Below are 48,961 nucleotides of genomic sequence, written 5' to 3' on the forward strand. Positions count from 1 at the left end.
GAAAAGGTCTCACACAGAGGGCACAGAGAACACAGAGGAACAGCGGAAGAGATTGAAGTTCTCTCCGTGTCCTCCGTGTCCTCTGTGTGATGCCAATCTGTTTCTCGCGAACCAGAACAATGCTCGGAAACGTGGTATGAAGCCCCACCCCCGGCGCTATCTCGTATGGGCGCGGCCCGGGGCACCCCGGCTTTAGACGCAGCAGGCGGGAGCGCTCCCCGTGTAGCAGACCGTCGGGTCCGAGGGGCACATGCGGTCGCAGGTGAAGCAGATCGTCCGTTCGCACATGGTGTCCCAGCTGATCGCCGGCGCCGCCTTGTCCTCGCCGGGGAGGGGCTGCGGGTCGGTGTCGTGCGCGCGCACGGTGCCGGGGGAGAGCCCGGCGGGTCCGGCCACGAAGGTGTCCACCTTCAGCTGCTCCAGGGTGAGCGTCAGCTTCTTCATGCGTCCCTCCTTCGTGGTTGGGAAGAGCCCGCCGGAACGCCCGGCTGCGGCGCGCAGTGCCGCGGTGACCTGGGCGCGTGCTCCCGCCGGCGGGCGGGGCGCGGCGCGGCCGAGCTGATTACGCCGATTGAGAATCTGATCCGGTAATCGGGCTCGTAGGGGCGAGGCCTGCCTCGCCCGCTGCCTGTCGCAACACCAAAGCTCGTCGAAGCGGGCCGGGCATGTCGCCGCGTGATGGCCTTCGGCCATCCGGGCGAGGCAGGCCTCACAGTTGTCGAAAGTCCAAATCAGCTAGGCGTATCAAGGACTTTCGCCGAACGCACTGGATGGATTTTCTAGGCGGTAGCCGAAAACCCATGCGCCTGCACGTCGAAAGCAGTGGATCGCCTTGGCTACCCGAGCCTCACTGGATCGAATAGCGACGCTGCTTTTCGACACTTTCGACAACTGTGAGGCAGGCCTCGCCCCTACGGGAACTTCGACCGCGAATACCGAAGCAGATCGTCGATCAGCATCATCCGCGTGCTCGACAGGTGAGGCTGCGCGTCGACGGTTCCCCTGCCGGATTTCGCCCCCCGCGGGTCGACGGATGCTCCAATCTCTCACCTCGGGGCGCATCGCACGCGGTGATCACCGGCAAAAAACGTGACGGGCTGCCCCCGCGACAATCCGGTACCACCCGGGTTTGCCCCGACCGCGCCGGGCGCCTAGCTTCGCTCTCAGCCACCGACGCCGTCCACCATCGCACGTCCACCGCCATGCGCTCGCTCTCCGCCTTCCCGCTCCTCGCGCTCCTCGGCGCCGCCACGACGCTCGCCGCCCAGCGCGCACCCGAGGCCCGCCCCTCCTTCGCCGAGCCGGCCATCTCGCCGGACGGGAGCGAGATCGCCTTCGTCTCGGGGGGCGACGTCTGGGGGGTGCCGGGCGCCGGCGGCGAGGCGCGGCTGCTGGTGTCGCACCCCGCCAGCGAGTCGCGCCCGCTCTATTCGCCCGACGGGCGCCGGCTGGCGTTCGTCTCCACCCGCAGCGGCAACGGCGACGTCTACGTGCTCACCTTCGGCACGGGCGAGCTGAAGCGGCTGACGTTCGACGACGGCCTCGACCAGCTCGACGGGTGGTCGCGCGACGGGCGCTTCCTCTACTTCTCCTCCAGCAGCCGCGACATCTCGGGGATGAACGACGTCTTCCGCGTGAGCGTGGAGGGCGGCACCCCGATGCCCGTGAGCGCCGACCGCTACACCAGCGAGTTCGGCGCGGCCGAGAGCCCCGACGGGCAGACGATCGCCGTGGCCGCGCGCGGGGTGGGCGCCTCGCAGTGGTGGCGCCGCGGGCACAGCCACCTGGACGAGAGCGAGATCTGGCTGGTCCGCGCCGGCTCGCCGCCCCGCTACGAGCAGGTGGCCCCGCGTGGCGCCCGGCAGGCGTGGCCGCTGTGGGCCCCCGACGGGCGCAGCCTCTACTACGTCTCCGACCGCGGCGGCGCGCAGAACCTGTGGGTGCACCCGCTGGGCGGGCAGCCGCGCGCGCTCACCTCGTTCCGCGAGGGGCGGGTGCTCTTCCCTTCCATCAGCCGCGACGGGCGCACCATCGTCTTCGAGCGGGACTTCCGCGTCTGGCGGCTGGACACGGCGAGCGGCGACGCCCGGGAGGTGCCGGTCTCGCTCCACGGCGCGCCCGCCGCGCCCGGGGTGGAGCACCGCACCCTCACCGGCGACTTCCAGGAGCTGGCCCTCTCGCCCGACGGGAAGAAGGTGGCGTTCGTGGCCCGCGGCGAGGTCTTCGCGGCTTCGGCGAAGGACGGCGGCGACGCGGAGCGGGTGACCACCACGGCGGGGCGCGAGTCGCAGCTGGCTTGGGCGCCCGACAGCCGCCGGATCGTCTACGCCTCGGAGCGCGACGGCGCCTCCAACCTCTACCTCTTCGACTTCGCGTCCCGCACGGAGACGCAGCTCACGCGCGGGGCGCACGCCGACGTGGCCCCGCGCTTCTCCCCCGACGGGAAGCTCGTGGCCTTCACGCGCGACGCGCGCGAGCTGCGCGTGGTCGACCCCGCCACCCGGCAGGAGCGCCTGCTCGCCACGGGCTACTTCGACCGGCCGCCGTTCGTGGCCACCGGCGCCTTCGCCTGGTCGCCCGACAGCCGCTGGCTGGCCTACCTCTCGGCCGACGAGCAGCTCTTCACCAACGCCTACGTGGTCCCCGCCGCGGGCGGCGAGCCGCGCCAGGTGAGCTTCCTGGCCAACGTCTTCGGCAACACCGTCTCCTGGAGCCCCGACGGCACCTACCTCCTCCTCGACACCAGCCAGCGCACCGAGGGCGGGCAGGTGGTGCGGGTGGACCTGGTGCCGCGGCTCCCCCGCTTCCGCGAAGACCAGTTCCGCGACCTCTTCCGCGAGGAGGCGCCGCCCACCCTCACCCCGCCCGAGCAGCGCCAGGAGCCCCGCCCCGAGGCGCCGCCCGCCCGCGCGGCCGCCGCCGGGGACTCGGCCCGCGCGGCGCCGGCCGGGCGCGGCAGGAAGCCGGTGGAGATCGTGTTCGACGGGATCCGCCGCCGGCTGAGCCCGGTCCCCGTGGGGGTGGACGTCGGCGCGCAGACGATCAGCCCCGACGGCAAGTGGCTGCTGATGATCGCGTCGGCGGCCGGCCAGCAGAACCTCTACGTCTACTCGCTCGACGAGCTGGCGCGGGAGACGCCCGTCGCGCGGCAGCTCACCTCCACCGCGGGCGCCAAGCGCGACGCCTGGTTCTCGCCCGACTCCAAGGAGGTGTTCTACCTGGACCAGGGGCGGATCAACGTGGTGCCGCTGGAGAGCCGCCAGCCGCGCGTGCTCTCCGTCTCGGCCGAGATGGACGTGGACTTCGAGCGCGAGAAGGAGGCCGTCTTCCGCCAGGCGTGGGGCTACCTGCGCGAGAACTTCTACGACCCGCGCATGCACGGCGTGGACTGGGAGCAGGTGCGCCAGACGTACGGGCCGCAGGTGGCGGGCGCGCGCACCCCCGACGAGATGCGCCGCATCCTGGCGCTGATGGTGGGCGAGCTGAACGCCTCGCACCTGGGCGTCAGCGGGCCCGCGGGGAGCGCCCAGCAGACCACCGGGCGGCTGGGGCTGCGCTTCGACCCCGCCGAGTACGAGCGCTCGGGCCGCCTGCGCGTGGCCGAGGTGGTCCCGCTCGGCCCCGCGGCGCTGGCGGGGAACGTGGCCGCGGGCGACGAGCTGCTGGCGGTGGACGGGGTCCGCGTCGAGCGGGACACGAACTTGGACGCGCTGCTGGAGCACCGCATCGGCCGGCGGGTGGTGCTGACGGTCGGCAGCGGGGGGAGGACGCGCGAGGTGCCGGTGCGGCCGGTGAACGCGGCCACCGAGAAGGGGCTCCTCTACCGCGACTGGGTGGAGAAGAACCGCGCCTACGTGGCCCGGGTGAGCGAGGGGCGGCTGGGCTACGTGCACATGTTCGACATGTCGGCGGCGTCGCTGGCGCAGCTGTACGTGGACCTCGACGCCGAGAACCACGCCCGGCAGGGGGTGGTGATCGACGTGCGCAACAACAACGGCGGCTTCGTGAACGCCTACGCGCTCGACGTGTTCGCGCGGCGCCCGTACCTGGTGATGACCCCGCGCGGCCAGCCGGCGGGCCCGGCGCGGACGGTGCTGGGCCAGCGCGCGCTGGAGGCGCCCACCGTGCTGGTGACCAACCAGCACTCGCTCTCCGACGCGGAGGACTTCACGGAAGGCTACCGCGCGCTGGGGCTGGGGAAGGTGGTGGGCGAGCCGACGGCGGGGTGGATCATCTACACGGGCAACGTGCCGCTGGTGGACGGCACCGTGCTGCGCATCCCCGGCACCCGCATCACCACCGCGGCGGGGGAGAACATGGAGCTCAACCCGCGCCCGGTGGACGTGCCGGTCACGCGCCCGCTCGGCGAGAGCTACACCGGCCGCGACAGCCAGCTCGACGCCGCCGTCCGCGAGCTCCTCCGCCAGGTGGGCCCGGCGCCGCGCCGCTCCGCCTCGTCGGGCGGACCCGAGTGAGACAGGCCGCGCCGGGTCCGGCGCGGGGCCATGTGTCCTGAATCGCAGAGGCGCGGGAGCGGCATCGCCCCCGCGCCTCTTCCGCGCCCGGTGATCCGGTGGACGCTACTTCCCGCCGAGCATCCCGCCGAGCCCGCCGGCCATCTTCCCCAGGTCGGGCATCCCGCCGCCCCCTCCCCCGCCGCCGTGCACCAGCTTGGCCAGGTTCCCGCCGACGGGCGCGGGGAGCCGCGAGTCGAGGAACTCCACCGCCGTTCGCGCCGCGGCCTCCGCCTTGTCGGCGGGGATCCCGGTGCGGCTGCTGATCTGCTGCGCCAGCTCGTCGAGCATTCCCATCGACCACCTCCCGTTGAGAGTCGCCTCAAGTTGCGGGCGGGTGGGTCGAGCCGCAAGCCGAGCGCTGACAAAAACCGGCGGGCCGTGCGCCGGAGCGCACGGCCCGCCGGCCGTCCGGGGAATCCAGGCGGGACGCTCAGCCGCCGAACGGGTCGCAGCCGGAGATCTGGGCGAACTCCGGGTCGAGCTGCTTGAGCCAGGCGAACAGCTCGCGCGCCGCGGCCGAGAGGTTCGCCCGCGCGATGTCGCCCGTCTGGCGCAGGAGCACGCGGCGGTAGGCGCCGGTGGACGCGTCGTAGACCATCGCGCTGTAGCGGACCCCGCCCGCGTCGGCGCAGGTGCCGCGCGGCTCCGTGTACGGCCCGGCGATCGCCTCGTCGACGCGCTGGTAGCGCGCCAGGACCTCGCCGGAGGGGAGCGTCGTCAGCAGCTGGCCGTTCTGGTCGTACTTCGCGCGCAGCTCCGCCTCGCTGAACACCTCGTCGGCGGAGTCCGCCGGCCGGGGGTTGTCCAGGCGGTAGCGGGAGACGTTCCCGTCGCGGTCCACGTGGAAGCCGTACCAGGTCGGCGCCCACGCGAAGTTCACGTATTCGACCTCGAAGAGCACGCTCCCGGGCTCGAGCGGCTCGCCGCCCGTGAGCTGGGAGCAGGCGGCGCCCGACGCAGCGAGCACCGCCGCGGCGGCGAAGGTGGAGAGAAGTCGCGAACGGACGAATCGCATCGGCAGTCTCCGGCGTTGAACGGATCGATCGACCCTGCATCTTCCGACGGAGAACGCCGCCGCACCGGCGGGAATGACACCGTCGACGGTCGAAAAGACCGGGTCGCGCACGGAAAGCAGCCCTGCAGCCTCGCGCGGTTTGCGAGGCTTCCTGCCATTGTAGTTGCGGCTTCAGCCGCCCGGACCGAAGCAGGCGAAGCGCGCCCGACCTCAATGCATCCCCACGTCCCGGATCAGGTGCAGCGGGGCCAGCCGCGCGCGCTCGCCGCTGACGGCCAGCTCGAAGACGTACGTGCCTTCCGCGGGGAAGACGACGCGCTCCAGCGGCATCACCAGGCGCGTCAGCGGCGGACCCTGCATCGGCTGGCGCTCGCCCACCTCCGTCTGGCCCTTGATGCTGAGCACGGGGCTGCTGCTCGGGTCCATCAGGTCGATGGAGAGGTCGATGGTCCCCCGCTCGTGCGGCTCCCACTCGACGGCGACGGCGAGCGTCAGCCGCTCCTGCTGCGCCGGGAAGCCGGGCGCGTAGAGCTGGTGGAAGATGCCGTGCACGTCGAGCCGGCCGTCCTGCCGCTCGCGCGCGTCCTCGCAGACCAGCGCGTAGAGAACCTTCAACGGGAAGCTCCGTCCAGGGTCGTTTCTCAGGTCGATGGGAATCCCATCGTAGGGGCGAGGCCTGCCTCGCCCGGCGGATGCCGATCCATGCGCGACAGGCGGCCTCTTGCGCCGGTCCCGCCCGTGCCGGACTCGCAGGCTCGCCCCTACGAGCCGTCGCGGGGCCGGCTCCAGATCGTCACGAGATGAACAGCTCGACGGACTCGCCGCGCTCCGCCGCGTGCCGGACGACGACCTCGATCTCGCGCAGCTCGCGGGCGTAGAAGTCCAGCAGTTCGCCGTGCTCCAGCGTGAGCGGCGTCCCGCGGAAGAGGCGCTCGAACGCCTCGACCGAGAGCCGCACCTGGCCCCGCGCCGAACCGGACGACGGCGCGAGCGCGGCCGCCACCTCCGGCGCCACCTCCTCCAGCACGGGTGGATCGTAGGGCACCTCGGACCGGCGCTCTTCCCACACCTCCGGCGCCATCGGGACGGCGGACAGCCGGTCGAAGACGTCCTCGGCCATGTAGACCGTCCCACGCCACCGGAAGTAGGCCGCGTCGCTCGCCGCGAGCGTGCCGTGCGGCCCCCGCCACTCGCGCCAGACCCGGTACAGGGTGGGGAGCTCCACGGCGCGCAGCGTGGCGAGCGTGTCCTCCCACCAGCGCAGGAGCTCGCCGCCGTCGACCCTTCTCCCGTCGTCGCAGTAGCGGTACGGGTTGTCGAGGCTTCACTCCTCCAGCGCGTCCAGCCCGTCGTTCCAGAACACGAAGGTGAAGCTCGACGAGGCGTCGTAGCGCGCCTGCCCGCACGAGCACGCGAAGGAGACGGTGCGCGACAAGATCCGCCTTCCCGCTCCAGGCTCTGCAAAGTACCCTCACCCGAAGTCGGGAGAGGGTGGCGACGCGGTAGCGGCGCCGGGTGAGGGCCGCCGGCCGCCGCGCCGAAACGCTACAGCCGCACCCGCACGGCCTCCGCGTGCCCGTGCAGCCCCTCGGCCTCCGCCAGCCGGATCACGTCGCCCGCGTGGGCGCGCAGGCGCTCGCGCGAGTAGCCGATCAGGCTGGTGCGCTTCACGAAGTGGTACACGCCCAGCGGGCTGGCGAAGCGCGCCGTCCCGCCCGTCGGCAGCACGTGGTTGGGGCCCGCGAAGTAGTCGCCCATCGGCTCCGGCGAGTTGGGGCCCAGGAAGATCGCCCCCGCGTTGCGGATGCGCCCCGCCAGCGCCAGCGGCTCCGCCACCAGCAGCTCCAGGTGCTCCGGCGCCCGCAGGTCCGCCGCCTGCGCCGCCGCCTCGAGGTCGGGGACCACGACGATCGCCCCGTTCGCCTCCAGCGCCGCGCGCGCCACCTCGCGCCGCGGGTTCGCCCGCAGCAGGCGCTCGATCTCGGCGGGGACCGCCGCGGCCAGCGCCTCCGACGTCGTCACCAGCCAGGCGATGGCGTCGGGATCGTGCTCCGCCTGCCCGATCAGGTCCGCCGCCGCGTGCACCAGGTCCGCCGACTCGTCCGCGATCACCAGGATCTCCGACGGGCCCGCCACCATGTCGATGTCCACCCGCCCGAACACCTGGCGCTTGGCCTCGGCCACCCACTTGTTGCCGGGGCCCACGATCTTGTCCACGCGGGCGATGCTCTCGGTCCCGTGCGCCAGCGCCGCCACCGCCTGCGCCCCGCCGATGCGCAGCACCTCCGTCACCCCCGCCACGTGCGCCGCCGCCAGCACCACGTCGAGCACCACCCCGCCGGGCGCCGGCGACGCCATCGCGATCTCCTCCACGCCCGCCACCGCGGCCGGGATCGCGTTCATCAGCACCGACGACGGGTACGCCGCGCGCCCGCCGGGAACGTAGATCCCCACCCGCCGGAGCGGCGCCACCTTCTGCCCCAGCAGCGAGCCGTCGGGGAGCCAGTCCACGAAGCCGTGCTCGCGCTGCCGCTCGTGGAAGCTCCGGACGTTCTCCGCGGCGCGCTCCAGCGACTGCAGGAGCGCCGGGTCGATCGCCGCCGCGGCGCGCTCCAGCTCCTCCGTCCCGACGCGCAGCTGTGCGCCGGTGGAGACGTCCAGGTTGTCGAAGCGCCGCGTGTACTCCACCAGCGCCGCGTCCCCGCGCGCGGCCACGTCGGCCACGATGCGAGCCACCGCCTCGCGCAGCTCCGGGTCGTCGGTCGCGGCGGCCGCCGCCATCTCGCGCAGCTCGTCGAACGGCGGCGCGGCGCGCAGGGTGCGGATCTTCATCTCGGAAGTTCTGTCTCTCGTAACGGCGAACGGCCAACGGCAACGGCGACCGCGGATCCGGGCGTGTCCCTCCGCTGCGCTCCGGGCCGGGCTGCGCGCGCCGTAGGGCACGAAACGACTGTGCCCAACGGCGCCGGGCCCCGGTCGTGCCAAACCCCCGGCACGCCCGTGTCCCGGCCCTCCGGGCGCGCATCCCTCACGCGGGGTTCGTCGCGCGAAGCGCCGGGTCGCGAGCGGGTAAACCCGCCCGCTGGAACCACGGAAAGCCTCGCAAACCCCGCGAGGCTTCAACCGCCTCTCGCGCGGTTTTGTCGCGCGCAGCGCCGAGGTGTTTCCCCTCTCCCGCAGTCTGGGAGAGGGGAGCGCGGCCCCTGGTCGTGAGGAACGAACGACCGGGGCCGCGCGGGGGAGAGGGCCCCGGCGGCTCCGCCGCCGGACGGGCGAGGCCTGCCTCAGGCATGCCTCGCCCCTACGAGTCGCTTCCCGGCCCCTGTCCCCTGCGCTCCAGCGCCGCGGCCAGGTCCGCGATCAGCCGCTGGTGCTCCTCCAGGCGCAGCTTGTGGCTGGCGCGGTTCACGATCAGCCGCGCCGTCGAGGCGCCGATCTCCTCGAACACCACCAGGCCGTTCTCGTCCAGCGTGCGCCCCGTCTGCACCAGGTCCACGATCCAGTCCGAGAGCCCCAGGAGCGGCGCCAGCTCCACCGAGCCGGAGATGCGCACCAGCTCCACCTGCACCCCGCGCCCCGCGAAGAAGCGCCGCGCCGACTCCACGTACTTGGTGGCCACCCGCGGCGTGCGCCCCCCCGGCAGCCCGGGGTACGGCGCGCCCCGGGGCCCCGCCACCGCCAGCCGGCACCCGCCGAAGCCCAGGTCCAGCGGCCGCAGCACGTCGGGCCCGGCCTCGTCCAGCACGTCGAGCCCCGCCACCCCCGCGTCGGCCACCCCGGCCTCCACGTAGACCGGCACGTCGCCGCTCTTCACCGGGAGGAACTCGAAGCGCCCGTCCGCCGACGGCAGGATCAGGCGCCGGGAGTCGCGCGCCGCCGGATCGAGCCCCGCGCCCATCGCCCCGAACAGCGCCAGCGCCTCCTCCATCATCCGCCCCTTGGGAAGGGCGATCCGCAGCGGCCGGCTCATCCCTCCTCCGCGAGCAGGTCGGCCAGCGCGTCGGTCTCCAGCGCGAACCCCACCGCCGGCCGGTCCAGCCCGTACAGCGCCAGCAGTCCGTCGTAGCGCCCGCCGAAGCCCACCGCACGCCCGACCCCCGCCACGAACACCTCGAACTGGATCCCCGTGTAGTAGCCCAGCCCGCGGATCTCGCCCAGGTCGTACACCACGCGCGAGCGCTCCTCGGGGGTGAGCAGCGCGTCCACCGCCGCGAGCCGCCCGATCGCCTCCTCGGCCTCGGGCGCGGACGCCAGCGAGCGCGCCCGCTGCAGCACGCCGCCCCGGCCGATCAGCTCCGGGAGCTCCACCAGCGCGCGCGCCGCCGCCGCCGGGGCGTCCGCCTGCCGCGCGATCGCCGCCAGCGCCGCGCGGTCCTTGCGGTCGATGGCCGCGCGCAGCGCCTCCGCCGCCGCGGGCTCCAGCCCCGCGAAGAGCGGACGGACGAAGCGGATGTCGCCCAGGTTGATCTGGAACTCGCTCAGGCCCAGCGCGCGCAGCAGCGACAGCACCAGCCGGAGCGCCTCCACGTCGGCCTCGGCGCCCGCGTCGCCGATCAGCTCCGCGCCCAGCTGGAAGAGCTCGCGCCGGCGCCCGCCGCCCTCCGGCTCCTGGCGGTAGACCTTCCCCGCGTAGCTCAGCCGGAGCGGCAGGGGCGCCGAGGCCAGCCGCGTGGCCACCACGCGCGCGATCGCCGAGGTGAAGTCGGCGCGCAGGGCCACCAGCCGCCCGTCGCGGTCCACGAAGCGGATGAGGCGCGCGGCCAGCTCGGGCCCGGCGCTGGTGGTGAACACCTCCTCGTACTCGAAGGTGGGGGGGATCACCTCCTGGTAGCCGTGCGCCTCGGCCAGCCCGAACCAGGCGCCCTGGATGCGGCGCCGCCGGCGGACGTCGCCCGCCAGCAGGTCCTGCGAGCCCGGCGGCACGTGCGAGATGCGGGGGGTCGGCATGCGCGGGAAGATATCGGCCCCGTCCGGGCCCGGCAACGCGGATGCGGCACAAGTGCCTATGAGTACGGAGCTTACGTATCAGGCACGCGGATTGCCTCTCATCTGTGACGAGAGTGCGCTGTACTCAACTGTTCACCCCTGACAGGGGGAGGGAATCGTGGACCTGATCCTCATCATCGGCATCGTGCTGCTGGTCCTGGCGCTGCTCGGCTTCACCGGCGTGTTCGCCGCGCTGAAGAGCATCGCCGTGTTCCTGCTGATCATCGCGGTCATCGTGATCGCGTGGCGGATCATCACCGGCCGCCGTCCGGTCTGACGCCGCGAGCGCCATCGGCAGGCGCGCGGGGGCCCTCACCCGGGGGCCCCCGCGTCGCGTTTCGCCCAGGCCCCCCCGCCCTCCCCCGCCTCCGCCAGCGCCGCGAACAGCTCGCCCACCTCCGCCGGCTCGCGGAGGTACGAGCTCGCCGCCGAGTCCTCGGGCGGGTGCTCGGCGACCAGCACGCCCTCGCCGGAGCCGCGGTCGCGCAGCGCGCGGAAGGCGTCCTCGTCGGTGCGGTCGTCGCCCAGGTAGAGGACCGCCGCGCCGGCGGGCGGGCGCATCTGGTCCAGCAGGAAGAGCACGGCCCTCCCCTTGTCCCAGTCCACCGGCGGGCGCACCTCCAGCACCTGCTTCCCCGTGGTCATCCGGAGCCCCAGGAGCGCGGCCGTGCCGGCCACCGCCTGCGTCAGGGCGCCCAGGCGCTCGCGCGGCGCCAGGCGGAAGTGCACGCTGAGCGTCAGCTCCTTGTCTTCCACGAACGCGCCGGGGACCTGCGCCACCAGCGGCGCCAGCCGGCGGACGGCCTCCTCGAGCCGCGGGCGCGCCGCGGCCGCCTCGGGGTGCACGCGGTCGACGCCGGGGCCGTGGATCTCCATCCCGTGGTTCCCCGCGTAGGCGATGCCGGGGATCGCCGCGCGCTCGCGCACGTCGGCCAGCCCGCGCCCGCTCACCACGGCCACCTCCACGCCCGGCATCGCCATCAGCCGCTCCAGCGCGCGGCGGGTGGCCCCGGGCATGGCGGCCAGCTCCGGGCGGTCGACGATGGGAGCCAGGGTGCCGTCGAAGTCGAGCAGCAGCACCAGCCGGCCCGTCCGCCTCCAGGCGTCGGCCCAGCGCGGCACCCGCTCCAGCGCGTGGGGCAGCATCGGTCTTTCCAGTGCGAAGTGCGAGGTGCGAAGTGCGAACACCGAGGTCGGAAGGCGGCACGGTTGCCTCCGTCACGCGCCGCCGCTTACGTTGCGCGGCGGGAAGCTACGCGCGGAGCCCGGATTCCGCACGTCCCCTCTGAAATCGCACTTCGCACTTCGCACTTCGCACTTTTCCGACGGATGTCCTGGATCGACGAAGTGAAGCTCGACGAGCGCGGCCTGGTCCCCGTCGTGGCGCAGGACGCGCGCACCGGCGAGGTGCTGATGCTGGCCTGGGCCAGCGCCGAGGCGCTGCGGCTGACCGCGGAGTCCGGGCGGGCGCACTACTGGAGCCGCTCGCGCGGCGAGCTGTGGAAGAAGGGGGAGACGAGCGGGAACGCGCAGGAGGTGGTGGAAGTGCGGCTGGACTGCGACGGCGACGCCGTGCTCTACCGCGTCCGCCAGACGGGCCCGGCCTGCCACACCGGCGAGCGGAGCTGCTTCTTCCGCGCGGCCGGGGCCGACGGGCTGTCCCGGGCCGCCGACCCGCGCCCCGTGCTCGCCCGCGTCGAGGAGATCGTGGCCGCGCGCGACGCCGGGCGGCCGGAGGGGTCGTACACCACCTACCTCTTCCAGCAGGGGGTCGACAAGATCCTGAAGAAGGTGGGCGAAGAGGCGGCGGAGACGATCATCGCCGCCAAGAACGAGGGCGTGGAGCAGCTCCGCTCCGAGTCCGCCGACCTGCTCTACCACCTGCTGGTGCTCTGGCGCGCGAAGGGGCTGGCGCTCGACGACCTCTGGGCCGAGCTGGACCGCCGCTTCGGCCAGGCCCCCCGCCCCGGCGCGGCCGACCCGGTAGAGCGGCGCTCGTCGGAGGTGGGGTAGACGGTCCGCCGCGAGCGGCCGGGCGGGAATCAACGCGATGTGTTTCGTAGGGGCGAGCATGCGAGTCCGAGCACAGGCGGCATCGGCGCAAGAGGCCGTCTTCCGCGCACGGGCTGGCTTCCTCGATCGAGGCATGCCTCGCCCCTACGAATCATGAAGCCTCGCCGGCCATCCCGCACTCCGCGGGTTCGGCCGGCGAGGCTTTCGGCTGCCGCCGCTCCGGGATCTTTCAGCGCGCGGCGGCGGCGGCTCCCCGGGCGAAGGCGGCGTCGAGGATCATCTCCTCCTCGCCGGGGTCGCGCCAGCCGTCGTTGAGGGGCTCGCCCCACTCCACCCCCCGGCCGGTCACCGTGAAGGGCTGCATCCAGAAGAGCCGCGTCCCGTACTTGCAGCGCACCTCGGCGATCAGCACCGGCCCGTCGTCCATCTCGGCCTCCAGGGCCAGCATGAGGCAGTCGGGCTTCTTGGTCTCGGCGTAGCGCGCGATGATGCCGGAGAGCACCTCGGGCGAGAGGCCCCCGAAGCGGTCGGGGACCGGGATGTTCAGCGTGCGGAACTCGGGGGTGGCGTGGCCGGGGCGCTCGTGGACGCTGCGAAGGCGCGGCGGGGTGTCCGACCCATCCATCTTGGCCCTGCCGACGTCGCTGCGGACCTCCTCCAGAAGGCGCGTGGCGAAGCTCAGCACGCGCTCCATCTGCATGATCTTGCTTCGCGGCACTGCGCTCTCCTGCTGCTGCACTTCAGGTCGGAATCGACGCGAGCCCCGCGCGCTACCACGCGCCGCCCACCCGCGGAAGCCCACATGCAAACCGGACGCCATGAGCCGCCGCTCAGCCGCCCATGCATCGATCGTTCCCATCCGTTTCCCGTGCTGTAAGTCATTGTTCAACAGAGACCTGCGCGATTTGCAACGAAAGGGATGCCCGCCCCGGCCGCCGATCGGGAGACGTGAACTGATGTTGGGCACGATGGGCGGCGGGGTCAGCTCCGGGCGGCCTCCTGCACGGCGCGGCGCAGTCGGGGCCAGACGGCGGTGGCGTAGCGGAGGAAGTTGGCGCGCTCGTCGGGGTTCTCGGCGAGCCAGGCCCAGGCGGGGAGGTTGCCCTTCTTCGTGTTGCAGGCCTTGCAGGCGGTGACCAGGTTGCCGTCGGAGTTGTCGCCGCCGCGCATGCGAGGCTGCACGTGGTCCAGCGACAGCAGTTCCACCGGGTAGAGCCCCGCGCAGTACACGCAGCGGAACCCGTCCCGCGCGAAGATGCGGTCCCGCACCGAAAGGAAGTCGTCGGACAAGGGCTGTGCTCGGTGGATGGTCGGCGTCCGGCTCGTCGGGCGCCGCATGCCGCCGATGCCGGCCGGGGTTCCTCGCCGAAGGCGGCTGAAGCCGCGGCAACAACGGCAGAAAGCCTCGCAAACCCCGCGAGGCTTCAATTCAACCGCGAACATCCCCGACACCACACCGGGACCGGTCGCAGCGCGCGGATCTCCTCGCGGGAGTCCGCGCAGGCGGACTTCGTGTGGTCGTTGCAGCGAATTCATTCGCCCGGCGCCTACCTGCCGGACTGCGCCACGAACCGCGCGACCGGCCCGGCTTCGCCGGCGAGGACGAGCGTGTCGGCGGTGATGCGCCAGGTGCGCGTGTCGCCGAGCGCCTGGAGGAACGCGGCCTCCTGGCGGTTCATCTCCGGGTCCACGCACGCGCGGCGGGTCGAGGCGAGCGGGCCGAGGCGCAGCGACTGCCCGCTCAGCTCGTAGGGGCCGAAGAAGCGATTGCACCCGGCGTTGCCGCCCGCCTGCTTCTGCGCCGGGTCGAGCCGCAGGTCCGGCCCGGCGGCGTCCGCGGAGGCGCGCACCGGTCGGCCGCCGAGCTCGAGCAGTTTCCAATCGGTGTTCTCCAGCGGCGCGCCCGGCACCGGCCCCGCGGCGGCGCCGCCCGACGCCTCCGGCTGCCCCCCGGGAACGCCGGGCGAGGTGCAGCCGGCGGCGAACGCGAGCACGAGAGTGAAAAACCGAGTGGCCGGCCTGTGCATATCCCTCTCCTTCGTGCGAGTTGTCGACACCGCACCGGGGCGCGTCGGAGCGCGCGGATCCTCGCGCGGGAGTCCGCGCAGGCGGACTTCGTGTAGTTGTTGCCGCGAATTCATTCGCCCGTCATCCCCGGCATCCCCCGGCATCCCCGGCCTGCACCGCGAGGCTCACCCCCGCTCCACCACGTACCCCGCCGCGGAGAGCGCCCGCACCAGCTCCTCCACGTGGGCGAGGCCGCGCGTCTCCAGCGTCAGCTCGATTCCCGCCTCGGTGAGCCAGAGGCCCTCCTGCCCGCGGCGGTGCTCCAGCGAGACGATGTTGGCGCCGCACTCGCCCAGCCGCGCGGTGAGCGCCGCCAGCGCGCCGGGGCGGTCCTTCACCCGCACGTTCAGGTGCACCATGCGCCCGTCCCGGCGCAGCCCGCGCTCGATGATGCGCGAGATCAGCGTCACGTCGACGTTGCCGCCCGAGAGCAGCATCACCACGTTCTTCCCCACCAGCCCCTCCACGTGCCCGTTCACCACCGCCGCCACGGTGGTGGCGCACGCCGGCTCGGCCACCGTCTTCTCGCGCTCCAGCAGCAGGAGCACCGCCGCCGCGATCTCCTCCTCGTCCACCGCCAGCAGCTCGTCGACGTACTTCTCCAGGTAGCCGAAGGTCTTCTCGCCGATCCGTCGCACCGCGATCCCGTCGGCGATGGTGTCGGCCGGGGGGATCTCCACCACGCTCCCCGCCTCGCGCGCCCGCACCGCCGCCGGCAGCGCCGACGACTCGACCCCCACCACGCGCACCCCGGGCCGCGACTCCTTGATCGCCAGCGCGATCCCCGAGATGAGGCCCCCGCCGCCCACCGGCACCACCACCACGTCCACCTCCGGGCACTGCTCCAGCAGCTCCAGCCCGATGGTGCCCTGCCCCGCGATGATCTCCTCCTGGTCGAAGGGGTGCACCAGCGCCTGCCCCTCCTCGGCCTGGATCCGCAGCGCCTCCTCCATCGCCTCGTCGTACACCGAGCCGTGCAGCACCACCCGCGCGCCGTAGCGCTCGGTGTTGGCCACCTTGATGAGCGGCGTGCGCTCGGGCATCACGATGGTGGCCGGGATCCCCAGCCGGCGGGCGTGGAAGGCCACCCCCTGGGCGTGGTTCCCCGCGCTGGCCGCGATCACGCCGCGGCGGCGCTGCTCGGGCGGGAGCGTGAGCATGCGGTTCAGCGCCCCGCGCTCCTTGAACGAGCCGGTGCGCTGCAGGTTCTCGAACTTGAACCAGGCCTTGCCCCCGAACGCCTCGCCGAAAGCCTGCGACGGCGTGCAGGGGGTCAGCACCACCCGGCTGCAGACCCGCTCCCGGGCGGCCTGGATATCCTCGAGTCGTATCATCGGCGGCGGAAATCGGACGGAAAGTTGCCGGATTGTACGGAATGTGATAACCTCTCCCCTCGCGGCGGGCAAGACGCCGGCCGGAGCACCCCGGGAGCCCGCGCTCGAACGCCGTGAACGACGCCCGCTTCGCCGCGCTGGAGGCCGCCCTGGCGTCGCGGCCGCCGTTCCGCGCGCCGCCGGACGCGGCCGCGCTGCGGGCCGCCGTGGCACTCCTCCTGCGGCCCGCCGCCGCGCCCGACCCGGAGCTCCTGCTCATCCGGCGGGCCGAGCGCGAGGGCGACCCGTGGTCGGGGCACATGGCGCTCCCCGGCGGGCGCGCCCAGCCCGGGGACGCCGACCTGGCCGCCACCGCGGCGCGCGAGGCGAGCGAGGAGGTGGGGATCGACCCGGCGCGCGAGGGGCGGCTCCTGGGCGCGCTGGACGACCTGGCGCCGCGCTCGGCGCGCCTGCCGAGCGTCGTGGTCTCCCCGTTCGTGTTCGCCGTGGGCCCCGGCGCCGAGGCGGCGCCGAACCACGAGGTGCAGACGGCGCTCTGGATCTCCGTGCGCGAGCTGCTGGAGCCCGACGCGGTGACCGAGTACCTGCACGAGCTGGCCGACGGGGCCACGCTCACCTTCCCCGCCTTCGACGCGCGGGGGTACGTGGTGTGGGGGATGACCCACCGCATCCTCACCGGCTTCCTGGAGCTCTACGCCCAGGCGGCGGCGGAGGGGTGAGGGAGGGGAGGCCGCCGGGCGGTCGGAGGCGCGTCGGCGGGGAGGTGGACTCGCACCGTCCCGGATCCGCATTCTCTTCCGAAGCGGGGAGGGGCGGACCCCCCGCGGCCGGGAAGGACCCGTACTGCATGCACCTGTGACGGACGTTCGTTCGGGCTCGTCCCCGACGGCGCGTCCCGGACGTTGTTTCCGTTGATGCCGAAGGAAGCGCTCACCCTGCAGCTCACGCCCCGCCAGGCCGAGGCCCTCCGCGCGCTCGCCGCGCTGGAGGACCTTCCGCCGGAGGTGTACGCGGCCGAGGTGCTGGCGAAGCACCTCTACCACGCCTACACCCCCGAGGCGGCGCGCCGCGCGGCCGGGGCGCGCCCGGCGGCGGACGCGGGGTGAGCGCTTCCTCCTTTCCCTCCCCGGAAAATCCAACCTCGACCCCGATGGAAGACAGCACGTACGGGTTCCTCAAACGGCTCCTCGACACCCCCGGCCCCTCCGGGTTCGAGACGCCCGCCGCCCGCGTCTGGCGGGCCGAGGCCGAGACCTTCGCCGATTGCGTGACGGCCGACGTCGCGGGGAACTCGCTGGCCTCGGTGGGCCGCGGGGGCTCGCCGCGCATCATGCTGGCCGGCCACATCGACGAGATCGGGGTGATGGTCACCCACATCGACGACGAGGGCTTCCTCTACATCGAGGGGATCGGCGGGTGGGACCCGCAGGTGCTGGTGGCCCAGCGCATCCGCTTCCTCACCCGGAACGGGCCCGTGGTGGGCGTGGTCGGCAAGAAGCCGATCCACCTGATGAAGAACGACGACCGCGACAAGGCGGTCAAGATCCACGAGCTGTGGGTGGACGTGGGGGCGAAGGACCGCGCCGCGGCGCTGCAGCGGGGCCTGCGCGTGGGCGACGCCGGGGTGGTGGACTGCCAGATGGTGGAGCTCCACGGCGGGCTGATCGCCTCGCGCTCGATCGACAACCGCATCGGCGCCTTCGTGGTGCTCGAGGTGCTGCGGGCGCTGGCCCGGGGCCCCGGGCCCGCCGCCGAGGTGGTCGCCGTGGCCACCACGCAGGAGGAGATCGGCTTCTCCGGCGGGGGCGCGCGCACCTCGGCGTACGCGCTCGACCCGCAGGTGGCCATCGTGGTGGACCTCACCTTCTCCACCGACGCGCCGGGGATCGAGAAGAAGCAGGTGGGCGACCACCGGCTGGGGAGCGGCCCCGTGCTGGCCCGCGGCTCGGCGGCCCACCCGCTCCTCTTCGAGCGCCTGGCCGAGACCGCCGAGCGCGAGGGGATCCCCTACACCATCCAGGCGAGCCCGCGCACGACCTCCACCGACGCCGACGCCATCTACCTGCAGCGCAGGGGCGTGGCCACCGCCGTGGTCTCGCTCCCCAACCGCTACATGCACTCCCCCAACGAGATCGTCTCGCTCGACGACATCGACGCCACCGTGCGGCTGATCACCGCCTTCTGCCGGGGCGTGGACGGCGACACCGACTTCGTCCCCCGCTGACGGGCGCGCCCCGGTGCACACGGTCGACGAGACGGTGATGGGCGCCCCGCCGGAGCGCTGCTTCCAGGCGGCGGCCGACGTGGAGCGCTGGCCCGAGCTCCTCCCCCACTACCGCCGGGTGCGCTTCCAGCGGAAAGACGGCTTCGGGACGGGGCTGGTCGAGATGGCGGCCCGGCGCGCCTTCGGCCCCCTCCCCTGGCCCGTCTGGTGGGCGTCGGAGATGCACCTGGACCAGGCCCGCCCCGCCGTGGTCTACCGCCACGTCGCCGGGATCACCACGGGGATGGACGTCGAGTGGACCTTCGCGGACCGGGGCGACGGCACCACGCACGTGCGGATCGTCCACGCCTGGAAGGAGGGCCCCCGCTGGCCCCTCCCCCGCTTCCTGCGCCGCTGGATCGCCGACGCCGTCATCGGCCCCGTCTTCATCCACCACGTCGCCTCGCGCACCCTGGCCGGCGTCAAGCGCGCGGTGGAGCGCGGGTGACTTCGGATCCGGGAAACATCAAAGCCTCACGCAGAGTCAGCAGAGTCAGCAGAGAACCCCTCCGTTCACTGCTGACTCTGCTGACTCTGCGACTCTGCGTGAGAAAAGTCTTTTGCCGGGCCCGGGAAGAGCCCGGGCGAAGAGAAGCGGTCGCGGCCCATTCACGGCCGGGCCCCGCCTGCCGAGGCACGGCGCCTTCGCGTCGCAAGCAACGGAAACGCGCGTGTGGTGTAACAGGCGCGGCACGACTACAATTGACGGGCGCGGGCGAGCGGATCGGCTTCCCGCGCCTCACTTTCTGATCCGAACGAGTCGCGGGCGCGCATGAGCGAGAGCAACGGCAACGGCGGCCCCCCCGGGCGGCGCCGCGTCGCCATCACCGGCATCGGCGCCATCACGCCCATCGGCACCGGCGCCGAGGGGCTGTGGGAGGGCCTGCTGCGCTGCGAGAGCGCCGTGCAGAAGGTCGACCGCTTCGACCCCTCGCCGTTCCGCACGCACATCGCGGCGCAGGTCAACGACTTCGAGCCCGCCGACTACATGGACCGGCAGCGGGTGCGGCGCACCGAGCGCTACGCCCAGTTCTCCATCGCCGCCAGCCGGCAGGCGCTGGAGGACGCGCGCATGGACCCGGCGGGCGAGGACCCCGACCGCGTGGGCGTGCTGATGGGGAGCGCGCTGGGCGGCGTGGCGTACGGCGAGGGGCAGTTCACCAGCTACATCCACAACGGCGTGCGCGGGGTGGACCCGATGCTGGCGCTGGCGGTGTTCGGCGGCGCGGCCAGCTGCAACGTGGCCATCGAGTTCGGCTTCACCGGCGTCAACTCCACCAACGGGATGAGCTGCGCCTCGGGCGCCATCGCCGTGGGCGAAGGCTGGCGCGCCGTGCGCGACGGCGACGCCGACGTGGTGCTGGCCGGGGGGGTGGAGACCCCGCTGGCACCGCTCTGCTACGGCGCCTTCGCCATCATCCGCGCCATGTCCACCCGCAACGACGACCCGCGCCGCGCCTCGCGTCCCTTCGACCGCGACCGCGACGGGTTCGTGATGGGCGAGGGGGCGGCCGTCCTGGTCCTGGAGGAGCTGGAGCGGGCGAAGGCGCGCGGCGCGCGGATCTACGCCGAGGTGCTGGGCTACGGCACCAGCAACGACGCGCACCACATGACGGCGCCGCGCCCCGACGGCAGCCAGGCCGCCCGCGCCATGCGCGACGCCCTGCGGCGGGCGGGGCTCGAGCCCGGGCAGATCGACTACGTCAACGCGCACGGCTCGTCCACCCCGCTCAACGACTCCACCGAGAGCCGCGTCATCCGCGAGGTCCTGGGCGGGCACGCCGACCGGGTGGCGGTGAGCGGCACCAAGGGCTACCACGCCCACGCCCTGGGAGCCACGGGCGCCATAGAGGCCGCCATCAGCGCGCTCGTCATCCAGAGGGGGTGGGTGCCGCCCAACCTGAACCTGGAGTGCCCGGGCGAGGAGTGCGACCTCCCGTACGTGGACGGCCGGGGCGAGGCGCGCCCCGTGCGCCACGTGCTGTCCAACTCGTTCGGGTTCGGGGGGATCAACGCCGCCCTTGCTTTCGGGGCGGTCTGAGCCTTGCGTCACCCTCCCGCTCCCTTTCCCGGGCCGGAAGCTGGACGGATCAGGACACCCGGAGGAGGGCGGGAAGGCGGCGGCAAGGTGGACGCAAGCGGCGAAAGCACAACAGCTTGGGCCGTAAGCCCGTGGGGGGCACGTCCACTTGTGGTGGAGGGAGAAATTGACTTTCCACGGACACCCGGTTAGCTTAGCCGTTTATGGGGATTTCCGGAGACACGTAGCGCACTGCAAGGGCAGCGAGTCCTCGAACACCACCGAGGCTCGCTGCTCTTGTCATTTCCGAAAGGAAAAACCACATGTTCTTGAGCTCACGGGCACTCGACTCGTTCGACCAGTACCTGCACGACGTTGAGAAGTACCCGCTGATCGAAGACCCCGCCGAGGAGCGTGCGCTGGCCCAGCGGGCGCGCACCGGAGACAAGCTGGCCGCCGAGCGGCTGGTGACGGCCAACCTCCGGTTCGTGATCTCGTACGTGAAGAAGTACCAGGGCCGCGGGCTGGGGCTGGCCGAGCTGGTGTGCATCGGGAACGAGGGGCTGCTGAAGGCGGTGAAGAAGTTCGATCCCGACAAGGGGGTCAAGTTCATCTCCTACGCCGTGTGGTGGATCCGCCAGACGGTGCTGCAGGCGCTGGCCGAGCAGACCCGCTCGGTGCGCATCCCGCTGAACCAGAACTCGAACCTGGTGCGCCTCTCCCGCGTGGAGACGGCGCTCACCCAGACGCTCGGCCGCTCGCCCACCGACGAGGAGATCGCCGGCGAGATGGGCGAGCCGGTCGACACCATCCGCGCGCTGCGCCGCGTGGCCGCCAGCGAGCTCTCGCTGGACGCCCCGCTGGACCGCGGCGACCGCGACAGCGCCTCCTTCGGCGAGCGCTTCGCCGGGAGCGAGGCGGTGGAGATCGAGGAGGAGGTCGAGGCCCAGGCCCGGCGCGAGTTCCTGGAGAAGATGTTCGAGAAGTACCTCACCGAGCGCGAGCGCAAGATCCTCTACCTCTACTACGGCCTGGACGAGGGCGAGGAGCGCACCCTGGAGGAGATCGGCTCGCTGCTGGGCGTCACGCGCGAGCGCATCCGCCAGATCCGCAACCGCGCCTTCGAGAAGCTCCGCGAGAGCCCCGACGGCGCCGCGCTGGAAGGGTTCTGGGCGGTCTCGTAGGCCGTTTTCCGATCCGGCAGACGCAGAAGGTGGGGGGCGCTTCCCGGCGCCCCCCACCTCTGTTTTGGCCCTGAGAACGAGAACTGCTTATTCTCACGCAGAGTAGCAGAGGAAGCAGAGAACTCATCGCCCGGCGTGGTTTCCTCTGCTACCTCTGCTTTCTCTGCGTGAGGCCTTGCAGTTCATCGGTAAACATCGACCCGAGAGCAGCATCCGACGATGAGGAACCCGACGTTCCCCGAGCGCGTCCGCGCCGACTTCCCCGTCTTCGAGCGGCGGATCGCCGGCCGCCCGATCGCCTTCTTCGACGGGCCCGGCGGGAGCCAGGTGCCGCGGCAGGTGGCCGAGGCCGTCGCCGGGTACCTGACGCTGCACAACGCCAACGCCCACGGCGACTTCGCCACCAGCGCCGAGACCGACGAGACCATCCGCGGCGCGCGGCAAGCGATGGCCGACTTCGTGAACGCGCCCTCGCCCGACGAGATCGTCTTCGGAGCGAACATGACCACGCTCACCTTCCACCTCTCGCGCTCGCTCGCGGGCGAGTGGGGGCCGGGCGGCGAGGTGGTGGTCACCGAGCTGGACCACCAGGCCAACGTGGCCCCCTGGAGGCGGATGGCCGAGGACGCGGGGATGACGGTGCGCGCGGTCCCCTTCGACCCCGAGACCCTGCAGCTCGACTACAGGGCGCTGGAGGCCGCCCTCGGCCCACGCACCCGGCTGGTGGCGGTCGGGGCGGCGTCGAACGCGGTGGGGACGGTCAACGACGTGCGGCGCGTGGCGGCGCTGGCGAAGGAAGCGGGGGCGCTCACCTTCGTGGACGCGGTGCACTACGCGCCGCACCGGCTCCCCGACGTGCGGGAGCTCGGGTGCGACTTCCTGGCCTGCTCCGCCTACAAGTTCTTCGGGCCGCACGTGGGCGTCCTGTGGGGCCGGCGCGAGCTGCTGGAGCGCTTCACGCCGTACAAGGTGCCCCCCGCGCCCGACCAGGCGCCGGAGCGCTGGGAGACGGGGACGCTGAACCACGAGGGGCTCGCCGGCGTGCGCGCGGCGGTGGACTGGATCGCGGGCCTGGCGGGACGGGACGGAGACACGCGCCGGGAGGCGCTCCGGCGCTCGTTCGACGCGGTGCGCGCGCACGAGGCGGCGCTCTTCCGCGAGCTGGAGGACGGGCTGCGCGCCATTCCCGGCGTGCGCTTCCACGGCGCCCCGCGCGGCGCCGAGCGGACGCCGACCGCCGCCTTCACCATCGACGGCGCGGACCCCGCCGAGGTAGGGCGCCGCCTGGGCGAGGAGGGCGTCTTCGTCTGGCCCGGGAACTTCTACGCCGTCACCGTCTGCGACGTGCTGGGCCTCTCCGACTGCGGCGGGCTGGTCCGCGCCGGCCTGGCCCCCTACAGCACGCGGGACGACGTGGAGCGCCTGGTCGACGGCGTGGCCCGCATCGCCGGCGCCGCGGTCGGCGCCGGCGCGGGGAGCTGATCAATAAAATCCTGATCTCACACAGAGAAACAGAGACACAGAGAAACAGAAGAAAGAAGTTTCCTCTGTTTCTCTGTGTCTCTGTGTGAGCTTTTGCTGTTCCCGCCCCTCCGCCGCCTTCAGCTTCTCGTCCAGACGTTGTTGGCGCGGTCGACGTCGGGGAAGTACATCTCGGGGTCGATCTCCACGCGCACCACCGGCGAGGCGCCGGCGGGGAGCGTCACGGTGGCCGTGCGCGCGCCCGCCAGCCACGTCTCCACCGGCACCTCGCGCCGCTCCGTCCGCCCGTCGGCCCGCGTGACCAGGAGCCGCGCGGGCATCGGCGCCAGGCCGCGGTCCTCCACGGTGATGGTGGTGCCCCCCGCGCCGTCGGCCACGCCCTGCACCGCCTGGTCCAGCGCCCAGCGCTCGCCGTACCAGGTGGACCAGAACCACCCCAGGTCGCGCCCGGCCGCGGTGTTGAAGGCGTTGAAGAAGTCGTACGGCTTGGGGTGGCGGAAGCGCCAGTCGGCCAGGTACTTCCGGTAGCCGCGCAGGAAGGTCTCCTCGCCCAGCAGGCCGCGCAGCGCCCACAGCACCGCGGCCGGCTTGGTGTACGTGGCGAAGGTCGACACCCCCGGAGGGAACTGGAAGTCCGTCCACACCAGCAGCTCGGCGTCGATGCCCCTGCGCGCCAGGTCCAGGTACTGGCGCTGCTCGGCCACGTGCGCGTTCCCCGAGCCGGGGTAGAAGTCGTTGCGGGCCTCGTTCTCGTTGAAGTCGGTGGTCCCCTCGTCCATCCACCCGTAGCGCGTCTCGTCGACCCCCACGATCATCGGCACCCACATGTGCGCCAGCTCGTGCGACGTGACGCTGTACAGCGCGGTGTCGCTCGCCTGGCTGTACGAGCCGATCAGCGTCATCATCGGGTACTCCATCCCCCCGCCGTTGATCTCCTCGCCCTCCACCGCAGTCATGTGCGGGTACGGGTAGCGCACCCCCGTGAACTCGGAGTGGTGGGTGATGGACTGCTGCCCGTAGCGCACCGCCTGCGCCCAGCGCGGCGCGTCCTGCCGCCAGAACGCCTGCACCAGCGCGTGGTCGGCGCGCCCGTCGCCGTCGCGGTCGCCCACCGGGGTGCGTGCGGCGTCCCACAGCGACTGGCGGAACACGCCGAACGCCACGTCGCGCACGCTGTCGGCGCGGAAGGTCCACTGCAGCCGGTCCCCCGGCGCGTCGACGGTGGCCTTCCCCACCCCGAAGTCGCCCGCGCCGAGCACGTGCACCACCGAGTCGCTCCGCATGGCGCGGCGCCAGCGCTGGAGCACCGCGGGGGCCAGCACCTGCTCGGGGTTCACCAGCTGACCCGTCCCCATCACCACCCACCCCTCGGGGGCGTCGACGGTGTACTCGTAGCTCGCGTAGCCCATGTAGAACTCGGCGGTGCCGCGGAACGGGTCGCGCTGCCACCCCGCCACGTCGTCGTACACGGCCATCTGCGGGTACCAGTACGCCAGGTAGAGGAGGTCGTCGCGGCTGTACCCCATGCGCCCGCCGATCCCCTGCCGCGCCAGGCGGAAGCTCCACTCCACCTCGATGCGCACCGTGTCGCCCGGGGGCACCGGCCGCGTGGGGACGAGCAGCAGGTTGGTCCCGCCCACCGCGTAGCGGGAGCCCTCGGTGGACCCCGTTTGCTGGAGCACCTCCCCGCCGACGGCCACGCGGCCGAGCTGCACGCCGCCCGTGACCTCGGCCTCCTCGTTGCGCACCGCGCCCGGCGCGTGGTGGTCCTGCCACAGCTTCATCACCAGCACGAACAGGGTGTCGGGCGAGCGGTTGTGGTAGGTGACGGTCTCGCTCCCGGCGAGCGTGCGGGCCTGGGCGTCGACGCGGGTGGAGATGCGGTAGTGCGCCCACTGCTGCCAGTAGCGCGGGCCCGGCGCGCCGGTGGTGGAGCGGGTGCCCGCCGCCAGCGCCCGCTGGAAGGTGCCCGGCACCTGCAGCGGGTTGGGCACCGGGCGCGCGGGCGGCCAGGGGGCGGGCGCGCCCTGCGCGGGCGCGGGCGCGGCGTCGGCGAGCGCCAGGGCCAGGGCCAGGGCGGCCACGAGCACGGGAAGCCAGCGGGTCATCGGCAAGCTCCAGGGGGGACGCGGGGTGGGTGCGGGTGACCGGGAAAGCTACGCGGCCCACCGCGCGCGCCGCAAGGCGGCGGGACACGGCTGTTTGCGCACCGCCCCGGCCTTCTCCACGCCGGAGCTGCCCCCCCGGCCCCTGACCGGGAGTGCCACGCTCTCCGGGCACGCGCCCTCCCCTCCGGCACGGGAAGGGAGGGCTCGCGTCACAAAATGCGGTAGCTGGTGCGGCTGAGCGTGAAGCCGTGCCGGGAGCGGTTGCGGCAGGTCACGCCGGTGCGCTCCACGGTGCAGGTGAACGGGCCCACGCTCCAGGTGCTGCCGTAGCTCAGCGTCGGTGCGCCGGGCCCCAGCACGGTGTCGCCGTGGCACACCCAGTAGGCGCGGCCGGTGGCGTTCAGCCCCAGCGAGTCGCCGTCGTCGAGGTCGCACTCCTCCCCCGCGGAGCCGCCCTCCCAGCTGCGCTGAGACATCGCGATGTCGCAGCGCAGCGTCCAGCCGCCGTCGTCCTCCACCGCCGCCATGCAGGCGATGTTTCCGCTCGGCGTGCGAAAGGAGTGGGATTGCCCCGCATCCGGTGCGGGGCCCAGCCCGAGGGCAGCGACCACGGCGGCGGCGAGCGCGGACAGGCGGATCGGCATGGCGGCTTCTCGGTCGTGCATCGTGGGAAGAGGTGGCGCCCGGCATCGGCGCCAGGTGGGTCGATCCCTGCGTGGAGTGCGGGCCAGCGGCCCAGCGGCACCCTCCGGGGGGCGGCTGGGCGGTGGATCGGACAAGCTACGTGCCTGCCCCCGCGCCGCAAGCGAAGGCGCCACCGCCGCGCCCGGCTTGCCCGGGGCCGCGCGGCGGGCTACCATAGCGGGTCCACGCGGCTTTTTCTCCGGCAGGTCGAGAGTCTTCCCCATGCGCAGGACCCTGCTCTGCGCGGCCATATTGGCGGCCGCGCTCCCGCTCCACGCCGCGCCCGCGCGGGCGCAGGCGCCTCCCACGACCCTGGCGACGCAGCGCGGCGCGGTCACCGCGCGCCTGGAGGCCGCCACGCAGACCAAGGCCGGCGAGGGGTACCGGGTGGACCGCGCGGTGGACGACGCCACGGTGATCGGCAAGCTGGGCCGCGCCGGCTCGGTGGTGCTGGAGCTGCGCCTGCGCGAGGGGGTGCAGTACTGGATCCCCGCCGGCTGCGACGGCGGGTGCGACGACCTGGACCTGCGCGTGCACTCGCCCGAGGGGGAGCTCCTGGACGAGGACGTGGAGGCCGACGCGGTCCCCGTGGTAAGCTTCACCGCGCCGGAGAGCGGGCTCTTCCTGCTCACGGTGACGATGTCGAGCTGCAAGGCGGAGCTGTGCTACTTCGGCTTCCGCGTGCTGGCCAGGCAGTAGCCGGACCTCCGGCCTTTCCCTTCTCCCCGCATCCCGACGAACTCCATGCGCGCCCCGCTCCTCTTCCTCGCCTCCGCCGCCGCGCTCCTCTCGGCGGCCGCCCCGGTCCGCGCCCAGACGCACCGCGCCACCGTCCTGCGCCAGCTCGACGCGGTGGCGACGCAGCAGCGCGCCCGCGGCTTCCTCCCGGACGCCCGCGTGCTGAACGGCGGCACGCAGATCGGCCTGCTCCAGGCCAACGGCCTGGTGATGCTGGAGATCCCGCTCCGGACCGGCGCCCGGTACTTCGTGATGGGCGTCTGCGACAGCGACTGCGAAGACCTGGACCTGCGCGCGGTGGGGAGCAACGCCCGGACCGCGCTGGCCGAGGACGTGGGCGACGACGACGTCCCCGTCCTGACCTTCACCGCCCGCGAGACGGGACCGCACCTGCTCACCGTGTCGATGGCGAAGTGCAAGACGGACCTCTGCTACTTCGGGGTGCGCGTGTTCTCGAGCGGCGGCGGGCGGTAAAGCGGATACCCGAGAAAGACAACTGCTTATCTCACGCAGAGTCAGCAGAGGAAGCAGAGAACTCACCGCGTGGTGTGGTTTTTCTCTGCTTCCTCTGCGTGATACCACGTTTCGGAGCATCGTTCTGGTTCCAAACAGAACAGCAACAGATTGGAATCACACAGAGAAACAGAGGAACAGAGAAAACCGAAGTCCTCCGTTTCTCTGTTTCTCTGTGTGAGGCCTTTCAGGACCTATTCCCGAACGATGCTCTGCAAGGTGGTATGAGGCCAGGCAGTTGATCGCCGAGCGAAAGAAGGGCGCCTCCGCGGTGGAGGCGCCCTTCGTGTCTTCGAGGCGCGTTCTTCTACCGATCCCGAAGCGGTTCCCCGGGTCTCCCGCTCACCGCGCGCCAGAGGTAGTAGGCGGGGATGCCGGCCAGGATCACCCCGAAGCCGATCAGCGTGTCGCGCGCGCTGTTGACCGCCGAGTTGAGCAGCATCGCCACCGAGGCGACCAGGAAGACGGCGGGGACCACGGGGTAGCCCCAGGTGCGGTACGGGCGGGGAGCGTCGGGGCGGCTCCGGCGCAGGATGTAGACGGCGCCCACGGCCAGCGCGTAGAACGGCCAGATCCCCAGGATGAACGCGTCGGCCAGCTGCTGGAAGTTGCGCACCAGCACGTAGCCGATCCCCAGCGCCGCCGCCAGCAGGATGGCCGCGTACGGCGTCTTCCAGCGCGGGTGCACCGCGGCGATCGGGCGGAAGAAGTTGCCGTCCTCGGCCATCGCGTAGAAGATGCGCGGCCCCGTCATCATCGAGCCGTTGGTGGCGCCGAAGGTGGAGACCATCACCACCGCGGCCACCACCGACGCGCCCGCCACCCCGAAGATCTTCTGCGCCGCGTCGGAGGCCACCAGCGGCGACCTGGTCATCTCGGGGATGGTGAGGAGGAAGAGGTACGCCAGGTTCACCGCCAGGTAGATCGCCACGATCGCCAGCACGCCGCCGATGATGGCGCGCGGCATGGTGCGCCCGGGGTCCTTCACCTCGCCGGCCACGAAGGTGAGGTCGGCCCACCCGTCGTACGCCCACATCACCGACACCAGCGCCAGGCCGAAGCCCACCCAGGAGAGCGGCGCCAGGTCCATCGGCCCCGCGGCCAGCGCGCCCGCGGAGCCGTCGCCCAGGAGGAAGCCCAGCACGGCGAGCCCCACGATCCCCGCCACCTTGGCCGCGGTGGAGAGGTTCTGCACCACCGCGCCCCAGGTGACCGAGCGCAGGTTGGCCGCCGCCAGCAGCGCCAGCGTCCCGGCCGCCACCCAGCGCACCCCCGGCTGCCCGAAGCCGAGGAGCCGGTTGGCGTACTCGGCGAAGATCACGGCGATGGCCCCCAGCGCCGAGGGGCGGATCACCAGCAGCTCCGTCCAGCCGAAGAGGAAGGCGGGGAGCGGCCCGTACGCCTCGCGCAGGAACACGTAGATGCCGCCCGAGCGCGGGAACATGGCCGCCAGCTCGGCGATGGTGAGCGCGCCCACCAGCGCCACCAGCGCGCCCACCAGCCAGATGAGCCCGATGGCGCCCACCGTCCCCACGCGGTCGGCCACGCCGTTGTCGCCCCCCATCACGCGGAAGATCCCGCTGCCGATGGTCGACCCCACCAGGACCGCCGCGGCGCTCCACACGCCCAGGCTGCGCGGCAGCCGGTCGGGGACCACGGAAGCCGCGCCGTGGTCGGCTCTCTCTACGTCGGACGCGGGAGGAGTGGGCGCCTGGGTGTGCATGCGGCGGCGGGAGCGGGGGAAGAGCGCTTCTGCGTTGATTCCGACGAAGATAGCCCGACGACGGCGAGACGGACAAGACAACCGCCGGCATCGGACCGCCACGGCCGGCCCCGGCGCGGCCGCGGGCGGCCCCCCCTGGCGCCTGAGGCGCCTGTCCCCCCCGCTGCGCGGGAGGGACGACAGGGCGCGAAGGATGTGGCACGTGAAGCCTCGCGGGGTTTGCGGCTTTCTGCGGTTGTTGCCACGACTTCGGTCGCCCGGCATCCCCCAACACCCCGGCTGCCCCGGCGAGCGGAACCGCACTGGCGCTCGGCAGTACCAGGCCGCATCATGTAGCGCGAATCGACGCGATACCGAGAGAAGGCGTTACCCTTTTCACCTCTCCCATGAGAGTAGCGATGCTCCTCGACACCCGTCCGGCCGCCGCCGGGCTCGTGCTCGCGCTCGCGCTGGCGGCCGCCCCCGCGGCCGGCCAGCAGCAGCTCACGCCCGAGCGCATCTTCTCCGGCGAGTTCCGCCTCCAGTCGCTCCCCGAGGCGCACTGGATGAACGACGGCCAGCGCTTCACCTTCATCGACCCGCAGGGCAACCTGGTGGCCGAGGACGCCGCCAGCGGACGGCGCACCGTGCTGGTCGAGGGCTCGCGCCTGGTCCCCCCCGGCGCCACGAAGCCGATCGAGATCGAGGCGTACGAGTGGTCGGCCGACGAGCGCAGGCTCCTGATCTACACCGAGAGCCAGCCCGTCTGGCGGCAGAACACCAAGGGGAAGTACTACGTCTACGACCTGGCCGGCGGGCGGCTCACCCCCGCCTCCACCCGCCCCGGCTGGCAGCAGTTCGCCAAGCTCTCGCCCGACGCGACGAAGGTCGGCTTCGTGCGCGACAACGACCTCTGGGTCGTCGACCTGGCCAGCGGGCGCGAGACGCGGCTCACCAGCGACGGGAGCGAGACGGTCATCAACGGCACCTTCGACTGGGTCTACGAGGAGGAGCTGGGGCTGCAGGACGGCTGGCGCTGGAGCCCCGACGGGCAGCGCATCGCCTTCTGGCGCATCGACCAGTCGCCCGTGCGGAGCTTCACCTGGCTGAACGACACCGACTCGGCGTACTCGCGCGCGATCGAGCTGCGCTACCCCAAGGCGGGCGCGGCCAACCCGAAGGCGCGCATCGGCGTGGTCGGCGCCGGCGGCGGGCAGCCGCGCTGGATCGACACCGGAGCCGACACGCTGTACCTGGCGCGGATGGAGTGGGCCGAGTCGCCCACGGAGCTGATGATCCAGCGGCTGAACCGCCACCAGGACCGGCTGGACGTGCTGCTGGCCGACGCGGCGACCGGCGCCGTCCGCACGCTCTTCACCGACACCGACCCGGCCTGGGTGGACGTCGACGACGACCTGCAGTTCATCGAGGACGGCCGCCGCTTCCTCTGGTCCAGCGAGCGCGACGGGTTCAACCACCTCTACCTGTACAACCGCGACGGCACGGTGGCGCGCCAGCTCACCCGCGGCCAGTGGGACGTGATGGAGGTGTTCGGGGTGGACGAGCGGGGCGGCTGGGTCTACTTCACCTCCAGCGAGGAGGGGCCCGAGGAGCGCCAGCTCTACCGCGTGCGGCTGGACGGCACCGGCAAGGAGCGCATCACCCGCGAGCCGGGGACGCACTCGATCACGCTCAACACCCGCGCGCCGTACTACCTGGACTCGTACTCGCGCGCCGGGGTGCCGCCGGTGATCCGCCTGCACCGCGCGGACGGCACGCCGGTGCGCACGCTGGTGGAGAACGCGGGGGTGAAGGAGAAGCTCGGCCAGCTGGGGCTCAATGCCCCCGAGTTCTTCCAGTTCAGGACGAGCGACGGGGTACAGCTGAACGGCTGGATGATCAAGCCGCCCGGGTTCGACCCGGCGAAGAAGTACCCGGTGCTCCAGTACGTGTACGGCGGCCCCGGCTCGCAGACGGTGCTCGACTCCTGGGGCGGGAGCCGCTACCTGTTCCACCAGATGCTGGCGCAGCGCGGCTACGTGGTGGTGAGCGTGGACAACCGCGGCACCGGCGGGCGCGGGCGCGAGTTCAAGAAGCTCACCTACCTGAACCTGGGCGAGCGCGAGGCGAAGGACCAGATCGAGGCGGCGCGCTGGCTGGCCGCGCAGCCGTTCGTCGACCCTTCGCGGCTGGGGATCTGGGGGTGGAGCTACGGCGGCTACATGACGGCGCTCACCATGATGACCGAGGGGAGCCCGTTCAAGGCGGGGATCTCGGTGGCGCCGGTGGCCGACTGGCGGCTCTACGACAGCATCTACACCGAGCGCTTCATGCGCACGCCGCAGGAGAACCCGGGAGGGTACGACCGCAGCAGCCCGGTGCGCATGGCCCGCAACCTCAGGGGCGAGCTGCTGGTGGTCCACGGCACGGGCGACGACAACGTTCACTTCCAGAACAGCGTGCAGCTGGCCAACGCGCTGCAGGACGCGGGGAAGCAGTTCAGCTTCATGCTCTACCCCGACCGCAACCACGGCATCGCCGGCGGCCGCAGCGTGCACCTCTACACGCTGATGACCAACTGGATCACGAAGAACCTGTGATCCGCGGCTGATGCGCGGCGACGGAAGCCCCGCCCGGCGATCGCTGCCGGGCGGGGCTTCCGCTTTCGCACCTCGCACTTCGCGCCGGGGTCCTGGGCGTGTCCCTCCGCTGCGCTCCGGGCCGGGCTGCGCTCCGGGCGCGCATCCCTCACGCGACTCCCCTCATCGTGGGGTTCGAGGCATGCCTCGACCGCGCCCGCCCTGCCCGGCGCGAATGCCGCCGGCGAGCCAAGGCCACCCCCGGCGGCTGCTTCGGCGCGGTGACGAATGCGGCGAGAAGCGCGCGCTCCACGGGTAATCGCATTTCTTCCCCAGCCGGCAGTCCGGGATTCCGCACAAAAGCGTCGCCTTTCGCGACCCTGGCACTTATCGTATTCGCCGCGGCCCGCGGTTCATCCTCCCCGCCCCCTCCATGTCGCACACCCACAGGAGAAGACCATGCCCCACACCATCATGTACGGCGCGTACAACCTCTGCTTCGACCGCCAGCTGGGGCGCGAGACGCCCACCGGCCCCGACTTCTTCCAGTACATCCGGAACGGCGGCTGGCCGGTGAACCGCGTCAAGGTGATCGTCTTCCGCAACTCGAAGCAGGAAGGGCTGGCGGGCGACCGCGCCATCCCGCTCTACGACGGCAGCCGGCAGATCAACGGCGCCTTCATGGCCAACCTGCGCACCCTGGTGGAGCGCGCGCGGCAGACCGGCTTCACGGTGCAGATCTGCCTGTTCAGCTACCACTCCGTGGCCGGCGGCGAGACGCCCGAGAACGTTCCCGCGGCGCTCGACCCGGCGCAGTGGCCGAGCCCGTGCGAAAAGCTGCGGAACTTCTACAGCCTGAAGAGCCCGGCGGTGGTCGCCGAGCAGGTGAAGCTGGTCCAGGCCGTCGTCAACAACCTGCGCTACACCGGCAACCTGGGGCCGAACGTGAGCTTCGAGCTCGCCAACGAGCTGCGCATCGAGAACTGCCCCGGCCCCGACGGAAAGCCGAGCCTGACCGTCAGCCGCGAAGCGAACTGCCAGATGCTCCCCTGGATGCACCGCATGGTGCAGACGATCCGCGACGCCGCGGGGCCGATCGCCACCTCGGTGTCGACCAGCACCGGCACGCACGACGAGGCCCTGGACACGAACAAGGTCGGCGAGGCCAACGAGAAGATCGTCTTCGACACGCACCGCCCGGCCGACGGCTGCAGCGCCCAGCCGCTGGTGCCCGGCTACTTCGACCTGCACTCCGGGCAGTGGGCGCCGCCGCGCGGCTCGTTCGTCCCCATCGACCAGGACGGCGGGGCCGACTACCGGGCGAAGATCCCGGTCTACATCCAGAAGATGAGGCAGCGGCTCAACTACGGGTACGGCTACCCCAGCCCGTTCATCATCCTCAACGACGACGGGCTGAGCGACGGGATGCGCACCCGGTTCCTCGAAGACCACGCGAGGGAGGCGTTCCGGGCAGGGTGCGGGTTCGCGTCCAAGCAGCAGTACCCGCCCGATCCGATCGGCTTCGACGAGGCCGCCCTCGACGCCCTGAAGCGCGCGGCCGCCGCGGCCGGAGGCTGACCAGCGCCGGGAGCCGGCAAACCACATCGCACGGAACCGGCAGGGCCGGTGGAGAGAGGCTGTCGGCAGAGCGTCGATTCGACTTATACTCCAGTGAGCGCAGGCCCGGCCGTGTAACTACGTCCGTTTCGCTGGCTGGGCTGGCAGGCTGCGCGTCGGAACTCGAGTACCCGAGAACAGGCTGCGGTGCGCAGTCCGCCATGACGTTAGCCGCTCAGGCACGCCCGCCATGATCGACTGGTCTACCTGCGCCGCGGTGGAACGCGACCCTGAACGCGTGAGCGGAGCCTGGGTCTTCCGCGGCACGCGCGTGCCCGTCGCAGCCCTCTTCGAGAACCTGGAAGACGGAGTTCCGGTCGGTGAGTTCGTGGAGCTCTTCCCCGGTGTGACTCTGGAACAGGCGCGCGCAGTGCTGGAACACATCGCTCGAAGCGCTCTTGCGGCGGCGTAAGTGCGCGTCCTCTTCGATCAGGGCACTCCGCGCCACTCCGGAAGCTTCTGCCGGAGCACGAGGTGGCCACTGCGTACGAGCGTGGCTGGTCCACGCTCACGAACGGCGAGTTGCTCGTCGCGGCCGAGGTCCAGGGCTTCGAAGTACTGGTCACCACCGACACGAATCTCAAGTACCAGCAGAACCTCGCTTCGCGGACCATCGCGATCGTCGTTCTCAGCACAACGAGCTGGCCGCGCATCAAAGCCGCGGCTGGGCTTGTTGCGGCCGCTGTCGCCGCCGCCGCTCGGGGAACGTACGCAGAAGTCCCCATCCTGTAACGCAGGGGCGTGCAGCGAGGCCGATCGCACCCACACCCGTCGCCGCCCGCATTCACGTTCCCACACGAGAAGGCGCGCCGGGCGGCATGAGCCGCCCGGCGCGCGGGTGTTTCCTCCGCGTGAGGAAGCCTTCAGCGGGGCGCGCGCCGGAGCCGCACCGACTCGCCGTCGTGCCAGGCGAGCGCGGCGCCGCGGGAGGAGGTGGCGAGCGCGGGCGAGCTGGCCGCCGGGATCGTCCCCTCCATCTCCAGCCTGCCGCCCTCGACGCGCGCGACGCGCACCGTGCCGGGCTTCTCGCGGCGGTCGTCGAAGGTGATCCAGACGCGCTCGCCCTCGGCGGAGAGCGCCACTTGCGAGGGCGGCACCCACTCGGCCGTGAGCAGCGCCGCGGGGCGGCCGAAGGTGCGGCCCGCGTCGTCCGACGCGGCGTACCAGAGGCCCTGCCGCCCCTCCTTCCCCGTGTACCAGCCGACGTGCACCCGGCCCCGCGCGTCGACCGCCACCGACGGCCCGGCGTGCGGGCACCCGGGGAACACCCAGCCGTCGGCGTGCACCCGCGCCGGGGCGGACCACGACACGGCGCCCGGGGCGAGGCGCGCCACCACCACGTCGCGCACGTCGCCGGGGAAGACCTTGCGCCAGGCGACGTAGACCGACCCGTCCGGCCCCACCGCCAGCGAGGTGCGGCAGCAGGGGCACACGTCGCCGTCGACGGCCAGGCTCGGCCCGAACGTCTTCCCCCTGTCGGCGGAGCGCGCCACGCGGATCTCCGCGCCCGGCAGGTCCGCGTCCTCCTTCATCCCCCCGCCGTGCCCGTGCCCGTGCCCCGCCGCCGCGCCGCCGGACGGTGCGACGGGATGGGGGTTGCGGCGCGCGCGCTCGGCGTCGCGGACGCGCGAGTCGATCCAGGACACCCACACGGTGCCGTTCGGCGCCACCGCCACGTCGTGGAAGGTGTGCGAGGACGGCGCCCCGGCCGCGTCGTCGTTCACGGTGACGGCGGGCTCGAAGCGCTTCCCGCCGTCCGTCGAGCGCGCGAAGCGCAGGTCGCTGGCGGGGAAGCGCCGCCCCGGCACCTCCCGGTTGTTCTGCCAGAGGACGTAGACGTTGCCCTCGGGGCCCACCGCCACCTGCGCCGGCGCCTGCTCGTGCGGGGCGGCGTCGCCGGGGCGGTCGTTGGCGCGCACGGAGACGGAAGCGGCGCCCTCGTCGCCCGCCACGCGCGAGACGAAGACGTTCGACGCGCCGCCCTCGGTCTCCACCCACGCCACGAACGCCGCGCCGGTGCGCGGGTCCACGGCCGCGGTGGGGTTCGACGCGCCGTGCGCGGCCAGCGTGACCGTCTCGCCCCACGCGGAGCCGCCCGCGCGGGCCTCGGCGCACGCCAGGCCGAACCCCACCGCCGCGGCGACGGCGGCCGCCGCTCCCAGGGTCGCTCTCGCGCTCATCGGGCACCTCCCGAGGGGTTCAGGCGGTACTGGACGCCCAGGTACAGCGTGCGCGGCATCCCCGGCGCGTACTCCTCGCCCTGGGCCGCGGTGTAGGCGGCCGACTCGGCGTAGCGCCGGTCGGTGAGGTTGTTGACGCGCCCCACCAGCTCCAGCGAGCGTGCCACGGGGAGCGTGGCGTGCAGGTTGAGCAGGGCGTGCCCGCCGTAGCGGTGCGTATTCTCGGCGTCCATCCAGTAGCTGCCGATCCGCTGCCACTCGGCCATCACCCGCCCCTCGCCCACGCTCTTCGCCAGGCGCGCGGAGACGAGCGTGCGCGGGGCGCTCTCGATCTCGTTGCCGTCGAAGACCACGCCCTCGCGCGGGCGCCACTCCTCGTAGGTGTGGCGGGCGCGGCTGTAGCTCACGTCGGCGCGGAAGCCGGCGGGGAGCTCGGCGCCGAGCCCCGCCTCGAGCCCGCGGTGCAGCGTCCGGCCCGCGTTCGTGGTCTCGCGCGTGCCGTCGGGGTTGATGAGCGTCAGGATGTCGTTCTCCACCCGCATCCGGTACGCCGAGAGCTGCCAGCCCACGCGGCCGAAGAGCGTGCCGCGGGCGCCCGCCTCGTGGCTGTGCGCCTCCACCGGCTCCAGGCCGACGGTGTTCGCCGCCTGCCCCTGCCGGAAGAGCTGCCCCTCCGACGGTGCCCGGAAGCCGTCGGCGTAGCTGGCGAAGACGCTGAGCGCCGCGCCGGCCTCGTAGGTCACGCCCAGCTTGGGGCTCAGGTGGCGGTAGGTGACCGAGGTGTCGGCCGGGCGGCGGTACCGCCCCGTCTCGACGTCGGCGAGGTGGTTGTCGTAGTCGAAGCCGAGCACGTCGTAGCGCATCCCGCCGGTCACGTGCAGCCGGTCGGTCGGCGACACCTCGGCCTGCAGGTACGGCGAGACGCCGCGGAAGGCCACGTCGTAGTCGTAGACCCGCTCGGCCGCCGTGTACGAGGTGAACACCCGCCCGCTGCGCACCGGCGCGATGCGGTCCTCGCGGCGGAAGCCCGGGCTGTAGTCCACGTCCACCCCGCCGATCAGGCGCGTGCGCAGCGCGTCCACGTCGGCCCGGTACTTCGCCAGCACGCCGAGGGAGCGGTGGCCGGTGGTGTAGACCGTGGGGTCGTAGGTGAGCGACCAGTTCGGCAGCAGCTCCATCTCGTTCCAGCGCACGAACGGCGTCACGCTGAGCAGCGTGCCGGCGCCGCGCCGCTCGTACGCCGCCGAGAGCCGCGCCGCGCGCACGTCGCGGAAGGAGATCGGCGTGTAGTTGGCCGTGGGGTCCGCCCGGTAGTCGTCCGCGGTGAGCGTCGACGAGCCGGCCGTCTGCTGGCCGATGCGCGAGACGGCCAGCACCGTCCGGAGCGACGCGCCGCCGCCGAAGTGGTGGTCCCAGCGCACGGTGCCGCTCTGCCGGTCGTACGCCGTCCCGCTCCGCCAGCCGTCGGTCCGCGTCAGGTTGAAGTCGGCGCGGAGCCCGTCGTCCCCCCGCGTCCCCGAGGCGGCCAGGAGGAGCCGGCCCCAGCCGTAGGGCCCGCCCTCGCCGTACGCCTCCAGGGTGGGCCGGGCGGTGGGGGCGCGCGTCTCGACGTTGATCACGCCGCCGATGGCGTCGCTCCCGTACAGCGCCGTCGCCGGGCCCTTGAGCACCTCGATGCGCTCGGCCTGGGGGACGTTCACCTCGTACAGCGCGTTGTGGTTGAAGAAGCCCGTCGAGCGCGTGGGGACGCCGTCCTCCAGGAAGAGGTAGACGGGGTTCGTGGTCTTCGGCTGGCGGATGGAGGTGGTGTGCCCCTCGCCGCCGGTGACGCTCACCCACACGCCGGGGATGCGCCCCATCACCTCGCCGGGGTGCGTGGGCTTCGCGTCCCGCAGCTCGCGCGAGGAGACGACGCCCACGGTGGCGGGGGTCTCGCCCAGGCGCCGCACCTCGCGCGTGGCGCTCACCACCAGCGACGGGAGCACCGCCGCCTCCTCGCCCATGCGGAGGTCGACGCTGGCGGTGGCCCCCGGCGCCACGCTGACGGCGCGGGTGAGCGACGCCAGCCCCAGGCGCGAGGCGGCGAGCGTGTGCTCGCCCGGGGCGACGGAGGGGAGGCGGAAGCGCCCGGCGGCGTCGGTGACCGCGGCCGCGGCGCCGTCCAGGCGGATGCTCACGCCGGCCAGCGGCGCGCCGCCGGCCTGCGCGGTGACGGTGCCCTCGACGGACCCGGCGCCCTGGGCCGGGAGGGGGACGGAGAAGCAGGTCAGGAGCAGCGCGGCGGCCAGCGCGGCCCCGCGTCGCAGTCGGTCTACGGTGATGATGGCAGGCACACTCCACCTCGGGTGGAAAGGCGTTCTCGGCAACGCCGCGAGTCGAACGGGCGATCCGTTCGCGGGCGGCGCGATCTCGTTGTTGTCAGCGAGGATCAGCCGAGGACGGGAGGTGCCTGGCCGTAGGGGAGGAAGAAGGGAGCGAGCCGCGCGGGGACGGCCGCCCGGTCGTCGGGGCGCGCCTCGCGCACCGACGCGGGGGCCACGCGCAGGGAGGCGTCGCCGGCCACCGGCGGCGCGTCGGCCGCGGCCGAGGGGCAGGTGCCCTGGCAGGTGCAGGCGCCGTGCTCCGCCGCCGGCGCCGCGGGCCAGCCGTGGTCGTGGCCGGCGGCTTCCGCGGCGTGCCGGCCGTGGCCGGCGTGCCCGTGCTCCGCCGCCGCGTGGGCCGCCGCGCCCGGCACCTGCGAGTGGTGCGGACACGCGTGCTGGCCCAGCGCTTCCCCCGTCCAGCTGAACAGGAAGAAGACGGCGGCCAGGAGCGCGGTCAGGCGGTGCGGAAGCGAGCGGGACACGGTTTTCGGTTGTCGGGTTCGACGTTCACGCTGGTCGTGAAGATCGTGGCTTAAAGATAATGCAACAATCGGGAAACCTGTATACCGCCGTGCGGAGATCCCCCACAACGCCGCGCAATCCCTTGTACACCGCGGCTTTCGCCTGGATTCGCTTGCGTTTACGCCGATTTTCCAGCCCTGGAAATCTCACAGGTTCGCGCCATGGGGCGGCGCAACGTGCACAGAACCTGTGCATACTCGTATCTCCTGCCGCCGGAAGAGGTTACACGGGAATGTCGTCCCGGGGGAGCCGCCGCGCCGGCCCTGCCCGGCACCGGTGTCCGGCGGCGACGCGTCCAGCCTCTGGCGCGGAGGAAAAGTCTCGCCAGGACGCTCGCTCGGGATGACTCCTGGTGTGAAGTGCATCCGTGGCGGGACGAACGGATCGCGACGCGGGGCGGAGGAAGCGCTCCCCCGCCCCACTGTCGCCCGTCCTCCTCGAATCCGCTCAGCTCGTCAGCGCCAGGCGGTCGAGCTTGAACCAGCCGGAGCCGGTCTGCGGGGAGATGGCGATCCCCCACACCTCGGTGAGGCCCAGCACGCCGTCGGTGGGCGCGTTGGCGGGCTGCCAGGTGGAGCGGCGGAACTCGCTCCAGGGGATGTGCACGTAGCGCCAGCCGGTGAAGTCGTCGCGGAAGTAGCAGGTCCAGCGCTCGGCCGTGTCGCCCGTGAAGCCGGGGTTGCGGTTGTCCTGCAGCTCCACCTTCACGTCCACCCCGCTCCCCGAGCTCAGGTACTTCCCGTTCCCGTAGTACCAGAAGCTCACCCCGCCCGTGGTCCCGAAGCCGGCCGTCCGCCAGTTCCTGGCCGTGGAGTAGAAGCGGCCCACGCCGCCGTACCCGCCCGAGACCATCGTGTAGTCCGCGCGCAGGCTCCCGCCGTCGTCGGCCCCCAGCGAGCTCGCGGCGATGGTCACCGTGCTGCCGCCGCCCGAGTACGCGCTCCAGCTCGCCACGCCCGAGTTCAGGTCCTCCAGCACCTGCCTGCTGCGGCTCGCGTCGGCGGCCACGTCCTGGAAGATCACCGTGTAGTGCTTCACCCGCTCCAGGTAGTCGCTCGCCTCGTACTCGCGGGTGCCCGGCGGATAGCCCTCCAGCGACTGCACCCAGCCGGCCCCGTAGGCTCCCAGGCGGTCGAAGACGAACGTCATCCCCGCGTTGTAGCTCACCGTCACCAGCTCCAGCATCTGCGCCTCGGTGACGGGGTTGCCGCCGTTCAGCACCTGGCGCGCGCGGGTGGCGTAGCCCTCGTGCACCACGCCGCTGCCGTCGGTCCACGTCTCGTGCGTGCGCCAGGTGGTCTCCAGCTGCCGCAGGTCGTAGACGCCCACCTGCGTGTTGTCGCGCGGGTTGAAGAAGTACGAGTTGCGCGAGTTGATCTCGCCGCTGGCCAGCAGCGACTCGGTGTTCGCCTCGGTGGCGCTGTAGCTGTGCACCCGCGGGTCGCGCGGGAGCGACAGCAGGTAGGAGCGCATCCAGCCGATCTCGGGCATCCAGGTGGTGCGGTCCAGCAGCCCCTGGTCGGCGCCGTGGGTGATCTGCGTGTAGCCGTTGGCGGGGTAGCCGCTGACGCTCAGCGAGTCCATCCCGCTCTCCTTGGCGATGATCGCCAGCACGTAGCTCGGGTTCAGGTTGAGCCGGCTGTCCTGCGCCAGCGACGCGATCAGCGCCGGCACCCCGCTGCTGCTCCAGAAGCCCGTGTAGTTGGCCGCCTTCGCGTCGGTGATCCGCGGGTCGCCGGACCACCCGCCGCGCGGATTCGTCGGGTCGACCAGCGTGAGGGTGCGCCGCGGCGCGTTGCCCAGCGCGTACTGCCCCGCCGCGTAGAAGCGCGGCGCGGGCGACGCCACCGACCCCACGAAGACGGGCCCCGGCGGCGGCTGCACCGGCCCACCGGCGAGATCGGGGCCGGTGACGGAGGCTGCGTCCTGGCACGCCGCGGCGAAGGCGGCCAGCGCGACGAGGGAGAGAGCGGAGCGGCGCATCGTTGCCTCGCGGTCAGAAGGGAACGGGGACGATCCCTCCCTGGGGCTCGGCCCGTTGCGGGCGAGCCTGCGGGGCCACCGCCGCCACGCAACGCGTGTGCCATGGCAAGGCGTTGCGGTTGAATCACTTAGGCGGAAACATCCGACAGAATACAGGCGCGTCGGTGACAGGAGTTCGAAAGTGCGTGGAGTGCGATTCCTGACCGGGGAATCCGTAGGGGCGAGGCATGCCTCGACCGGCGGATTGTCCGCTCGCGTGTGGCAGGCGACCTCTCGCGCCGATGCCGCCTGTGCTCGGACTCGCATGCTCGCCCCTACGAACACCTTGCGTCGAGCATCGGCTGTTGCACCGCACTCGCCCCCCGCAGTTGCGGGCAAGCGAAGCGGGGCGGGGGAATCGCTCCCCCGCCCCGCTTCTCCAGTCCGTCAGGCGGCCGTGCCGAGGCGCCGCCTCAGGCGATCACTGCGACTGCCCGGTCGCCTCGGGGTGGTGGTAGGGGTCGAGCTGCTCGTTGAACTCGCCCTTGCCCGGGCCGTAGCCGAGGCGGCCCACCCGGTTGGGGATCTCGATCTGCACCATGCCCACGTTGTTGTCGTAGTTGCTCTCGAGGAACATGTGGCAGAAGCCCTTGCTGTCCTTCACCGGGCACACCTCGCCCCGCTTGGCGGTGAAGGGCGGGTTGGCGGTGATGCGGATCACGTACTTGCCCGGCGCCACCGGCTCATTCGGGTCGGTGAGCAGGAAGAGCTGGCCGGGGAGCTGCTTGGTGTACTCGTCGCCCCACTGGGACGAGATCCCCTGGTTGCCGTGGATCGTCAGGTTGCCGCAGTTGCGGTAGTAGGGGGTCTCCGGAGCGCCGTCGCTGCCGTTGGTCGGCGTGGTGTCGAGCATGCAGAAGCCGCGCTTGCGCGACTGCACCGGCGTGCCGAACGAGCCGTCGGCGTTCAGGCGCAGCAGCTCGTAGGTGGCGTAGTTGCGGAAGTGGAAGTGGCGGTGGCAGCTGGCGAACTCGAACAGCCCGTCCTGGTCGGAGAAGTCGCCGTCGCCGTTGGGGTCCATGTGCGCCAGCGGGTCGCCCACCACCAGGTCGGCGTCGCCCACGTTGTTGATCAGCACCGAGAAGCGCAGCGACCTGTGCGTGCCGGTGGGGATGTTGCCCTCCTCCACGCTGCACTGGCCCTCGAAGAAGTCCTCCTCGCGCACCACCCAGGAGCTCGACAGCGTGGGGGTGTGCACCACCAGGTCCGGCGTCCCCTCCAGGTCCTGCTCGATCCCCGCCATCAGAGCTTCGGGCGCGTTGAGCCCCGCCGGCGCCTTCTCGCACGCCGCGTAGATCACGGTTCCGGCCAGGGCCAGCGCCCCGAGCGCCAGCACGGTCTTCCTCTGCATCGTCCCTCGCTTCAAAGAGAGTGTGGGTGGGGCGTCCCGCCCCGGGGTGGGACCCGCCCTTCACGGCGGGTCGGAGTGGTGCGAATCGGTGCAGGGCGACCCAGGATGGTGCGGTCGCCGCGAGCGCTCGGCCTTCTTCCTGGCTGGAAACGTCCGTTCCAGGGGCGGGAAAGCGCGGCTTCCGTACGCCGCGCTTCCGGGGCGAGAACGCTGGTATTGCCTTGTGGTAGCTTGCTTTGGGCGGATTCTGGCAGGCCGCCGCCGGGGGAGACCGGGACCCGCAGGGGCCCCCTGTGCCGTCCCGAAGGGTGCGACTGGCGGGCAAGTATACTACACCTTCCGTGCCAGGCGCAAGTCTTTTGAACGACAGTGCCCGAAACGCGCGGACCGGGAGCGGCGGGCGTGCCCCCGCGCGGGAGATCGCGCGGGAGGTGCACGGAGTATCGGCTGCGCCGGCCGAGACGCGCGAGCGCGGTGGGGCGAGGCGCGCTCTCCCGAGGGCGAAGCGCGGTGGGGCGAGGCGAGGCGGAGGCGGCGTCACCCGGCGCGCCGGCGCGCCCGGTCGGCGAGGAGGTAGAGGGGCGGGCCCAGCGCGGCGGCCGCGAGCGCGCCCGCGATCGCCGGGAGCCCCATCTCCGGGTCCCGCAGCCCCAGCACGACGACGAAGACGAGCACCGCCATCGGCAGCGCGGCCAGGAGCGCCACGCCGGCCGTGCCCAGCGGCAGGCGGAAGGGGCCGCGCAGCCCCGGCTCGCGCGCGCGCAGCGCCACCAGCGAGGCGAACTCCAGGAAGAGCGCCAGCGCGTAGAGGAGGATGTCGGCCACCACCAGCTGGCCGAGCGGGAGGAGGGCGAAGAGCGAGTAGAACACGGCGGAGACCAGCACCGCCGCGCGCGGCGTCCCCCGCGCGTCGGTGGCCGCCAGCCGGCGCGGGAGGAGCCCGTCGGCCGCCATCACCAGCGGGATGCGCGAGTAGGCCATCAGGAGCGAGTTGAAGAGCGCCAGCGCGCTCACCATCCCCGCCGCCGCCAGCCACACCGCGATCGCCGGCCCGCCCCACGCCGCGGCGTGGCGCGCGATGTCGGGCCAGCCGCCCTCGCGCCAGGTGCTCCAGTCGCTCGCCGAGAGCGCGGCGGTGAGCGGCGCCAGGTAGCCGAGCGTCACCAGCGGCAGCGTCACGAAGAGGGCGCGCGGGTAGCTGCGGGAGGCGTCCACCACCTCCTCCTGCACCGTCGAGGCGTTGTCCCACCCGATGTAGTTCCAGAGCGCCAGCGAGAGCGCCACCCCCAGCGCCCCCAGCTCGCCGCCGCTCCCGGGCAGGGTGAACGGCCGCCACGGCACCCGCCCCGCGTTCGGCAGCGCGGCGAGCGTGAGCGCCAGGAAGCCGCCCAGCACCACCGCCCCGGCGGCCACCGAGGTCCACCCCACCCGCAGCGCCCCGCGCAGGTTGACCGCCGTCGCGCCCCAGATCACCGCCAGCGCCACGAGCCAGCGCGCCGCGCCGCCCAGGCCGGGGAAGAAGAACGCCAGGTACTGGTTGAAGAGAACGGGGTAGATCGCCATGTCCACCAGCGAGTAGACCCACGTCATCCACCCGTTCTGGAACGCCGCGTACGGCCCGAAGGCGCGCTGCACCCAGCGGTAGTAGCCCCCCTCCACGGGAAGCATGCTGGCCAGCTCGCCCACGATCAGCGTCTCCGGCAGCGCCCACACCAGCGGGATCAGTACGATGATCAGCAGCGCCATCCCCGGCCCCACCTCGGCGACCAGCCCCTCCAGGCTGAACGCCCCGCCCGAGATGTTGAAGTACATCACGAACACCAGCGGCAGCACCGTCAGCGAGCGCCTGAGGTGCAGCGCGCGGCCGGCGTGGGGCGCGTCGTGCGTGGGAGCCGGGAGGACGGAGTCGGTCACGGTCCGGCGACGGAAAGGCTGGAGGCTGCGGAGCTGGAGAGATCGAGCGATACTTCGCACTTCGCACTGCCGTTTGGGGCGTGTCCCTCCGCTGCGCTCCGGGCCGGGCTGCGCGCGCGGTAGGGCAACAAACGACGTTGCCCAACCGCGCCGGGCCACCGCCGCCACGAAACCCCCGTGGCGGCGGCGTCCCGGCCCTGTCGGGCGCGCATCCCTCACGCGGGTCTGGTCGAGAGAAGCGCCGGGGTCGTCGCAGGGGCGAGCGTGCGAGTCCGTGCGAGGGCTGCACCGGCACATCGCTCGGCTCCCGCGCACACGCCGGCCCCGCCGGTCGAGGCGTGCCCGAGGCGTGCCCCGCCCCTACGCCGTGAACGGGAAGATCAGCCCCCAGTCGGTGTCGTCCCCGCCCCGCGCCTCGCCCTCCAGCGCGGCGCCGTGGTCGGCCACCAGGTCGATCTCGCGCGCCAGCACCAGGAGGCTCTCGGGCATCGCCGTGGCGCCCATCAGCGCGCCGATGCGCCGCGCGTCGGCGTCGTCCACCACCGGCACGCCCTCGGGGGTGGCCAGCGCGGCCGGGGCGGCCAGGATCCCCAGGTCGTAGCCCACCGGCGGCTGCACCAGCTTCCCCAGCACGTTGGCCAGCACCTCGCTGTGGAACTGCGCCAGCTCGCACAGGAAGCGGGCCGCCATCACCGCCACGTCCACCCGCACCCGGGCCGCGCCGCCGCGCTCTTCCGCCGCGCGCCGGGCGGCCTCGCGCGACGTGCCCTGCTCCAGGTGCGCGCGCGCCGAGTCCAGCAGGTCGCGCATCCGCACCGCCTGCGAGCGGTCCACGCCGCCCACCACGCGCACCAGGCACCCCACCGCCCGCTCGTGGGAGAGCGTGAACAGCCCGCCGTCGTCCCACCCCAGCTCGGGCGCCACCGCCAGCAGCGCGCGGGCGGCCGCGATCAGCCCCTCGTAGGTCAGCTCCGCCCGGCGCCCGCGCCGGCCGCGGCGGGCGGCGCGCGCCCCCGACAGCGCGGCGGTGGCCGCCAGCATCAGCTTGGCCGCGCAGTACGAGCGCACCATCCACTCCGCGTTGCGCTCCGGGCCCCAGTCCCGCGCCAGGCCGGTGAAGCGCCGGCGCAGGTTCCACGCGTGCATCGACAGCGCGCGCTCCTGCAGCCGCCCCGGCAGCTCCACGTACGGGAAGTCGTACCCCGACCCCGAGAGCTCCCGCGGGTCGTACTTCATGGGAGCGGGAGGACCAGGGACCAGTCCAGCTCCACCTCGCCCGCCTTCTCCTCCCACGGCCGCCGGAGCTCCTCCACGAGCCCGCCCCCGAGCAGCGCGGCGAGCGAGATCGGGTGCGGCAGCTCGCCCATCAGCCCGCCCAGGCGCCGGGGGTCGTCGTCGTCCACCAGCGGCGGGTCCACGGCGCCCGGGGTGCCGATCGGGATCAGGACCCCCAGGTCGTAGCCGGCCGGCTCCTCCAGCGCCTCCCCGAGCACCCCGGCCAGCACCTCGCTGTGCCACTGGGCCAGCTCGGCTAGGAAGCGCGCCGCCATCACCGCGATGCGCAGCTGCGGGGCGGGAGCGCCGGCCCCGGGCACGGCCGCGCCGGCGGACTGCTGCGCCCACAGGTGCTCCTGGTGCCGGCGCGCCTGCTCCAGGACCTTCCACACCCACCCCGACTGCACGCGGTCGAGCGGGGCCACCGCGTCCGCCGCCAGCGCCGCGATGCGCGCGCGGGGGAGGCCCAGGAGCGCGCCGCCGCCCCACGGCTGCTCCGGCAGCAGCAGGAGGAGGGCGCGCGCCGCGTCGAACACCCCGTCGTCCACCAGGTACGGCGCCGCCAGCCGCCCCGTCCCCCGCCGCCCCGACCCCGCCACCGAGAGCATGGCGCCGGCCCCCACGGCGAGCTTCGCCGCGAAGTAGGCGCGCACCATCCACTCGGCGTTGCGGGCGGACCCCCAGGTGGCCGCCAGCCCGCCGAAGCGCGCCCGCACGGAGCGGTGGTACGCCTTGAGCGACTTCTCGGAGATGCGCGTGGGGAGCTCGGCGTAGGGGAAGCCGTCCTCGCCGCCCGAGATCTCCTGCGGGTCGTACTTCACGGGCATCGGTGCGCGGGTGGAAATGGGGCGCGGCCTTCTCGCCCGCTCGAGGTGTGATGGGCGCGCCGAAGCTCGCCCGTGCACGGAAGGAGCCCGCGCAGGCGGGCTTTTCGCCGTTGTCGCCGCGGGCTCACCCGCCTATGAACGAACGCCGCCCCGGACGAAGCGTCGTCGACGCGGGTCGCCGGGGGCGCCGGACCTCAGTACCGCCGCCGCCTGCGCCCGCGCGAGGAGCCGCCGAGCAGCGCCCCCATCACCCCGCGGGTGATCTGCGTGGCCACCGAGCGGGCCACGGGCGAGCGGAGGATCTGCGTCAGCATCCCCTTCTCCTCCCCGCGCCGCCCGCGGCCGCGGTCGCGCCCACGGTCGTCCCGCTCGTCGCGCTCGTCGCGGTCCCGGCGCTCATCGCGGCGGTCTGCTTCCTCCTCGTCGTCGCGCGCGGCCTCCACGCGCTCCTGGAGCATCTCCCGCGCGCTCTCGCGGTCGATGTCCTCCGCGTACTTCCGCACCTGCGCGGACGCGGCCAGGCGCTGCGCCAGCTCGTCGGGCGCGAGCGGCCCCATGCGCGACGACGGCGGCACCACGCGCGTGGCGAACGGCGGCGTCGGCACCCCGTTCTGCGACAGCGTGCTCACCAGCGCCTCGCCGATCCCCAGCGTGGTGAGCGTCTCCTCCACGTCGTAGAAGTCCGTCTTCGGGAAGGTGCGCGCCGCCGCCCGGAGCGCCTGCTCGTCGTCGGGGGTGAAGGCGCGCAGCGCGAACTGGATGCGGTGGCCGAGCTGCCCCAGCACGTCGGGCGGCACGTCCTTGGGGCTCTGGGTGATGAAGAACACGCCCACGCCCTTGGAGCGGATCAGCCGCACCGTCTGCTCCACCTGCTCCACCAGCGCCTTGCCGGCCCCCTCGAACAGCAGGTGCGCCTCGTCGAAGAAGAACACCAGCTTCGGCTTGTCCAGGTCGCCCACCTCCGGCAGGTCGCCGTAGAGGCGCGCCAGCATCCACAGCATGAAGGTGCTGAAGAGCGCGGGCCGGTCCTGCACGTCCCGCAGCTCCAGGATCGACACCAGCCCGCGCCCGTCGCGCTCCGTCTGGACCAGGTCGTCCAGGTCGAACTCCGGCTCGCCGAAGAAGTCCTCCGCCCCCTGCTGCTCCAGCTCCACCATCTCGCGCAGCAGCACGCCCACGGTCTGCTTCGACATCCCCCCGTAGCCCTCCAGCTCGTCCGCCCCCTCGCCCGACAGGTACTGCAGCACCGCGCGCAGGTCGGCGAAGTCCAGCAGGAGCAGCCCCTTGTCGTCGCAGTACTTGAAGACCAGGGTGAGCACGCTGGTCTGCGTCTCGTTCAGCCCCAGCACCTTGGCCAGCAGCATCGGCCCGAAGCCGGAGACGGTGGCGCGCAGCTGCGCCCCCAGCTTCCCGGTGAGCGACAGGTACTCCACCGGGAAGGCGGCGCCGCGCCAGGCATGGCCCGTCTCGCGCGCCCGGGTCGCCACGCGCTCGCTCTCCTCCCCCGCCGCGCCCAGCCCCGACAGGTCGCCCTTCACGTCGCTGACGAAGACCGGGACGCCGGCCGCGGAGAGCTGCTCGGCCAGGAGCTGCAGCGCCTTGGTCTTCCCCGTCCCCGTGGCCCCGGCGATCAGGCCGTGCCGGTTCATCATGGCGAGCGGGATGGAGACGATCGGCTCCGGGTGGCACTCGCCCCCGTGCACCACCGCGCCCAGGGTGACGGTGTTCGCCGCGCCGGGGAACGCCCTGCGGGCCGCGTCGAGAACGTTGCTGTCCATGCGGATTCGGTGGATCGGGAGCGGAGGGTGATCGGGCCTTTCGTGCCGGGTGCGGGAGAGCTTCGGTGCTACGGGCGGAATGCGCAAGGGGAGGTGGATCCAACCGCGTCCCCTCCTCTTCGGAGCCAGTTCCTTCCTCGCGCTGAAACGGGGTGCTGCGGAAGGAGCTGCTTTACAGCTCCAGCGCCAGGCCGTAACGCTCCATGAGTCGCAGCGTGCGCAGGTCGGAGCCGGAGAGCGGGTGTTTGGAACCGGCGGTAATCTTGTGAGCGGCGCGCTCGAACAGCGCCAGCGCGAGCACCGAGTCGTCGTGCCGGGCAGTATAGAGGATTCCATCCACGTTGGCGGCGTGGTCGTGAATCGCCTTGCTCCACGGCTGCGAAAGACCCGGGTAATCGTCGCCGTGCACCACGGCCGCATCGGCGCCCGCTCCCACCAGGTACTTCCCGTAGAGCCGTACGGCGCGTATCTCCTGCCGGATGTGAACCACGGAGATCGCGCGCTTCGCCAGCGTCTTCTCCGAGATCACGCGCCGAGGGACCGCCCGGTGAATCACACCCTCGATGAAGGCCGCCTCCTCGCCGAGTCCCAGGTAGCAGACTCCGTAGCTGCCATCCGGCGCGTCGAACCGGTACTTCGGCGGGTTGCCAGCACCCGGCCCGAAGAAGATCGCGTCCCGATCCGTGTTGTGGGCTCGATGGAGCTCTCGGCCGGCTGAGAGTTTCCTGATCGAAAGCCTCGCGGAGACGTCCGGCACGATCATTCGTCCGAATACGCTCTCGCGACAGCCACGATCCTCCTCCGTTCCTCGTCGCTTAGAGCGTCCTGGAGCGCCTGAATCACCGTACGCCCCTCGAGCGCGGGAGCCGGGGTGACCAGCCCGCCCAGCGTCTCCCAGAAGCTGCCGGCAGACATGGCCGCGAGAACGTCTTCCAAACCCGGCACGGTACCGTCCGCGGTAAACTGGCACGCTGGAAACTCGAACCCCCGGGGCGTTTCGACGGCGAGCAGCTTGCCCTCTCGCCGCCGCTTGTCGACGGATTGACGGCGAATCTCGAGATGCTCGGCCACCCACGTGGTCGAACGGAACCCGCCTGCGGCCTCGCGCAACTGCTCGCGCACCAGGAGTGCGCGCTCCAGGGCGCGCTCCCGCAGCCTGCGGACTTCGCTCTCCTCGGCCGATGGAGGGACGACGGTCAGGACATGGACCATCGTGCTCCGTGCATTCGGCTGGGTGAGTGCCTCGGCAAGGACCGACGAGGGCGCGCTGGATGCCAGCTGCCGCGTCCAGTTGCGCATACGGCGGAGGAAGATCGCGCGTACCGATGGCTCCTTGAGGTTGATGCTGGATTCCTCGGCCACATCGGCCGCTGTTCCGGCAGACACCCGGAGAGGCCGGCGCCGCTTTTTCGTTACGGCGACTCTCACCGTGCCCGTCTCCTCCTCGAATGCAACAACATCTGCACTCGGCGTAGTATCACGGCCGCGGCTGCCCGAAGCACCAAAGCCGCGGCCGGTTTCCGTCGTGGTTCCCGACTCTCTGGTTCTCATGGGCCCTGCACCCTTTCGTCGGGGCGATCCAGATTGCACAAGCTGCATGATAACCCAGATGCGCATCCTCTGCAACCGACGTGCCCTCAGGCGGAACCGAGACGAACACGGTGCCGGGCGGGCTGACACGGGATCCGGCGACCCCCCTCCGGCCCGCGTCCGGCATAATGCCGGGAGTCGCGCATTCTGGGCCCTCGCGCTGTGTCCACCCTCCGTGCCGGCGCCGGGGACGAGGATGACTAAATGTGCCTCCGGACGCGCGTTAGCCGCCGTGCTCGCCAGGGGGCACGTCGGCTGCCTTGAATCCCCTCCGAACGAAGTGGTCGGAGCCCCCCCCCCCCCCCCCCCCCCCCACA

43 protein-coding genes are annotated in these 48,961 nt (G+C 72.6%); 16 read left to right on the forward strand and 27 right to left on the reverse strand.

What is annotated here, in order from left to right; all coding sequences use genetic code 11:
* Positions 1 to 192: 192 nt before the first annotated feature.
* Positions 193 to 444 (reverse strand): hypothetical protein, encoded by a 252-nt coding sequence (locus VF746_04800; GenBank protein HEX8691716.1) that lies wholly within the window; start codon positions 442 to 444, stop codon positions 193 to 195.
* A 758-nt stretch (positions 445 to 1,202) separates the two neighbouring features.
* On the opposite strand from VF746_04800, the gene VF746_04805 reads away from it, so the two are divergent.
* A complete protein-coding gene (locus VF746_04805) occupies positions 1,203 to 4,475 on the forward strand; it encodes a DPP IV N-terminal domain-containing protein (GenBank protein HEX8691717.1) in 3,273 nt (1,090 codons plus the stop codon).
* 105 nt (positions 4,476 to 4,580) lie between these two features.
* On the opposite strand, the gene VF746_04810 is transcribed toward VF746_04805, so the two are convergent.
* The 7 genes from VF746_04810 to hisZ all read right to left on the reverse strand — a co-directional run bounded on the left by VF746_04810 (position 4,581) and on the right by hisZ (position 10,479).
* Entirely contained in the window at positions 4,581 to 4,811 is a 231-nt protein-coding gene (locus tag VF746_04810) for a hypothetical protein (protein HEX8691718.1), read from the reverse strand.
* A gap of 136 nt (positions 4,812 to 4,947) precedes the next feature.
* Positions 4,948 to 5,532, reverse strand: coding sequence for a hypothetical protein (locus tag VF746_04815; protein ID HEX8691719.1), 585 nt, complete (start codon positions 5,530 to 5,532; stop codon positions 4,948 to 4,950).
* Between the two features lie 210 nt (positions 5,533 to 5,742).
* Positions 5,743 to 6,147: a hypothetical protein gene (locus tag VF746_04820; GenBank protein HEX8691720.1), complete on the reverse strand. Its 405-nt coding sequence runs from the start codon at positions 6,145 to 6,147 to the stop codon at positions 5,743 to 5,745.
* A gap of 178 nt (positions 6,148 to 6,325) precedes the next feature.
* Positions 6,326 to 6,757, reverse strand: a complete 432-nt coding sequence (locus VF746_04825; GenBank protein HEX8691721.1) for a hypothetical protein — start codon at positions 6,755 to 6,757, stop codon at positions 6,326 to 6,328.
* Positions 6,758 to 7,077: 320 nt separating this feature from the next.
* Positions 7,078 to 8,364: a histidinol dehydrogenase gene (gene hisD, locus VF746_04830; protein ID HEX8691722.1), complete on the reverse strand. Its 1,287-nt coding sequence runs from the start codon at positions 8,362 to 8,364 to the stop codon at positions 7,078 to 7,080.
* A gap of 469 nt (positions 8,365 to 8,833) precedes the next feature.
* Entirely contained in the window at positions 8,834 to 9,502 is a 669-nt protein-coding gene (gene hisG, locus VF746_04835) for an ATP phosphoribosyltransferase (protein ID HEX8691723.1), read from the reverse strand.
* The gene (hisZ, locus tag VF746_04840) at positions 9,499 to 10,479 is read right to left on the reverse strand and encodes an ATP phosphoribosyltransferase regulatory subunit (GenBank protein ID HEX8691724.1); all 981 of its coding nucleotides are present in this window, start codon (positions 10,477 to 10,479) and stop codon (positions 9,499 to 9,501) included. The genes hisG and hisZ overlap by 4 nt, the downstream gene beginning before the upstream one ends.
* 157 nt (positions 10,480 to 10,636) lie before the next feature.
* Here hisZ and VF746_04845 point away from each other — a divergent pair, with 157 nt between their 5' ends.
* Entirely contained in the window at positions 10,637 to 10,795 is a 159-nt protein-coding gene (locus VF746_04845; GenBank protein ID HEX8691725.1) for a hypothetical protein, read from the forward strand.
* A 35-nt stretch (positions 10,796 to 10,830) separates the two neighbouring features.
* Here VF746_04845 and otsB read toward each other — a convergent pair whose 3' ends face one another.
* Positions 10,831 to 11,664 (reverse strand): trehalose-phosphatase, encoded by an 834-nt coding sequence (gene otsB, locus VF746_04850; protein HEX8691726.1) that lies wholly within the window; start codon positions 11,662 to 11,664, stop codon positions 10,831 to 10,833.
* Between the two features lie 183 nt (positions 11,665 to 11,847).
* On the opposite strand from otsB, the gene hisIE reads away from it, so the two are divergent.
* Positions 11,848 to 12,531 (forward strand): bifunctional phosphoribosyl-AMP cyclohydrolase/phosphoribosyl-ATP diphosphatase HisIE, encoded by a 684-nt coding sequence (gene hisIE, locus VF746_04855; GenBank protein ID HEX8691727.1) that lies wholly within the window; start codon positions 11,848 to 11,850, stop codon positions 12,529 to 12,531.
* A gap of 229 nt (positions 12,532 to 12,760) precedes the next feature.
* On the opposite strand, the gene VF746_04860 is transcribed toward hisIE, so the two are convergent.
* The 4 genes from VF746_04860 to ilvA all read right to left on the reverse strand — a co-directional run bounded on the left by VF746_04860 (position 12,761) and on the right by ilvA (position 15,932).
* Positions 12,761 to 13,249, reverse strand: a complete 489-nt coding sequence (locus VF746_04860) for a hypothetical protein (protein ID HEX8691728.1) — start codon at positions 13,247 to 13,249, stop codon at positions 12,761 to 12,763.
* 263 nt (positions 13,250 to 13,512) lie between these two features.
* Entirely contained in the window at positions 13,513 to 13,821 is a 309-nt protein-coding gene (locus VF746_04865; protein HEX8691729.1) for an HNH endonuclease signature motif containing protein, read from the reverse strand.
* A 257-nt stretch (positions 13,822 to 14,078) separates the two neighbouring features.
* Positions 14,079 to 14,525 (reverse strand): META domain-containing protein, encoded by a 447-nt coding sequence (locus VF746_04870; protein ID HEX8691730.1) that lies wholly within the window; start codon positions 14,523 to 14,525, stop codon positions 14,079 to 14,081.
* A 198-nt stretch (positions 14,526 to 14,723) separates the two neighbouring features.
* The gene (gene ilvA / locus VF746_04875; protein ID HEX8691731.1) at positions 14,724 to 15,932 is read right to left on the reverse strand and encodes a threonine ammonia-lyase; all 1,209 of its coding nucleotides are present in this window, start codon (positions 15,930 to 15,932) and stop codon (positions 14,724 to 14,726) included.
* Between the two features lie 113 nt (positions 15,933 to 16,045).
* Between ilvA and VF746_04880 the strand changes: the two genes are divergently transcribed.
* From VF746_04880 to VF746_04910, 7 genes are all read left to right on the forward strand, one after another.
* Positions 16,046 to 16,651 carry a CoA pyrophosphatase gene (locus tag VF746_04880; protein HEX8691732.1) on the forward strand — a complete coding sequence of 202 codons (606 nt, stop codon included), beginning with the start codon at positions 16,046 to 16,048 and terminating at the stop codon, positions 16,649 to 16,651.
* Between the two features lie 195 nt (positions 16,652 to 16,846).
* Entirely contained in the window at positions 16,847 to 17,038 is a 192-nt protein-coding gene (locus tag VF746_04885; protein HEX8691733.1) for a hypothetical protein, read from the forward strand.
* Between the two features lie 44 nt (positions 17,039 to 17,082).
* Positions 17,083 to 18,156: a M42 family metallopeptidase gene (locus VF746_04890; protein ID HEX8691734.1), complete on the forward strand. Its 1,074-nt coding sequence runs from the start codon at positions 17,083 to 17,085 to the stop codon at positions 18,154 to 18,156.
* Between the two features lie 13 nt (positions 18,157 to 18,169).
* Positions 18,170 to 18,643, forward strand: coding sequence for an SRPBCC family protein (locus VF746_04895; GenBank protein HEX8691735.1), 474 nt, complete (start codon positions 18,170 to 18,172; stop codon positions 18,641 to 18,643).
* Between the two features lie 324 nt (positions 18,644 to 18,967).
* Complete coding sequence (gene fabF, locus VF746_04900; GenBank protein ID HEX8691736.1) at positions 18,968 to 20,236, forward strand: beta-ketoacyl-ACP synthase II; 1,269 nt, start codon at positions 18,968 to 18,970, stop codon at positions 20,234 to 20,236.
* A gap of 302 nt (positions 20,237 to 20,538) precedes the next feature.
* On the forward strand, positions 20,539 to 21,399 hold the full coding sequence (locus VF746_04905) for an RNA polymerase sigma factor RpoD/SigA (GenBank protein HEX8691737.1): 861 nt from the start codon (positions 20,539 to 20,541) through the stop codon (positions 21,397 to 21,399).
* 219 nt (positions 21,400 to 21,618) lie between these two features.
* Positions 21,619 to 22,881, forward strand: a complete 1,263-nt coding sequence (locus VF746_04910) for a cysteine desulfurase-like protein (protein HEX8691738.1) — start codon at positions 21,619 to 21,621, stop codon at positions 22,879 to 22,881.
* 119 nt (positions 22,882 to 23,000) lie between these two features.
* On the opposite strand, the gene VF746_04915 is transcribed toward VF746_04910, so the two are convergent.
* Both VF746_04915 and VF746_04920 read right to left on the reverse strand, forming a co-directional pair.
* Entirely contained in the window at positions 23,001 to 24,989 is a 1,989-nt protein-coding gene (locus VF746_04915) for a M1 family metallopeptidase (protein HEX8691739.1), read from the reverse strand.
* A 209-nt stretch (positions 24,990 to 25,198) separates the two neighbouring features.
* Entirely contained in the window at positions 25,199 to 25,633 is a 435-nt protein-coding gene (locus VF746_04920; GenBank protein ID HEX8691740.1) for a DUF6636 domain-containing protein, read from the reverse strand.
* Positions 25,634 to 25,895: 262 nt separating this feature from the next.
* On the opposite strand from VF746_04920, the gene VF746_04925 reads away from it, so the two are divergent.
* Positions 25,896 to 26,372: a hypothetical protein gene (locus tag VF746_04925; protein ID HEX8691741.1), complete on the forward strand. Its 477-nt coding sequence runs from the start codon at positions 25,896 to 25,898 to the stop codon at positions 26,370 to 26,372.
* A 45-nt stretch (positions 26,373 to 26,417) separates the two neighbouring features.
* Positions 26,418 to 26,885 (forward strand): hypothetical protein, encoded by a 468-nt coding sequence (locus VF746_04930; GenBank protein HEX8691742.1) that lies wholly within the window; start codon positions 26,418 to 26,420, stop codon positions 26,883 to 26,885.
* 346 nt (positions 26,886 to 27,231) lie between these two features.
* Here VF746_04930 and VF746_04935 read toward each other — a convergent pair whose 3' ends face one another.
* Positions 27,232 to 28,581, reverse strand: a complete 1,350-nt coding sequence (locus VF746_04935; protein HEX8691743.1) for an amino acid permease — start codon at positions 28,579 to 28,581, stop codon at positions 27,232 to 27,234.
* A gap of 464 nt (positions 28,582 to 29,045) precedes the next feature.
* Here VF746_04935 and VF746_04940 point away from each other — a divergent pair, with 464 nt between their 5' ends.
* From VF746_04940 to VF746_04955, 4 genes are all read left to right on the forward strand, one after another.
* Complete coding sequence (locus tag VF746_04940) at positions 29,046 to 31,226, forward strand: S9 family peptidase (GenBank protein ID HEX8691744.1); 2,181 nt, start codon at positions 29,046 to 29,048, stop codon at positions 31,224 to 31,226.
* A gap of 438 nt (positions 31,227 to 31,664) precedes the next feature.
* Positions 31,665 to 32,783, forward strand: a complete 1,119-nt coding sequence (locus VF746_04945; GenBank protein ID HEX8691745.1) for a hypothetical protein — start codon at positions 31,665 to 31,667, stop codon at positions 32,781 to 32,783.
* Positions 32,784 to 33,012: 229 nt separating this feature from the next.
* Positions 33,013 to 33,234 (forward strand): DUF433 domain-containing protein, encoded by a 222-nt coding sequence (locus VF746_04950; protein HEX8691746.1) that lies wholly within the window; start codon positions 33,013 to 33,015, stop codon positions 33,232 to 33,234.
* A 62-nt stretch (positions 33,235 to 33,296) separates the two neighbouring features.
* Complete coding sequence (locus VF746_04955; protein ID HEX8691747.1) at positions 33,297 to 33,554, forward strand: hypothetical protein; 258 nt, start codon at positions 33,297 to 33,299, stop codon at positions 33,552 to 33,554.
* Between the two features lie 131 nt (positions 33,555 to 33,685).
* On the opposite strand, the gene VF746_04960 is transcribed toward VF746_04955, so the two are convergent.
* The 11 genes from VF746_04960 to VF746_05010 all read right to left on the reverse strand — a co-directional run bounded on the left by VF746_04960 (position 33,686) and on the right by VF746_05010 (position 48,605).
* On the reverse strand, positions 33,686 to 35,002 hold the full coding sequence (locus VF746_04960; protein HEX8691748.1) for a sialidase family protein: 1,317 nt from the start codon (positions 35,000 to 35,002) through the stop codon (positions 33,686 to 33,688).
* Positions 34,999 to 37,335: a TonB-dependent receptor gene (locus tag VF746_04965; protein HEX8691749.1), complete on the reverse strand. Its 2,337-nt coding sequence runs from the start codon at positions 37,333 to 37,335 to the stop codon at positions 34,999 to 35,001. The genes VF746_04960 and VF746_04965 overlap by 4 nt, the downstream gene beginning before the upstream one ends.
* A gap of 95 nt (positions 37,336 to 37,430) precedes the next feature.
* Entirely contained in the window at positions 37,431 to 37,847 is a 417-nt protein-coding gene (locus VF746_04970) for a hypothetical protein (protein ID HEX8691750.1), read from the reverse strand.
* Between the two features lie 487 nt (positions 37,848 to 38,334).
* Complete coding sequence (locus VF746_04975) at positions 38,335 to 39,870, reverse strand: carbohydrate binding domain-containing protein (protein HEX8691751.1); 1,536 nt, start codon at positions 39,868 to 39,870, stop codon at positions 38,335 to 38,337.
* A 460-nt stretch (positions 39,871 to 40,330) separates the two neighbouring features.
* Positions 40,331 to 41,260 carry a lysyl oxidase family protein gene (locus VF746_04980; GenBank protein HEX8691752.1) on the reverse strand — a complete coding sequence of 310 codons (930 nt, stop codon included), beginning with the start codon at positions 41,258 to 41,260 and terminating at the stop codon, positions 40,331 to 40,333.
* A 537-nt stretch (positions 41,261 to 41,797) separates the two neighbouring features.
* Positions 41,798 to 43,174: an APC family permease gene (locus VF746_04985; protein ID HEX8691753.1), complete on the reverse strand. Its 1,377-nt coding sequence runs from the start codon at positions 43,172 to 43,174 to the stop codon at positions 41,798 to 41,800.
* Positions 43,175 to 43,534: 360 nt separating this feature from the next.
* Complete coding sequence (locus VF746_04990) at positions 43,535 to 44,410, reverse strand: hypothetical protein (GenBank protein ID HEX8691754.1); 876 nt, start codon at positions 44,408 to 44,410, stop codon at positions 43,535 to 43,537.
* Positions 44,407 to 45,276: a hypothetical protein gene (locus VF746_04995; protein HEX8691755.1), complete on the reverse strand. Its 870-nt coding sequence runs from the start codon at positions 45,274 to 45,276 to the stop codon at positions 44,407 to 44,409. The genes VF746_04990 and VF746_04995 overlap by 4 nt, the downstream gene beginning before the upstream one ends.
* A gap of 194 nt (positions 45,277 to 45,470) precedes the next feature.
* Positions 45,471 to 47,054 carry a helicase HerA-like domain-containing protein gene (locus VF746_05000; GenBank protein ID HEX8691756.1) on the reverse strand — a complete coding sequence of 528 codons (1,584 nt, stop codon included), beginning with the start codon at positions 47,052 to 47,054 and terminating at the stop codon, positions 45,471 to 45,473.
* Between the two features lie 172 nt (positions 47,055 to 47,226).
* Positions 47,227 to 47,817, reverse strand: a complete 591-nt coding sequence (locus VF746_05005) for an RES family NAD+ phosphorylase (GenBank protein ID HEX8691757.1) — start codon at positions 47,815 to 47,817, stop codon at positions 47,227 to 47,229.
* Positions 47,814 to 48,605 (reverse strand): hypothetical protein, encoded by a 792-nt coding sequence (locus VF746_05010; GenBank protein ID HEX8691758.1) that lies wholly within the window; start codon positions 48,603 to 48,605, stop codon positions 47,814 to 47,816. The genes VF746_05005 and VF746_05010 overlap by 4 nt, the downstream gene beginning before the upstream one ends.
* Between the last annotated feature and the right edge of the window lie 356 nt (positions 48,606 to 48,961).

The sequence above is a fragment of the Longimicrobium sp. genome (assembly GCA_036389795.1).
Classification (GTDB): Bacteria; Gemmatimonadota; Gemmatimonadetes; order Longimicrobiales; family Longimicrobiaceae; genus Longimicrobium.

What these genes read in the sequence shown, in the direction of transcription:
- fabF (HEX8691736.1), top strand. Translation starts at nt 18,968, where the DNA reads ATGAGCGAGAGCAACGGCAACGGCGGCCCCCCCGGGCGGCGCCGCGTC.
- VF746_04995 (HEX8691755.1), bottom strand. Translation starts at nt 45,276, where the DNA reads ATGCCCGTGAAGTACGACCCGCAGGAGATCTCGGGCGGCGAGGACGGC.
- hisZ (HEX8691724.1), bottom strand. Translation starts at nt 10,479, where the DNA reads ATGCCGACCCCCCGCATCTCGCACGTGCCGCCGGGCTCGCAGGACCTG.
- VF746_04960 (HEX8691748.1), bottom strand. Translation starts at nt 35,002, where the DNA reads ATGAGCGCGAGAGCGACCCTGGGAGCGGCGGCCGCCGTCGCCGCGGCG.
- VF746_04945 (HEX8691745.1), top strand. Translation starts at nt 31,665, where the DNA reads ATGCCCCACACCATCATGTACGGCGCGTACAACCTCTGCTTCGACCGC.
- VF746_04980 (HEX8691752.1), bottom strand. Translation starts at nt 41,260, where the DNA reads ATGCAGAGGAAGACCGTGCTGGCGCTCGGGGCGCTGGCCCTGGCCGGA.
- VF746_04885 (HEX8691733.1), top strand. Translation starts at nt 16,847, where the DNA reads ATGCCGAAGGAAGCGCTCACCCTGCAGCTCACGCCCCGCCAGGCCGAG.
- VF746_04905 (HEX8691737.1), top strand. Translation starts at nt 20,539, where the DNA reads ATGTTCTTGAGCTCACGGGCACTCGACTCGTTCGACCAGTACCTGCAC.
- VF746_04810 (HEX8691718.1), bottom strand. Translation starts at nt 4,811, where the DNA reads ATGGGAATGCTCGACGAGCTGGCGCAGCAGATCAGCAGCCGCACCGGG.
- ilvA (HEX8691731.1), bottom strand. Translation starts at nt 15,932, where the DNA reads ATGATACGACTCGAGGATATCCAGGCCGCCCGGGAGCGGGTCTGCAGC.
- VF746_04915 (HEX8691739.1), bottom strand. Translation starts at nt 24,989, where the DNA reads ATGACCCGCTGGCTTCCCGTGCTCGTGGCCGCCCTGGCCCTGGCCCTG.
- VF746_04890 (HEX8691734.1), top strand. Translation starts at nt 17,083, where the DNA reads ATGGAAGACAGCACGTACGGGTTCCTCAAACGGCTCCTCGACACCCCC.
- VF746_05000 (HEX8691756.1), bottom strand. Translation starts at nt 47,054, where the DNA reads ATGGACAGCAACGTTCTCGACGCGGCCCGCAGGGCGTTCCCCGGCGCG.
- VF746_04930 (HEX8691742.1), top strand. Translation starts at nt 26,418, where the DNA reads ATGCGCGCCCCGCTCCTCTTCCTCGCCTCCGCCGCCGCGCTCCTCTCG.
- hisG (HEX8691723.1), bottom strand. Translation starts at nt 9,502, where the DNA reads ATGAGCCGGCCGCTGCGGATCGCCCTTCCCAAGGGGCGGATGATGGAG.
- otsB (HEX8691726.1), bottom strand. Translation starts at nt 11,664, where the DNA reads ATGCTGCCCCACGCGCTGGAGCGGGTGCCGCGCTGGGCCGACGCCTGG.
- VF746_04990 (HEX8691754.1), bottom strand. Translation starts at nt 44,410, where the DNA reads ATGAAGTACGACCCGCGGGAGCTCTCGGGGTCGGGGTACGACTTCCCG.
- VF746_04975 (HEX8691751.1), bottom strand. Translation starts at nt 39,870, where the DNA reads ATGCGCCGCTCCGCTCTCTCCCTCGTCGCGCTGGCCGCCTTCGCCGCG.
- VF746_04805 (HEX8691717.1), top strand. Translation starts at nt 1,203, where the DNA reads ATGCGCTCGCTCTCCGCCTTCCCGCTCCTCGCGCTCCTCGGCGCCGCC.
- VF746_04950 (HEX8691746.1), top strand. Translation starts at nt 33,013, where the DNA reads ATGATCGACTGGTCTACCTGCGCCGCGGTGGAACGCGACCCTGAACGC.
- VF746_05010 (HEX8691758.1), bottom strand. Translation starts at nt 48,605, where the DNA reads ATGAGAACCAGAGAGTCGGGAACCACGACGGAAACCGGCCGCGGCTTT.
- VF746_04920 (HEX8691740.1), bottom strand. Translation starts at nt 25,633, where the DNA reads ATGCCGATCCGCCTGTCCGCGCTCGCCGCCGCCGTGGTCGCTGCCCTC.
- hisIE (HEX8691727.1), top strand. Translation starts at nt 11,848, where the DNA reads ATGTCCTGGATCGACGAAGTGAAGCTCGACGAGCGCGGCCTGGTCCCC.
- VF746_05005 (HEX8691757.1), bottom strand. Translation starts at nt 47,817, where the DNA reads ATGATCGTGCCGGACGTCTCCGCGAGGCTTTCGATCAGGAAACTCTCA.
- VF746_04815 (HEX8691719.1), bottom strand. Translation starts at nt 5,532, where the DNA reads ATGCGATTCGTCCGTTCGCGACTTCTCTCCACCTTCGCCGCCGCGGCG.
- VF746_04925 (HEX8691741.1), top strand. Translation starts at nt 25,896, where the DNA reads ATGCGCAGGACCCTGCTCTGCGCGGCCATATTGGCGGCCGCGCTCCCG.
- VF746_04910 (HEX8691738.1), top strand. Translation starts at nt 21,619, where the DNA reads ATGAGGAACCCGACGTTCCCCGAGCGCGTCCGCGCCGACTTCCCCGTC.
- VF746_04940 (HEX8691744.1), top strand. Translation starts at nt 29,046, where the DNA reads ATGCTCCTCGACACCCGTCCGGCCGCCGCCGGGCTCGTGCTCGCGCTC.
- hisD (HEX8691722.1), bottom strand. Translation starts at nt 8,364, where the DNA reads ATGAAGATCCGCACCCTGCGCGCCGCGCCGCCGTTCGACGAGCTGCGC.
- VF746_04800 (HEX8691716.1), bottom strand. Translation starts at nt 444, where the DNA reads ATGAAGAAGCTGACGCTCACCCTGGAGCAGCTGAAGGTGGACACCTTC.